Source organism: Streptomyces sp. NPDC034043 (genome assembly GCF_055575675.1).
In genome coordinates, this window is the sequence record NZ_JBVISF010000020.1 from 1 (window position 1) to 56154 (window position 56154).

Here is a 56154-nt window from a genome sequence, read left to right on the forward strand (position 1 = left end):
CCCGCGGAGCGGGTCCCTGAGCGCTGCGCGCTCAGGACTGAACGGCCTCGCTGCGCTCGGCCGGCCCTTCGGGCCCGGCTCTCCGCTTCGCTCCGAGCCATGGCCGGCCCTTCGGGCCGGGGTCCTGCGCTTCGCTCCGGACTGGCTCTGGTTCCGCTGCGCTCCACCAGAGCGGGCCTGCTGCGCAAGTCCCAGGGCTCCCGCGCTCCGGTGACCCCGTTTCACGGGGTTTGGGCCTTCGGCCCGTTGGGCGGGTCCGCTTCGCTCCCCCACCTGGGTCTTCCGGCTCCGCCTCCAGACCACGGCCCGCTCCGCGGGCCAAGCTGGCAGCAGTAGGGGGCCCAGTCGTCGGGCCCCTGTGCTCCTCTAACCCAGGCGGGCCAGCAAATGGGCGTCAAGGAAGCCCCGTTCGGAGGCCGGATCGTGAAGCAGCCGGGCAAAGGGCACGAGCCCGGCTTCGACCAGCAAGTCGGCGAAGCCGTCCACCGGCCAACTGTAGGCCGGGGCCACCTTGTGGTCGAAGCGGATCGGCTCCAGCTCTTCGGTCGCGAAGAAGGAGACCAGGAGCAGGCCCCCGGGCGCCAGGACGCGTACCTGCTCAGCGAGGAGCGCAGGCAGTTCACCAGGCGGGGTGTGGATCATCGAATAGTGGGCCAGCACGCCACCGAGCGCGCCGTCCTCGACCGGCAGGGCCTCCATCCGCGCCTCGTCGAACCGCAACGCCGGATGAGCCCGCCGGGCATAGGCGACCATGCCCGGGGAAAAATCGAGCCCGAAGACGTCCAGCCCCAGATCATGCAGCATGCCCGTCAGATGTCCAGGCCCACACCCGACATCAGCCACCCGCAGATTCCCCGCCCCGCGCACCAGCTCCGCAAAAATGCCGATCATCGCCCGCGCGAACGGCTGCGTCTCCAACCGATCAGCGAACATCGACGCATACAACTCGACGACCCCGTCATAGGCCGCCCTCGTCTGCTCCTGGTGGACCGTCACATGGAGGAAGCTAACACCGTCCACGGTCAGAGCCATTCTCCGGCCCCATGCCGCTACACCGGTCAGGCGCACAGCCCACCTGACTCAACCTGAATCAGAGCTAGACACTGGAAAGACCATCCCATACCAGAACCACCGGTTGCCGACAGGTGAAGCTGCGAAGTACTGGTGAACCCCCAGTGGGACCGCAGGGTTCGGCTTCTCCTGCTCTTGTCCCGGGCTACAGGGATGGCTCCAACTGCCAGTGTGGGGACTGAAGTTCGCGCAGACCGTAGTCAGGGGGCGGCCATCCCTTCTTCCTCCTGTCGATGGTCCTTTGAGTATGAGGAGGCGGGTACGGGCAGCCGTACATCCGCTCAGGTTCAGGCGCGGCCCAGGGCCGCCGGTAGTGGACGGTGCACACAGGCCAGACCGTCTCCTGGTGCGGTTTCGGTGCCGGCGTCGTGCCTTTGCGACGGCGGCGTTGGGGGCGTGGTGGCTGGGGCGGGCGCAGCTTGCAGCTCTCGGCGAAGGCGGTCAGCGGCGGTAGGCCGGTGCTTGCCAGCGGATCGGTGAAGAGCGGACCGTTGGTGCCCGCCTTGAGCCTCCAGATAAGGGCTGCGGCTCGCAGTAGGGGGCGGGCCCACGTGGGGACGGGGTGGGTCATGCAGCCCCGGCGGAGGCCATGGTCGTGAAGCGTGACGGTCGAGCCGTCCAGGGCCACATCGTGGACGTGAACCGTATCGAGCTGGGTAGTGCAGGCCGCGGTGAACACCGCCGTGGCGAGCTGGGCAGCCAGGTACGGATGCGCGGTAGCCCGGCGAAGCCGCCAGGCAACCTCCGCCTCGGTGAGGGCAGGCATCACCGGCGGAAAGAAGTCTTGCTCGACCGCCATGGGCGCGGCGCACTGGCAGGAGCTGGCCGGCTCATCGTCAGCGATGAGAGTGGTCAGGGCCGGCAGTCCGATCCAGTGGTTCGCCAGCGGGCGCAGCGGCCCAGGCACCTGCCGGCCCGGGGTGGCTGGCTCGGGCGCGGGAAGCAACGCGGATGCCTCGGTGATGGTGTGCTCCACCTGCTGCAGTTCGCGCTCCAGGAAGGCGCGCATGGCGCGGTGGTGGCAGACAAGGACCAGCCGTACCCCCGTGCGTCGGCGCAGGGCAAGGAGGTCTTTGAACCGGTGCGGGGTCAGGAGATGTGCGCGCAGGAGGGTGAGGTGGGTGATGGGGGTGGCCAGGATCCAGGCGGCGGCGATCGACCAGGCCGGGGCGGTATCGAGCTGGCGGTAGCCGTCCAGAGGGACGGGCTTGCCCAGGGCGGCGAGGATGTCGTAGGCAAGCGTGATGGAGGAGTCGGTGCCCGGGGTGGGGTGCACGGTGATCCGTCCGTCGTCGGGGGCGTGGGACGCCAGGGCGGCGCGGGTATGGATCACGTCGTCGTAGGGGTCCAGGACCACGGTGACCGGTGGCGGGTTCGGACAGTGGAGCATCAGGCCGCCAGGCGGTGGCTCAGCTTGCTGTAGGCCCAGCGCAGCAATTCCTCGTCCACGGTTCGGCGTCCGGACTCCTTCATTCCGACAGTGAGATGGTGCGTGATCTTCGCCCAGGCCCGGAAGTTCCCGTGGGCAGCTTCCTGGTCGCACAAGGCGATCAGATCCGGGTCGGAGTCGGCCCAGATCGGGTGGAAGGCCGGGACGACGGCCAGGACCTCGTCCAGCGGCATCCGGTCGATCTCCTGCCATGCGTACACCCTGGACTCCAACATGGGCTCGCTCTGCAGCATCTCGAAGCAGCCGTTGCCGCCGGTGAAAACGATGGTGAGGTCGGAGTCGGCGTCATCCCAGAGGTAGCGCAGGTACTCGAAGCACATCTTGGACAGCCACTGGGCCTCATCGCAGACCAGGACGTGCGGTTCCTCCAGAGCGCCGCGCAGCATGCGGTCGAACTCAATCGCATGAGAGGGCGGACGGCCCTGCAGGCCCAGGGCGTGGAACAGCTCGTGGCGCAGGTCCCGTGTCGAGGGCCTGGCACGGAACTGGATCCGGCGGGTGAGCTTCGGCGCGAGCTCACGAAGCGAGGCGTTGACCGCGAAGGACTTGCCATTGCCGGCCTGCCCGTAGATGCAGATCATCGCCTTCGCCTCGATCGCGGCCCGGATGTTCTCCCTGGCTGTGAGCAGCGCACGGGTGGAGACCACCTGGGCGCCCGGCAGGCGCATGAAGTGGTCCTCCCGCTCCCGGGGCAGGCGTCCCCTGCGTTCAGCGGTAGCCATCTGTTGTCACTCCCTGCTGCCCGAACCGGGCTCGGTATCCGTCGTGTCGGCCGGCACCACGGTGCCGGGGCCGCGCTTCGGGGCGGAGGAGGTACCAGGACGCGGACGGGGCCGTGCCCAGCCCGCTGGTGGCTCCCGAGGCGGGATCAGGTCCGGCAGCGCGCGGGCCGCCAGATCCACAGCCTGAGCCCGGACGATCTCGGCCCGCGCCTCGCTCGCGGTCTCCGTGCGCCGCCGGCCCGGCACAGCTGCAGTTGTGATGGCGGTGTAGCGGGTGCGGCGCAGCTTCTCGGCCGCTTTCAGGTCCGCTTTCAGCGCTCTGGCCCTGCTCTCACGGACCCGGGACAGGGCTCGGCGTTGGTCCGGCGTCGCGGCCTCGGCGAGATAGGCGCTGCCCAGATGCCGGCCCCAGCCGTCGGTAGAGAACACCTCGATCCGCCCGTCAAAGTGCGGCAGGTACCGCAGCCTCACCCGCGTACCGACATGGCCGGCCATCCAGTCCGCGATGTAGGCGCGGCGCCGCCAGGAGACCCCGTTCGTAGTGATCTTCCGGATCCGGCCGTCGTCCTCCAGCGCAAAGAACGCCAACCGCTCCTCCGGAACGTCCTCAACGGGTGCCGGGTCCGCCTCCCAGGCCTGCGCGGGCGTACGGCCGCTGGTAAGGCCGGCCGGGCGGTGCTCGGTGTTCCACCAGGCCACCCAGTCCAGCAGGACCTTCACGAAGTCGGGGTAGGGCAGCAGGCCCTCCACCAGGTCGGGCCGGTACGCCTGTGCGGGCCGGGCGCGGCGGGTGTACCCGGGCAAGGAGACCAGCAGCATCTCCTCCACCGCGCCGTTGAGCGCCTCGATGGTGCCCTTCCGGTAGGGCTTGTAGGCCGGCAGATCATCCACCGGGACGGCGAAACCGCCCAGAGCCCGCGACACCGCCTTCGACAGGAAGTCCTTGCCCCGATCCACCCGCACCCGGCCCGGCAGGCCCCCGAACGGCCCGTACGGATCCACGCGGCTGATCCCCGCCCGCAAGGCGGCCAGGACCGCATCCCGGGCCGGCTGATGCGGAGTGACAGCCACACCCACAATCACCTTCGACGCCACATCGATGAACCACGTCACCCACGGACACACCGCCACCCCATCCAGGGCGACCCGGACCGGGATCCGCTTGTGATCCCCCTCCCAACACGCGTTGCGATGCGTCGGCGGGCGCTTGCCGTATACGTCATACCGACGCCGGGCAGCCTCACCACCCTTCAAACCCGCCCGCTCCCCCACCGACAAATCCCGCACCACAGCTCGGTGGAACACCGACAGCGACGGCACCGGACCCAACAACGGATCCCGCGCGGCACGGGCCACGAGCTCACGACGCACCGCGGAGACATTCCCGCCCCACAACGCCAGCGAACGGCGCATCTCGTCGGTCACCGTGAAGCGCGAACGCGCCTTCCGGCCGGTCCGCCCCTCGGAACGAGCAGCCGCCAGCCAGCTCCACACCGTCCGCTCCGACACCTGTAGAGCTCTCGCCACCAAGCGAACGTGCGCACTCGTCAACTCTTCGCGCGCGTCCAGAGCCAGCAGGCGTGACACCGCTCCCTCACGCCCCCACCCAGCCGACACATCCGATCCCGCTGAACCGGATCCAAGGCCTTCCTCCACCGACCTCACCCCCGAACCGCACGCTCATTACCAGGGGGACGCTGTCCAGGAACGCGAAGACCACACGGACACACCACACGAAACACCCAAACGGGGTATTGGGTCTCACGACAACGTAAAGACCGCGTTCCTAGGACCGCCCAGCTCAAGCAAGGTGTCTACCTACACAACTGACATGAGTTACCCGCCACTGGGAAGCGGGTGAGGAGAGCGATCTACGAGTAAGCGCCCCCTGGGCTCAACCGGGCGCTTGTCAGTGCCAGGAGGGAGGATAAGGGTGTGAAAGGAGGTCTCGTGTCCCAGTCGGATCCTGCTCAAAGCGACGTTTCTCCTGCGCCCAGCGGATGCAGGTGGTGCGGCATAGAAACCTCTGTGCATGCCCGGCAATGGCAGGAAGGAGTGGGGTGGCATGCCTGGGCAGCACCCACCCTCGCTCAACGCAAGGAACGCATGATCAAACGACGGCAGAGTCGCCGACCGGCGAGCCAGTAGCCATTGCTTGAACCTCAGCGAAGAACTGTCGCAGCTGTTCGGGTACCTCATGGGCAGCCCGCAGGTTCGTCACCAGCCCGAAGACCATATCCGGCTTACCGTTAGGGCTCGTCTCCCCAGCCTGTTCCTTGATCATCCTAAGAATGCCTGAGCTGAACTTCCCTCCTCGGTGCGCAGCGAAATCTGACGCCTTCCAGTCCAGAGGAGCAGCACGGGGCCAGCGTGCATTCGCAGCGGCAGCCCACTGCTCGTCGCTGAACAGCTCCTCCAACTCGTTGTAACCAGCCGCCTCGCCCACGTAGGAGACCTGAGTGTGCAGATCGAGGCCGGCTCGGCGGATTCGGTCGGGCTTGAAAAGCTTGTTGTCCCGGCTGTCAGCATCGACCATCAGCATCACGGTTCGCTGGTGTTTGACCAGGTAACTGGCCAGGTGCAGAGCGCCCTCGTTGTTCTCGCATCCCCAGAGAGCGACACCGGCTGCTTGGAGAGACAGACCCTGCGACAAGCGGAAGAGTAGGGGGATGCTCTGGCGCTCGGTGTCCCCCTCCACTGCCAGGAAGCAGCGTTCGTGGAGCAGCACTGAGTTTCGCAGACCGAGGGCGGAGGCGATCTGGCCGAGGTGGAAGTCGATGCCGTCGTGTGAGTCGGCGACGAGACGTTCGACGACTGTGCGGCCATCATTGCCGAGCCTGAGATGGACGACATCGGCGATGTCGACGCCGTCGATGAGGTTCATGGAGTGTGTCGCGACGAGCACGCTGACATGCGGCTGCGCGCACTGCTTGCGAATGATGTCCATCACGGTGCGCTGATGGCGGTAGTCGAGGTGCGTGTCAGGCTCGTCATAGACGACGATCGTCTGGGTGGGTTCTTCGACGTCTTGTTCCGAGGCTGCAGCCAGTTCGTTCTTCTCCAGCAGGTTGCTCGTCCACTCCCACACTGCGAGGGCGATACGGCGTGTGCTGCCCTGTCCGGAGCGCGCCAGGTCCACTAGCTCCCCGTCGGCCCGCGAGACGTGCAAGGGGGCTCCCCTGAATCCACCCCTGAAGGAGACCTCCGGCTTGACCTCAACGCCGACGAACTCGGCGCAGTGTTCGCGGATGTGCCGGCACAGGGAGTCAGCCTCCTTCTCCAACCGCTGAGTGATCTCTGCTTCGATCTCCTTCACCCGGCCCTGCACGGTCTCATCCTGCAAGTGCAGCTCGTAGCAGCTACTCAGCGCCGTTCGGACGGCGTCGTCGGGACTCTCATCCTTACCTCCGAATGCAAGCAGCCTAGGCAACCGCTCTACCAGCTTCTTGGGGAGCGGCTGCCACATCTCAGACTGCGGCAATGTCGCCGCATGCCCTGCCAAAGCAGCAAGGAGGTCATCCTTCAGGTTGCCCCTGGCTACAAGGCCGAACTCCTCGACCAGAGCTGCGAGTGCCGGTCGGAGCAACCTGCTGAGATCACGCAGACGCGGGTCCTCGGGCTGCGTTCCCAGGTACTCCATGGACACGGCTTCGCCCGCTCGGGCTCGACGCCGGATACGGATCACTGCCGGCAGGTCGCCGTCACTGCGCTCGGCCAGGTTCAGAGCGAAGGTTCCCTCCACCCGGGTTTCCGCACACCGGCCCGACTCCGAACCACTCCCGACCTGGTACGTACGGTCTTCATCAACCAAGCGGTAAGTGCCCAGGAGGAAACCGAGCGCTGCCAGCACACCGCTCTTACCACCGTCGTTGTGACCCGCAAGGATCGTCGGCGAACTGACAGGGATGTCCTCAACACGGGACAGTGAACGAAATCCGTAGACGGAGAAGCTGTTGAGGTGCACGAAGAGCTGCTCCGTATCCCCGCCCGGACCCCACCAGACGGTTGTGCCTTATGAGTTCGTGCAAGCTGCGCCACTGGGCAGTCCTGCAGACAGCTAATACTAGAGTGCTCCAGCGCGGCACCTGAGGTGCTTTCAGTCAGTTCCCATGCCTCTGGGCTCCGTCTCGTCGGGGCAGTCTGAGGACCGGTCCGACTCACCTGATTGCCGGATCGGCGAGCAGGGCAGCTCTTCCAGCATCACGAGGGGGGCTGATGGCACCGAAAAAGTCGTTGGCGGCGCAGCTGATGCAGGCGTACCGCGATGCGCAGAAGGCCAGGGCTGCAGCTGCCAGGCAAGCAGAAGCTGAACGGGTCCGGCAGGCTCGCGCCGCTGAACGGGAAGCGGCTCAGCGTGCCAAGGAGGAGGCGCGGCGGGAGCGGGAGCAGACGCAGGCCTGGATGCGGGCCCAGAAGCAGAACGAGCGGGCTCGTGCCGAGGAGGCGCGCAAGGCCGATCAAATCGTCCGGGATCTGGAGAAGCGTGAGGCGGCCCGAGTGAGGGCTGCCGAGCAGAAGAAGAAGGCCGCGGCCCGTGAGAAGTCCGAGGCGGATCGGCGCGCCAGGCAGCAGGTGAGCGAGGATCTACGCCGCGAGGCTGCGGCAAGGACAGCCGAGGTCGAAGAGCAGGTCCAGCGCGTTGAATCCGTGCTCACCACCAGGACTACGGGACTGCATGCTCACCGCCTGCCAGTGGAGGAAGCCCTGCTCAGCGGCGGCCCGGACGCTATGACCGACCATGTCGAAGCGGCGCTCGTCCGGATCGTCTACCCGCCAGGGCTTCGCGGCGTGTGGCGCATCGCCTTCGCGCCGGAATCACGAGAGCTGGTGCTGGAGGTCGAACTTCCCGGTCAGGCGGTAGTACCAGCGGTCACGCAGTACCGCTACAAGGCATCGACCCCGCCGGCGGTTGTGCCACAGCCGCGGAAGGAAGCCGATACCAAGGCCATGTACAGGGACCTCGTAGCCAGACTCGCTCTGCGCGCCATTGACGAGACCCTCGCCGTGACGCCACCCGCGCTGGTCGATGTCGTGGCATTCAACGGACACGTCAACGCAAAGGACCGCGCCACCGGAAAAGCCGTCCGCCCTTGCCTGATCAGCCTGCGTGCCAGCAGGGAGACCTTCGAAGAACTCGTCCTCGACGAACCAGAACTCGATCCCGTCCAGAGCTTGCGCTACCTCAACGCCATCGTCTCCCAGCACCCCTACGACCTCGAGCCCGTCCGCCCAGTGGTCACCTTCGACCTCACCAAATACAAGCTGGCGCCCGAGCAGGACGTGATCGCCGGCCTCGACAGCCGCCCCGACCTCGTAGCACTCGACCCGATCGAGTTCGAACACCTCATCCGCCGACTGTTCGAGGCGATTGGGCTCAAGTCCTGGGTTACCCAGGCCTCACGTGACGACGGAATCGACGCCGTTGCCTTCAACGAAGAACCCCTCGTCGGCGGACTCTGCATCATCCAGGCCAAACGCACTAAAAACGCCGTTCCCGCCGAAGCTGTCCGCGCCCTCGCCGGCGTCATGCACGACAAAGCAGCAGCCAAAGGCATCGTCGTCACCACCGCCTGGTTCGGCAAAGCCAGCCACGACTTCGCTCACCGCACCGGCCGCATGGAACTCATCGACGGCCGACACCTCAAAGCACTCCTCCTCGAACACCTCGACATCGACGCCCTCATCGGTCTCCCCAAACTCCCGCCCGGCTGGGAAACACGAGACCTCACCTAACCCCGCACCAACACGACAACAGCCCCCAACACCAGCCACTGGTGCGCCACCCGAGGCCCCACAACCACCGCCCACCAGGCAGCAACACTCACATCGGCTGCCTACAGGATCGGCGCCGAGCTCACTCTCACTTCGGCGTCACTCTTCAGCAGCAAATCGGCATCACGCCTTCAGTAGGGCCACACCCCCGCAGCAAACCCGCAGGTCAGACGGCGCAGCATCCACTGAAAACGAAACACCGAAGCACTGAACAACCACCGCCGAATAGCAGCAGTACCCAACCAACCTGCGCAGCCGGACCTGAAGCTAAAGAACTCCGCAGGCCAGACGACCTGCAGGGCCACTACCTGCGCCAATTCAGTGAGCCAGTCAGTCGGCAACCCGCTCAACCAACCTGCACAGCCCCAGGTCACTGCTCAGTTTCACTGACCGGCGACAAGTGAAGCTGCGCAGTGCCTGGCTGCATCGTCTGGCTCCCGCCCACAACGGGGTCTCCGCCACCTGCCCGAGACCAGCCCCCTGCACCACGCCACATACCGAGGATCAGTGAAACTGCGTACCACTCAACCAACCTGCGCATCACACCCGGGCCAACAAACCCCGCAGGCCAGACAGCTGACGAGCCGAAACCCCGCCCAGATTCAATGAGCCGCCGACGCCACCAAGCAGCTCAACCAACCTGCACAACCCCAGGTCAGAAGCATGACGCCTTCGCAGACCCACTGATCAGCGACAACAAGCGGGGCGCGTTCGTCGGGCACCGGGAACGGGGGGCGCTGCGTGGTCATCTGCGGAGTCTCCCAGCGACGTGCTGGGTCCGGCAGCGGCTTTTCCCCGGCCGTCGCTCAGGGTGCCAGGACGGAGTTTTCTCCCCTCTCAGGATGAACGGTTTGTCGCACCTGGCGGACCAGGTCAAGGAGAAGCGCGCTACCGTCCGAACCAGGATGTGATGACGCAGCTTTGTGGGCGAAGAGTGGTGCCTGTGGTCGCTGGTCCCAGTGCTGTGTCGCTGCGTAGTCGGCAAGGAAGCCGCAGGCTAGTTGGCAAGGTGCCGTCACGTTGTGCGACCAAGTTGCGCGAGGACCTTTCGCGCGCCCGCCAAAACAGCCTGTGGCACGGGCAAAGGGAGGAGTCTGACCGGTCGACGAATGCTGCACCACAACCACGTTTCTGGGGTCTCCAACTCCCCCGAATGACATGCTGGTTGTTGCAGGGCGAGCGGGGACAGGGGAACACGATGCAGATACATGCGGCGGTACGGCAAGGGGACTGGACCGTCACCCGCCACTGTTCGTTCGGGTCCGGGTACCTGGACGAGGTCGAGGCTCTGCTCCGGGTCGCCGGCCCCGCGCGAGCGCCGGACGACGACAACGCGGACTGGCGCAAGCTGGACGCTCTGCTGCTCAAGCGCACGGTGACCGTGGACACGGACGGCTGCGCCACGGTCGGCGATCTGAAGACGCGCTGTCTGGAGGCGGCGCTTCATGCCGGTCTGGCCAGACCAGCGAAGGGTGCGCGACCCCCGATAGTCTGGATCACGGATTCCGCCTCCGACCGGAAACTGCCGGACGTCCTCCCGCTGGACGAGGCGGACCTCGACGACGGTGCCCTTCTGTTGCTGAATATTGAGGAAAGCCCCACAGAGTCCTACAGGATGGGCCCGGCCCCGAACGCCGCCGCCCTCTTCCAGCGCCTCCAGCTCACCGCCAACACCCCGGACGCCGATGCCGCCCCCCGCCTCTTCGGCGTCCTGCTGTACACCGACGCCGACGTGGAACTGGCCACCTACGTCCGAACTCACCTGGACGATCTCAACGCTCTGTCCGGCCCGGCCACATGCGTCTTCGTCATCGAGGAGCAGCGCGGTCCGGACGCGGTCAAGCGGTACTGGCGTCGGCATCTGGAACCCGAGGTGTACCGAGTCCTGGCGCCGCTGCGCTGGCTGGACTGGCAGCCGTACGACGCCCAGGGGGCTTATGAGGTCGCCGCCGCCCTCGGTGTCGACCCCGCCCTGCTGCCCTGCTTGGTCCTGCTGGCCCCGACGCACACCGCGGCCGGCGCACCGGGTCCGGCAGACCGGATCGTCTTCCCCGTCCACGAAGCCACCCCGGCTTGGTTCCGCACGCTCTTCGGCCACCTCGCCCGGCTGATCGGGCCCACGGCCAGGCCACCGGAGGTCTCCAGCGGCAAACGCTACCTCCGACGCATCCGATACTTCTTCGACACGCCCGTCTCCGTACAGACCGCCGTACGGCGCCTAAGCGCGGCGCCGACCGCCGACGGCGTCGCCGACAGCGAGGCGTTCGCCCGGGTCCGCGCCGCCGAGCAGGCCGTCCGGGACGCCCTTGTCCCCGCTTCCGTCGCGGCCGAGCGCCCAGAGCACCACTTCACCGACTGCCGTGTCGTCATCCACTCGGGAACATCAGGAGCCACCGTGACGGAGAACTTCTACTTTCAGGGCACCCACACCACCTTCATCAACAAGCCGGTCGACACCGTCGTACGCGACTTTCAGCACACCTACGCACAAGCCCCCGCGCAGGACGACCTGACCCGCCTTCTCACCCTGGTCTTGACCAGCCGGGACCTGCCCGACGCGGACCGTGAGGAGGCGGCCGGCGCGGTCCACGACCTGGCCCGCATCACCACCGAGCCGGAGCCGGATACCGCCACCGCCCGCACTCGCCTTCAGCGGCTCCGCGAAATCCTCGCCACCGGCACCGATATTGCCCAGCCTGCGCTGGCCATCGTAGCGTCGGTGGCAGGGATGCTAGCGGGGTGATCACGAGTTCGCCGGGGCTCGCTTTTGCCCCTTCCACCGACGCAGAGCCCCGCCACCAGCGTCCTCGACGACTGCACCCGGGAGCCGCCCCGGGAATGGAACTGAATCAGCGCCGCGGACGGTGTCCATCTGGAGGCCTCGGTCTACCTACCGGAGCGGACGGGCCCGGCGCCGTGCCGCTGAAAGGCTCGGACCGAGCGGAGGATGAGGGCGCCGGCACGGTGCCGGTGGTGGCGCCTTCCTGGACGAGGTGTTCGTCCGCGATCAGAGCGCGCAGCTCGTCGGCTTTCTGGCTGAACTCCTCCAGCTCGTCGGCGTCGGCCTGGGCCGGTCGCTCGCCGTCCTTCTGCATGCGCTCCTTGAGGTCGGCGACCTTCTCGTTGGCGATGACGAGCTGGCCGAGGAGCTTCTCCTCCCGCTCCTTGGAGCGGGCCGCGACCCGGTAGGGGTTGTCCTCGTACGAGCGGAGGTTGCTGGTGGCGTCCGCCCGGTTGGTCCGCTGTACCTCGATCTCCCGGTCCAGCCGTCGGCGTCCTTGTCCAGGCGGTTGAGGAGGTTCTCCAGGCTGGTGACAGCTCCGCGGCCGTTGGATTCGGTGACGCTGGAAGCCGGCCACTGAGCCCGGTCGTCTCGGTGGCCGAGAGGGACGGTGCTGCCCCACTCGAAGCGGAGCTGGCGCTGGCCGCTGGCGTTGTAGGTGGTCTCGCCTTGGAAGTCGTAGCCGCCCAGCGTGCCGACGGGCGTGCGCACCCCCCGGGGCGAGGGAGAGGTCGCGGGCCAGGGTGACCATGCAGGTGCCCAGGGCTGCCGCGGCGGCATCGCGGCTGGTCTTGGTCCGGCCGTCGATGGTGATGGAGAATGCGTCGCCGTTGGTGGGCCAGGCCGCCTTGAGGCGCTTGCGCTGCTTGTCCAGCTCCTCCTTCTTCGCCTTCATGGACTTCGGCTTCCGGGGCCGCTTCCATATCGGCTGCCAGTCCGTCGGCGGCACGTACGCCTCGGCGCGCTTCTGCGCGGCCTCCTTCAGCCGGGCGGCGACGGCTTCGATCCTCGGGTCCGCGGGCGGCGTGGTGGTCATGCGACTCCTCCGGTGGGCGGGGTCCGGCCCGGCGCGGGCTGGACAGACTGATGGGCGCTCGGCGGCGGGGCCGCCGCGGACTTGGGAGAGGGGCGGCGGCTCGTTCCCGGATGCCGGCCTGGATGCGGGCGGCCATCTCGGCGGCTGCGATCTCCAGCGTCCGGCCGGTCTGCTCCACCGCGGCGACGTCCGTCGACGGCCCCAGGTCCCGGCCGGTCCTCCGCCCGGGACGGGGGCTCAGGGCGGTCGGCACGGTGACGGTGTGCGGCCGGGGCCGGGAGTTCAGGCGGACCGCGCGGCGTAGTGCGTGGACGCGGACGGTCAGCGCCCCGGCGGCGAGACGGGCCCGCTCGTACGGGGCGGCGGACCGCTTCCGGGTCAGCGCGGGCAGCACGCCCTGGTCCCCGGTGTCGTGCGCGTACAGGGCGCGCAGGTCGGCGGTCATCATCCGCTGGCTGGCTGGCCGGGCGGGTGTAGCTGTCGATGGCCGCCTGGACTATCTCCTCGCTACGCGCTTCGGGTCCTTGCTCAGTCATACGCGGAGCACCCCGCCTACCATCAGAAATGGCGCCCGTAGCCGTTCAAGAGACAGGTGCTAGGCCTGGCCGTCGAGGCAGCGTGTGAGCGCGGTTGCCGTTAGGGGGTCGGGGGCGGGGGTGGTGGCCGAGCCGCCGCCGGGCCGCGGTGGGCGCGGTGCAGGCGGCGCCGAGGACGGCGACCGCCGCGATGACCGGCCAGGTGCCGAACCGGCCTCACCGCCGCGCTGGACATCACTAGTGACGCCCTCTGCACCGGGCTGGCGGGCCCGGACCTCTAGAGCCAGCCGCGCTTCGTGGCGTTCACGCCGGCCTGGAATCTGCTGGCGGCGTCCAGTCTCTCCATCAGGCTCGACATCATGCGGCTGACGGTGCGGGCCGAGATGCCGAGGTTGCGGGCCGCGGCCTCGTCGGTGTCGCCCGCGGCGACCATGTCCAGCAGGGCGCGTTCGATCGGGGTGCAGCCGTTGTCGTTGGCGGAGGGCTGTTCGCCGAAGGAGGTGCCCGCCGACCAGCACAGCTCGAACAGGGCGCACAGGGCGGTGATGACACCGGCGCTGCGTACCTCGATGGCGCCCTTGCGGGGGTCCTGCGGGTCCAGGGGCAGGATCGCGGCCCGCCGGTCGACGATGATCATCTGGATGGGCACGGTGGGTACGGTGCGCATCTGGCCGCCGTGCTCGATGAGCCAGCGGGCGTAGGCGAGGGTGTTGGGGTCGTTGCGGAAGCTGTCGCGGCAGACGGCTCGGATGCTCACGCCGCGTTGCAGGGCTGCCTCGTTGAGGGGGGTGGCGGCGTTGCGGGCGTCGGGGCGGTGGGCTCCGCCGGGGTTGAGGGAGAGGCATTCGGTCTCGGTGGTCCGCTGGAGTTCCTCCAGCCGGCTGCGGACGGCGTCGAGGCCTTCGAGTCGTGTGGCGCTGTCGGACGTGCGCGTGTCGAGGTGTTCGGCGGTGATCGCCGCGATCTCGGCGCGGGTGGTCTTCACTTGGGCCAGGCGGGTGGCGATGTCGGCTTCGGCGGAGGCCAGCAGGGTGGCGAGGCCGACCTCCGGGCTGACGGGGCGCAGTCTTCCTCCGCGCTGGTCGGAGGGCTTGAGGAGGGCGAGGGCGGCCAGTTCGTCGAAGGCGGCGCGGATCACCTTCTCCTGGAGTCCGGTGTCCGCCATCAGGTCGGTGATGCCGTGGTCGGGGTGGAGCAGGGTGGCCCTGTAGACGGTCTCGGCGTGGGGTGAGAGTCCGAGTAACTGCAGCATGCGGTCTGCCTTCGGTCAGGTCCTGGTCTGGGTGGGGGCGGGATCGGTCATGGGTGCAACCTCCCTCATGACCGGGCGGGGTTCAAGGCCGCGGGGGGTGGAGGTGGCGTCTCCCCGCCTGGCGTGTTGGCGCCCGTCTGCGGCTAGTGACACCGCTGCGGTTGTGGGACAGGCTTGTGCCATCGAACGCAACACCCCACAGAACGGGGTGAACGCGACAAGCAAGGCAGAGAAACTGATTCTGAAGGGTGGAGCCTCCATGTCCCGGGTCGCCGCAGTCCTGCTCGCATCCGCCGCTCTCGTCGTGGCCGTCGGAACCTCCGCAGCCGTCTCCCAGGAGGCCCCGGCCGCCGGGCGGACCTCCGCCGGTGACGGGTTCGGCTGGGGCAAGGGGCGGCAGGTCGTGGCCGACGACGGGTTCGGCTGGGGCGGTCCGCGCAGCGGCGCCGGCCTGCCGGTCGTCTGACGCGGGTTCCTTCCGGAGGCCGACGGTGCCGGTTCACACGAGGGCTCCATGTACATGATCACCATGCGGCTGGTCGGTTCCCCCGGGACGTGTGCGGCGCCCGACGACCTCAGGGAACTCCTCACCGCCCACTTCGATCCGGCGGACCGGATCGAGCACCTGTGGACACGTGCGGACGGGGACCGGATCGACCTGGTCCTGTTCGTCCTGGCCGCGTGCGAGGCCGAGGCCCTGCTCACCGCCCGCGCCGCGTGCCTGCGGGCCGTCGCCCACACGCCGCGGCTGGTGGCCTGGCGGCTGTCGGACACCGCGGACGCCCGTGACGCCGGTGGCGGCCGCGAGTACCGCTGACGGCACCGGACACCCGCCCGTCCGACGACCCGTCAGTGCGAGGGCCCATCCGTGAGCGGTTCGCCCGCCGCTCTCCTCACACCCCCGGCCCGCGCGTCGGCCACCACCACGAAGGCAAGAGAGAGGAATCCACCATGCTCGAAACCGCTGGCGCAGGGCCGCGTACCGCGCTCGACCGCACCACCGAACGTCGCCACATCGGTACCTTCCAGGTGCCCGACGACGTCACCTCGATGGAGTTCTGCCTGCCGGGAGCGCGGCTGGAGACCACGAACGTGACCGAGAGCGACGGCACGAACGGTGTCGTGCGGGTGACCCGCATCTCCAACGGGCCGGGCATCACCGACTACGTCACCCACGAGAAGGACTTCGCCTACTCCGCCTACGGCATCCACGTCGGCCAGGACGACCGGCTCACCTTCTTCGGCGAGGGCCAGCGCATCACCGTGCACCTGATCGACTGCCGTGAGGACTCGCCCCAGCTCGGCGACGAGATCACCATCGAGATGGCCGTCTCGCCCTACCGGGTCCTGATCATCCCCAAGGGCGTCGCCCACACCCTCGACGGCCTGGGCGGAGTGGTGACCCGCGACGAGCCGGTCTGGTACGCGGACCAGAACCCCGACTGGGAACCGGACAACGACCTGGTCTCCTTCCTGCGCTCCTCGCAGCAGGCCCCCGTGGTGCGCACCAACCGCCACGAACTGCCAGTCGCCGCGCACCTGTTGCTCTCCCGGATGTCGCAGCAGACCAACGCCCAGGACCAGGGCGCCTACGCCGCCCGGTACCGCGTCTCCATCGGCGGCAGCACCACCTACGCGACGCTCAGGCCGGCGTGGCGGGCCGCGGAGACCGGCGCGGACGCCCACCCGTGGTCCTCCCGCAACAACTTCGTGCTGACGGGCCCGGAGTCCTTCACCGTCGTGCCCTCCACCGACAGCTGCACCTCCGACGTCCTCGAAGTGGACCTCGACGGCAGCCGCGCGGAGGAACCCGACGGGGCCGGCAGCGGCACCGGCCGGTTCGTCCGCCACGCATACTCCCGCCGCCGCCTGACATGGCTGGCGGGCAGCACGGACGCGCAGATCGAGGTGGTGACCGCGGACGGCGAGCACTGCGTGATCCGCCTCGGGGACCCCACGATCGGGGTCCGCGTCCCCCCTGGTACCTGGTACCGGTTCACCGGAAGCGGCCGTGTCTGGCTCCGCTCCGAGATGGAACTCCTGGACCTCGAACCCTGGGCCCTGGACCACCCCCTCGGCCGCGACGTCACCACCTCCGCCCTCTCCGGGGCCGTCACCAGCAGGCCCGAGCAGGACGGCGACCGCTACCTGCCCGGACCGGCTCTCCACGCGCTGGCGCGCATGGAGGCCAAGGCAATATCGCTCACCCGCTGAAATCCGACCGCAGAACCCACCGAAGGGAACTCATCATGTCGATCACCAGTGCCGAGACCGCCGCCTGGAAGACCGAGCTCGCCGCCATGTCCGGTGACGTCACCGACCCCGCCGCCCGCGCCGCGCTGGAGAGCCTGAGCTCCGCGCTGGAGCCGTACTTCGAGACCCCGGAGTACTTCCGCAGCATCCTCGGCAAGATCGCCTCGCGGATGATCGACGCCGACACCGAGGAGCAGATCACCTCGCGTTCCTTCGGTGACCTGGCGGAGTTCAAGGCGGCCCTGCCCGAGGGCGTCGTGGTCACCACCGTCTGATCGGCCGGCAGTCGTTGGGGGCGGGTGCACCGGTCCGGTGCACCCGCCCCAGGCACTTGCGACTGCTTCCCCACCCCGCTCCGCAGAGAGGAACGCCGTCCATGTCCGCCCTCCCCAAGCCGCACCTGATCATGACCAAGACCCGTACGACGGGTGAGGAATCCGGTCTCCCGGGAGCGCGGCACATCCGGTCCTCCCGCAACGACCGGCCGTACCACTACATGGTGCACAGCCCGCACTTCGCGTACGAGGAGTACGCGGTGCACCTCGGGCAGTACGACCGGCTGTCCTTCTACGGGCCGGCGGGCACCGGGCCCGTCACCGTCCACATGTACGACTGCCGGGAGGACTCGCCGGAGTACGACCGCAAACTGGTGATCGACGTCCCGGCGGACGGGTCGTGCGTGCTGGCGGTCCCGCCCGGCTACGCGCACTGGTTCGAACGGCTGGAGAACGTGACCACCCGCAACGACTACTCCCTGCACGCCCCGCAGGACCCCGCCTCGCAGGATCCCGCCTCGCGGTGGTCCCCGTTCGACGACAACGCCACGTACTCCGTCGCCGACATGGACCGTGCGCGGCCGCGGGCCGTCGCCAACACCGTCGAGCTGCCGACGGCCGCCCAGTTCCTGATCTCCAAGGTGGTCTCGCGCAGCTGGCTCGGCGGCGCGACCGAGCAGGGCGTCGTGGCCTCCGCGGAGATCGGCGGCGAGCTGCACCGCTACTTCATCGACCGGGACCTCGCCGGGCAGCAGCCCGCCCTGCCCGTGTCCGAACTCGCCACCGTCACCGCCGGGGTCGGCTCCTACCAGTCCATCCGCGACGACTCGTACGGCATCGGCTCCAACGTCGAGAACGGGCTCGCCGACACGATGGTCCACGACCTTCCGGACTCCTGGCCGGGGTATTTCAGCGCCCATCCGCACCTGACGCTGAAGCTGTCCCCGCTGCTGTACGACAATCCCGAGATGGAACTGCAACTCATTGACCGCCGCACGGACTCGCCCACCTTCGGGGCCTGCCAGGTCCTCCCCTTCCCGCGGGACCCGCGGGTCGTCCTGACGATCGAGCCGGGTGTGCTCATGCGGGCGCGGGGCAGCGGGACGCTCCACTACCGGGTGGAGTACGAGGTCCACGACTCGCGCGGCGCGGACCTGCCCGAGCTGTTCGTGCCCGTGCCCGCCGACGGGTTACCGCCCGCTTTCGACGCGCCCGGTTCCGCTCTCGCGGGCGATGTCGTGCGAGAGCTGGCGTACCGGTGAGCGCGACCGAGGAGAAGCCGAGGACGGGCCGCGCCGTGCTGAACTCCGCGCCGCGGTGGCTGACGCTGCTCCTGGTGGTCTTCGCGGTGCTGGTGCTGTCGCGTTCCCTGAGCGAGGGCATCTACGACATCGCGTTCGCCAACCTGGCCCTGGACCTCTCCGGGCTGGTCAGCACGGTCGGCCTGGTGTACTGCGTGGGATACGGGGTGGAGGTCGTCGCCTCGGTCGCGGCCGGACCGCTGCTGGACCGGGGCAACCCGAGGGCCGTCCTGGTCGCGGCGTACCTCGTCAAGATCGGTGTGTTCGTCCTCATCGGCATCGGCTCCTCGTTCCTGTCGTCGCACCTGTGGGCGATCGTCGTCGCGGCGGCCACGGTGGACCTCGTCCACCACATCGGGGAGATGGCGCTGTTCGTGCTCCTGCCGCGGATCCTCGACGCCAAGACCCTCGTACGGGTCCAAAGCATCGGCGGGACCATCCGCTCGGCGTGCGAGCTGCTCTCCCCCGTCGTCGCGGGCCTGGTCATCACGCTGATGCCCGGGTCCCGGGCCCTTCTGGTCGCCGCGGGGCTGCAGGTGATCGCCCTCGCCGTGTTCGCCGCGTTCGTCGCCGTCGTGGCCCGCCGGCCGCGGTCCGCGGACCCGGCGTCCGTCCCGGACCAGGGCCCGGGCGAGGAGGCTTCCGGGGGCGCGGCACCGGAGGGGCCGGAGGAGCCGGAGGAGCCGGCCGTCCTGCCGTCGCGTCGCGTGGTGGCCAGGACGCTGGCCACCAGCCCGGCCTGGCGCCGCTTCCTGACCTTCCACGCCCTGACCGTGCTCGCCCTCTCCACCGTCATCCTCTCCCTGCTGTCCCTGATGAGGGAGACCTTCGAGATGTCGCCGGCCCGCGCCGGCTCCTTCCTGGCGTTCTCCACCATCGGGGCCGTCATCGGCGGCCTGGTCGTCGCCAAGGCCGGCCCGGAGGGCATCTACTCCAGCCTGCGCTGGGCCACCGCCCTCGCGGGCGCCGGCACGCTGGTGGCGGCGCTGCTCGGCGGAACGCAGTGGATCCTCGCGGCCGCGCTGATCCTCTTCGGCCTGGGCTTCACCGTGTACCTCAGGTCCGCGGGCCTCCTGGTCCAGCTCCGGGCGCCCGCCGCGCTGCTGGGCACCTGGCACGGGCTCCTCGACGCCGTCATCCGCATCGTCAGCGCCGGGGCGATCCTCGCAACCGGCTTCCTCTTCGACCGCTTCGGGGGCAAGCCGGTCTACCTCTTCTTCGGTGTGCTCCTGCTGGTGACGGCGGCCCTGTGGTCCACCTTCGGCGCCCGGGACCGCCAGGACCTCGGCAACACCGCCCTGCACCCCGCACCGGCCGACGCGGCCTCCTGAGAACCAGCCGCCGGACGGCCGGCCGACCCCCGTCCGGGGGCCGGACGGCCGTGCCGTGGGCGGACCGCCGGGCGCGGGCCCGGGACAGGGCGCGGACCCGGCGGTCCTCACGCGTCCGGTGGCGGGCCTGCTTCCGCGCGCCGCGGCCAGGGCGGCCCGGGTGACCCCCAGCGCGGGGTGGGACGGCCCCAGGAACTTCGGTCGAACTCGCTGGGATGGCGGGGTGGCTCCCGGGAAGGCGGAGCGTCTCGAACAGCTCCTGGCGGACCACGCGGGCGGTCGGACGGGCCCGGAAACTAACCCGGCAGGCCTCTTCGCCGCGGGTGTCCTCCGGCTCGTGCAGGCAGGTGTTCGCCGGCGGGGCGGCGCCTGGAGGCCGGTGAGCACGGGTCCAGGGTCAGTCAAGGATCGTGGCGGCACCACGGCGCCGAAGGTCGGCCAGCGCATCCTGCATGGCCTTGATCTGTTCGGCGGAATGACCGACCCAGCCCTTGAGTTCCGACACGACGCGGACGGGATCGCCCGTGCGATAGGAGCGGGTCGGATTGCCGGGGAACTTCTTGTCGGTGACGTTGGGATCGTCTTCCACAGCGCCGGTCGGCTCCACTACGTAGATCCGCCCCGGTCCGTCACCGGCTGCGAGCTCGGCGCCCCAGACGGCGGCATCCAGAGTCTCGGAGAAGTAGACGTTGCGGGACACCCGTCCGTCCTCGAAGTTGGACGCGTAGCCGGGGACGAGCAGATCTCCTGGAGCGAGGTCCGCCTTCGTGCCGTGCAGGTACGTTCCTGCCTCGTACACCTGGAAGGGAACAGGGGCGCTGCTGGTCATCAACTGCTCCTTGGCTTGGGCGTTGGGCTACAGACTACGTACCACCGCCAGAGTGGGCCGGGCCGTGGAGCGCGCGCTCGCCTCGCTGCACCAGTTCAAGCGCCTGTGCAGCCTCTACGAGCACCGGGCGGGCTTCATCAGGGCTCCTCGAACCCGCCTGCTCGATCATCTGCCTGCGGCGGCTCCCGCGATCATTCTGAGACGGCCAGTAAAGCGTGTTGCGGAAGGTCGTGTGTGGGCAGGTCAGGACCGATTGCCGGGCGGCTTCGAGGAGCAGTTCATGCGCCGCTACGCCCAGCGGATTCCTCCGGTCGCCTTCCACTCCGACGTGAAGGCACTGGTCGGGATCGGGCTGCACGCCGACCGGCAGTGGGTGACCGGCCCGCGCGGCCGGACTGAAGGTGTTCCTGGTCGACCCGCAGGGATTCCCCCGCTCGGACGGCACGTGGTTCGACTACCGCTGGAGGCCCCGCAGACCGCCTTCTTCGTCGTCTGGAGTTCGGGTGGCCGCCTTCATCTTCGCGGAGGCTGTCTACGCCGCTCTCCTGGGGCCGCCCGGGATCGGAAAGAGACCCGGTCTTCCCGGTCATCTCGTGGAACCTACCGGGGCGGCGCCTCTTAGGATGCAGGAAAGTCTGCTGATCAGCCCGGACACCGAGGCCACCGTCAACGCCCCGCTCCCCTATACCGACCCCGTCACCGCCCGCACCGCGAGCGCGGCCATGAACGGGCTCAGCCCGCAAGGCCTGGCCGCCTCCCCCGAGCAGGTGCGCGGGCTTCCGGCGACCGCCGCGTCCGACCTGTGGTCGCTGGGCGCGACGTTGTTCACCGCGGTGGAGGGACACCCGCCGTTCCCGCGTCGTCACGAGCGGGAAGCGCAGGCTGCACGTCCGGCGCGATGAGCACGGGGCGGATCGTCGGGGTCGGCGGCGGGGGTGACGGCGAGGACCAGGAGGACGACGCCGACGCGGCGGCCGAGTCGGCGCCGCCGTATTTCTCCAGTCGGCGGGACGCCGCCACGATCGCCGTGTTCCTTCGCACCGGGTCTGTCGGCTGGAGTCCCTGGTGTGGCTGGAGGGCAGTCAGGCCCTTTTGCGGTGGGGCCGGGAACGGCATCACCGGTCCGCACGCCGTTCCGTACGGCACCGAAACGACCGGCGCCGTGCTGGTCCGGTTCGACGAGCGGGCGCACGGCTGAGCCCCGACGCCTCACATAGGAGCCCGGGCCCGCTGCTGGACGCGTCAGGCGATGGTGACGGCCCCGGTCGTCCCTGGTGACCTCGTCACGACGTGGACATCGTTCAGCCGACTTCGGTGTTTTCCGGCGCCGGAGGAACGCGGCTCGGGATGTCGAACTCCGGATACAACTGGAACGTGCCCTGACATGCGGTCAGCAGCCACTTTCCGTCTTCTTTGGACATCACATAGAGCGGCGAGTTGGGGTTTCCGTCGGGCTTTCCATCCAGCGTGTAATGCTGCCCCTTAACCTTCACCGCCGCCACATCCGGGCGGATGAAGAGCACGTCGATCAGCTCATAAGTGACCGTAACGTTCTCCATGGCCCCGGGCAGAACCCGACGGGTGAACTCATCAATCTCTGCTATACCCGTAAGAATCCTGCCATGCGGCGCGGTGTAAATCGCATCCTCACGGAACAGGCTCACGAATTCATCGCAGAGCTCATGCTGCTGAGAATGCTGCACCTTGGCGACCACTTCCCTAATCGCCTCGATATCCCGCTTCTTCTGCTCGTCAATGAGCATCGCCTTGTCCATACGGACAAGTATGGAAGGCGATCCCGTTACGCAGTCAAGCAGTCTCCAATAGAACACGAGCGTCCATGGATGCCACGGCGAGTCCGCAGTCCACAGACCGCGTACGCGGGTGCGGTTCGTCCTATGGGCCGGCCCGCCGTCAGAGCGTGTTGGCAAGATCATCTCCATGAATGGCACACGTACCACCCCGCCGCGGCCCGTCGACGTCGCCGCGGTCTTCCCCGCGCTGGCCCCGCTGGGCCGCCCGGCGGTCCGGTTGCACCCGCGTCCCGGCTCTCCCACGGTGTACGACAGTTCGATCGGCGGGCCGCTGCTGTGGCCCGCACGGCAACCCTGGCCGTACTGCCGCATCGAGCATGACGGCCTCCACCCGCTGGTGCCCGTGGCCCAGTTGTACGCGCGGGACGTACCCCTGCTGCGACCCCCCGGGCGGGCCGACCTGCTGCAGGTCCTGTGGTGCCCTTCGGAGCACGCGCCGGACTCAAGCATTCCGATCGAATTGTCCTGGCGGACCGCTGCGGACGTCACCGAGGTGCTGGCCGCACCGCCCGAGCCGTTCGACGCGGACGAGGACCTCTACGTGCCCAAGCCATGCGTGCTCGCGCCGGAGCAGGTCACCGAGTACCCCGATTACCTGGAACTCCCCGCGGAGCTGAAGCAGCGGATCACGGACCCCGCGCCCTGGCGGACGGCGGGCATCGCGGTCGACGGCGTCGGCCCGCAGGAGCTCTATGACAGTGCGCTGTCCCACGCCCCCGGCTGGAAGGTCGGCGGCTGGGCCCCTTGGGGACTGACCGACCCCGTGCCGCGGTTCTGTGTGGCCTGCGGTACCGCGATGACGCCGCTGCTGACCATCGCCTCGCGCGAATGGCACCGCAACAGCACGAGTTGGATCCCGTACGAGGACCGGGTGCCCGGAGCATCCGGCGACAGTTGGTCCAATCCGCCTGAGATCACGGTGCTGGACGCCAATCACCTCCAGCTGTACGCCTGCCCGGCGAGTGGAGGCCACCCGCACACCGAGCTGGTTCAGTGAGGGGCTGCCGGTTCTTCCCTTCCATCCCCGCGTGCGGCCGGGCCGGTCGGCGCTGTGCTACGGCGCGTTCACCTCACCGGGTTCCTCCCGTGGGGCCTGGACGTACGAGTTCCGCCGCGAGCAGTGCGGCCGTCTCGGCCACCAGCGGATGGTCGGCGGGTGCGTCCTGTCGCTGCTTGGTCGTCAGGACGGCCATCAGGATCGGTGTGCCGTCCGGCGGCCAGGCGATGCCCACGTCGTTGTTACCCCCGTGACTCCCTCCCCCGGTCTTGTCCGCGAGGATTTAGTCGGCGGGCAGGCCGGCGCGGATGGCCGCGCACAGCTCTGCGACCGTCATGCCGTTCTCGATGTTCTCGGCCGTCCCCGTGCGCGGCGAGTAGCCGAACCTCTCGACGTACTCCGCGGTGTACCGAATGCGCCGGGCCAGGAATTCGCCGTCGCGGTCGAGGTCGCGCAGGACCGCTGCCGCGGCGACCGGCCGACTCAGGCGGCTTTCGGCGGCGAGCGCGGCGCGTCTGCGCCGAGTGCCCGGCCGCCCGGCTCGCTGCCACCTTCACCCACCTTGTACCCGCGGCATGAGTACCCGTACTCAGAAACGGTCAGGCGAGCCATCGGCCCTCCCGCATCAGGTCGCGGCCGGCCAGCTCGTTCTCCTCCCGCCACGCCTGGATGCGGTGCGGGGTGATGTGGAACCAGCGGTAGGCGCGGATGAGTGCGCGCGGGTCGAAGCCGGTGCGTTCGGCGAAGCGGTCACCCTCTTCTTTCGGGAGGGCATCGATGGCGTGGACCTCGACGGTGCCGTCGATCATCGTGACGTCGCGGGTGGGGCCGAGCGCGAGGCGGACGGTCCTGGCGGCGGCCAGGTTCCTGCCGGTCGGGCTGTCCGCCGGGGTGGCCACCCGCAGCGCCCGGCCGTCCCAGTCGAAGGAGAGCGGCACCAGGTACGGCGCCCCGTCGGCGGAGGCGGTGGCCACCCAGACGTCGACGTCGTGGGCGAGCCGGTGTTCGGTGTCGAGACGGCGCTGGGCGCGGGAGCGAGCGGTGGTGGCCGGCTGGTCGTGCCGGTCCTGGAGGAGGCCGAGGACGTTGCCGTCGGGGTCGGCGATCGTGGCCACCAGGCGGCCGCCGCCGACATCGTGCGCGGGCTCGGTCACGGTCGCGCCCGCCGCGACCGCCGCGGCCAGCGTCGCCTCGATGTCCGGGACGTGCCAGTACGCCACCGGCGAGGTCATCGCCTGCGGTCCGCCGCCCGGCACCAGCCCGATGTGCTGTCCCGCGGCCTCGAAGCCGACGTAGTACGGGGCGTCGTGGCGCGGGGGCACGCCGAGCAGGGCCGCGTACACCGCCTTGGCCCGGTCCAGATCGGACACCGGGTGGAGCACGGTCTTGATCCCCGGGGTGGACGAGCCGGACATGGGCGCTCCTGAAGTCATGTCGAAGTCGTGTCGAAGCCGTGTGCCGTCACAGCGTCCCGTCCGGCACGGCCGGGCCGCATCCGTGGTGACCACGGAGACGATCACGGAGATGGCTGGAGACTGCCGGGGGGGCCGGGGGCGCTCATGGAACAGGAGCGCGAACGAGCGTGCGACAGAATGGCGCCCATGGCACAGGCAGTGGATGTCTCGCCCCGCGAGAGGGAGGTGCTGGAGCTGGTCGGAGACCATCTCAGCAACGCCGAGATCGGAGCACGGCTGTACATCTCGGTACGTACGGTGGAAACCCATGTCTCCTCCCTGCTCCGTAAGTTGGAGGTGCCGGACCGGCGGGCGCTGGCCCGCCGCGCGTCCGAACGGTCGCGCGCCGAGGGCTCGCGTTCCGGCCGTTCGCGGCCTGCACCCGCGCTGCCGACGCGGCTGACCCCGTTCATCGGCCGGGCGACCGAGCGGGCGGCCCTGACCGCGATGCTGGGGGAGCACCGGCAGGTGACCGCCGTCGGCCCCGGCGGGGTCGGCAAGACCCGGCTCGCGCTGGCGGTGGCCTCGGACGCGGCCGACGCGTTCGCCGACGGGGTGTGGTTCGTCGACCTGGTCCCCGTCACCGACCCCGCCATGATCGCAACCGCGGTCGCCGAAGCCCTCGGTCTCGGCGAGCAACCGGACCAGGACATGGCCGGGTCCGTGACCGCCGCGCTCGCCGGCCGTCACGCCCTGCTGGTGCTGGACAACTGCGAGCAGGTCGTCGACGGGGCCGCACTGTTCCTCGAACGCCTGCTGGCCGCCTGTCCACGGGTGCGGGTACTGGTGACCAGCCGGTCCCGGCTGATGGTGCCGTTCGAGCGGGTGTACCCCGTCCCGCCGCTGTCGCTGTCCCCGTCGGCCCGGCCCCCGTCGGCCCCGTCGCCCCCGTCCTCGTCGTCCCCGTCCCTGGCCGCGGCCGGCGACGGCAGGTCGGACGCGGTCGCGCTGTTCACGGACAGGGCGACCGCGATGGGCCGGCCGCTGGACCCCTCCCTGCACGATCAGATCGCCGAAATCTGCACACGGCTGGACGGCATGGCGCTGGCGATCGAGCTGGCCGCCGCCCGTTACCCCACGCTCGGTCTGGACGGCATCACCGCCGCCCTGGCCCACCCGCTGCGCATGCTCACCGGAGGCTCCCGGGCGGAGGACCGGCACCGCTCCGTACGGGCCGCGCTGGACTGGAGCCACAACCTGCTGGACCCGGCCGACCGGGCACTGCTGCGCCGGGTGTCGGTGTTCGTGACACCGTTCACCGCCCGGGCGGCGGCACCGGTCGCCGCACTCGACGGGGCGACCGCCGCCGACGGGCTGGCCCGTCTCGCCGAGCAGAGTCTGCTCGCCGTCACACTCTCCCCGGACGGCACCCGCTACCGCGCGCTGGAAACGCTGCGCCAGTACGGCGCCGACCGCCTCACCGAGGCCGGTGAACTCGACGACACCCGGGTCCGGCACCTGCACTGGTGCCTCGACCGGAGCGCCGACCTCCAGGTGCCGGGAGCTGACTGGCGGGCCCGGTTCGACCGGGTGGCCGACGAGCTGCGCGCCGCCCTCGCGTGGGCGGAGAGCCGGCCGGAGCAGCGTGCCGACGCCCACCGCCTCGCCCGCGGCACGGCCGAGCTGGCCTTCACCCGCCATCTGATCGGGGAATCCCAGCAGCGCTACGAGCAGGCCGCCGCCCTCGCCGTCACCCCGGCCGACACGGCGTCGATGCTCCGGCACGCCGCGGCCGTCGCCGCATGCCGCCTGCACGGTGACGACATGTACCGCCTCCACCGCGCGGCCGCGGACGTCGCACGCCGAGAGGGCGACACCGCCGCGGCCGCCCGCGACCTGGCGGCCGCCGTCAGCAACGCGTACCGGTTCTCCAGCAAGTTCGTACGCACCCTCCCGCCGCAGGAAGCCGACGCGCTGATCACCGAGGCGCGGGAACTGGCCGGCGCCGACCCCTCGGCCCGTGCCGCGGTCGCACTGGCCGAGGCCGGACGCGCCCTCACCCACGCGATCGGCGGCGCGGAGAGCACGGACGGCACGGGTGACGCTCGCCCCGAAGCGGCGCGCTCAGCCGGCGGCTCCGGCGGTACGACCGCCCAGGAGGCGATCGCCTCCGCCGAACGAGCGGTCGGACTCGCCCGCCTCGCGGGGGATCCGCTCGCGGAGCCCGCCGCCCTCGACACCCTAACCGGCGCGTTGAGCTGGGCCGGGGACGCCTTCGCCGCGGCGGCGACGGCACGGCGCCGGGTCGAGCTGGTCTCGTCCGCGCCCGACGGCCCGGCCGGCACCCACGAGCTGATCGAGGCGCTCGGCGAGGCCGCCGAAGCCGCCCTCGGCGTGGGGGACCTGCCGGGCGCCCGCCAGTGGGCGCGGCGACTGGCGGAACACCCGCAGCTCGCCGAGGTCGGCCACCGCGCCACGGGCCGGCTCCTCGTCGCCGCCGCACTGGCGGGCGATGCCGAGGAGGCACTCACCGTGGGCCTCCGCTTCCGCGACGCCTGGCAGCGGGCGGGCAGCCCCGTGCGGGCGGTACTCGGTCCGCCCGCGGCAGCGATGGCGACGGTCCACGGGCTGCGCGACGACAAGGAAGCCCACCGCGACTGGCGTGCGCTGCTCGCACAGGTCGACCCCTCGCCGTGGAACACCTGCGGGTACGGGGCGGTCTTCGACGCGGTCCTGATGCTCCACCAGGGGCGGCCCCGGGCAGCGCTGGAACGCACGGCCCCCGAACCCGCGCAGGTACGGCGGTGGACCACCTGGATCTGGCTCCACTGGTACGTGGCGCTGCGCGCCGAGGCCTCCGTGCTCGCGGCCGCTCCCGACGCCGCCGCCCGCGTGGTGGAAGCCCGGACCGCGGTGGCCGGCAACCCCGTCGCCACGGCCCTCGTGGAGCGCGCGGCGGCCCTGCTCGACGGCGACGGGGAGCGGCTGATCGCCGCTGCGGGCGCGTTCGACGCCGCCGGCTGCCGCTACCAGTCGGCGCGCACCCTGATCCTCGCGGGCGGTGAGCACGGCGCCCGCGGCGCGCGTGCACTCGCCGGCCTCGGCCTCGCCCCGATGACCCTCCGGTAGCCGTGCCGCGACGCGACGGCCGTGCCGCGCCGCGGTCCTCGGCGGGGACCTCGGCGCGGCCTCAGACCGCCCGCCGCACGAGCTCGGCGATCCGCGCCTCCACCTCGGGCGTCACCTCGGTCAACGCGAAACCGGCCGCCCACATGGGGCCCTCGTCCAGCTTCGCCAGGTCGCTGAAACCGAGCGTCGCGTAGCGCGCCTTGAACTTCTCCGCGCTCTGGAAGAAGCAGATGACCTTGCCGTCCAGCGCGTAGGCGGGCATCCCGTACCAGAGCTTCGGGGCGAGGGCCGGGGCGTTGGCGGTGACGACGGCGTGGACGCGTTCGGCCATGACGCGGTCCGCGTCCTGCATCTCGGCGATCTTCGCCAGCACGTCCCGCTCGGCCTCCGCCGCCTTCTCCGCAGCGGAAGCACGGCGTGCCGCCTTCTTCTGCTCCAGGGCGTGCGCCTTCATCGCGGCCCGCTCATCCGCGGTGAAACCCTCGTACGTGCTGCCGGCGGTGCCCGCCATGGTCGCTCCTTCAATCGCTGGTCGTGATCCGCCCGGCCTTCCGGCTCGATCACCGTGCTCACAGACTGCCGTCTCCGGGGTGCGTACCACCTCCGTGCCGACCACGGAGAGCACCACGGATACGGGCTCGGTACCGGGAGGGCCTGGACCGTGGGTGAGCAGGGCGGCCTCGAGCCCGGGACCGTCGGCGCCGCCCGTCTGGGACCCTGGTAGCCCTGTTGGACCCGGCGGCCACGTCCCCGCAGGCGAGCTGGCGCACACCGGGAGCAACGCGGCCGCGGCCTGAACCCTCGGGCTCACCGGCACCGTCCTCTCGCTCGGAGCAGCCCTGAGAGCCGGAACCGGGCGTCACCGACGGCGAAGCAACACCTGACGACCACCGAGTGCGTCGGCTCCGGCTGCGCCGGCGTGTCACCGCTCCGCCTCGGCACGTCGGATCAGGCCCAGTCGGTCAGGTCGTAGACGGCGTCGCACAGTGGGTCCTGGGCGTCGTGGACGCGGTGCGCTGCCAGGGTGGTGGGCTCCTCCGGCCGGAGGAGGGGATCAGTTTGGTGGCGGCCACCGGCCGACGGTGCGGGGGGGGGTGCCGGTGTCGTCGCGTACGGCCAGGCCGATGCCGATGGTGTGGTTGTCGTGGGCGAGGTAGACGCGGACGGTGTCGGGCCGGTGGTGGCGCAGGGCGCCGGTGTACCACCAGGTGCCGTGCTCGCGGCCGTGCCGGGTCGGGAGGTCCACGGTTACGGCCGGTCCGGCGGAGTCGACGAGGCGGACCCGGATGGTGTCCGGGTCCGGGTCCGGGCGGAGCATCGCGCGGATGCGCCAGTCGGTGCCGGGCAGGGGTACGCCGATGAACCTGCGCAGGGTCAGCAGGGCGGCTCACAGTAGATGCCGGGTCACGGGCGGTGGAGAGTTGTTGATCAACGTGGCCGGTTGTCGTCCGGGCATGCCCGGAACCCGAGCGGCCACGGCTGGTCGGGGCACCGGCGCGTCCGCCGCGGATGTCAGCGGTTGCGCGGGGTTACCAGGCCGGATTCGTAGGCGAGGACCACGAGCTGGGCGCGGTCGCGGGCGTGGAGCTTGCTCATGGCCCGGTTGATGTGGGTCTTCGCGGTCAGGGGGCTGATCGTCATGCCGTCCGCGATCTCGTCGTTGGACAGGCCCTGTGCGGCCAGTGCGACGGCTTCACGTTCGCGGCCGGTCAGTTCTTCCAGCGCCGGCCCCGTGGTGGTGGGGAGCCGCCGGCTGACGTACTGGTCGATGAGCCTGCGGGTGATCGAGGGCGCGAGCAGGGCGTCGCCGCGCGCGGCGACGCGTACGGCGTGCAGGAAGTCCTCCGGCTCGATGTCCTTGACGAGGAATCCGGCGGCGCCGGCGCGCAGGGCGTCGTAGACGTATTCGTCGAGTCCGTAGTTGCTGAGGATGACGACGTGTACGCCGGCCAGGGCCGGGTCGGCCGCGATGCGCCGGGTCGTCTCGATGCCGTCCATGACCGGCATCTGGATGTCGATGAGCGCGATGTCGGGCATGTGCTCCTTGATGAGCTCCAGCCCTTCGTCGCCGTTGGCGGCCTCGGCCACGACGTCGATGTCGTGCTCCAGGTCGAGGAGGGCGCGGAATCCGCTGCGGATGAGCGGTTGGTCGTCGACCAGCAGGACCCGGATCACGAGGTGCGCTCCACGGGGAGTTCGGCCTGCACAGTGAAGCCGCCCTCGCCTCGCGGTGCGGCCCGCAGGCGGCCTCCGAGGGCGGTGACGCGTTCGCGCATCCCGAGCAGTCCGATGCCGGGTACCGGGGCGGCGGCCGGTGTGGCCCTGCCGTTGTCGTCGACCTGGAGGACGACGGTGTCCGGGCGGTAGTCGATGCGGACCGATGCCGTGGTGGCGTCGGCGTGGCGGGCGATGTTGGTGAGGGACTCCTGGACGATCCGGTAGACGGTCCGGCCCACCGCGGCCGGTACGTCGTGCCGTTGTCCCTCGATCGTCAGCGTGGTCCGCAGACCCGTCCCGCCGGCCCGTTCCACCAGGCTGGGGATGTGGTCGAGGCCGGGCGGCGGGGTGGTGTCGTCGTCGCGGAGGGCCTCCAGGGTGGCGCGGAGCTCGCGGGACGCCTCACGGCCGGCCTCCCGGATGGCGAGGAGGGCCTCGGGGACCTCTTCGCCGCGCTTGCGGGCGACGTGGACGGCGGCTTCGGACTGCACCTTGATGACCGAGATCTGGTGGGTGAGGGAATCGTGCAGCTCGCGCGCGATGTGCAGCCGCTCCTCGTCGGCCCGGCGGCGCGCGGTCTCCTCGCGGGTGCGTTCGGCTTCGTCGGCTCGCTGCTCGGCCTGCCGAAGCGCCTCGCCGGCCGCGCCGGCCGCGACCAGCCAGGCGATTTCGAGGGCGCCCCGGGCCTGCGCGAACGCCTCGCCCGTGTCGTGCAGGCCGGAGGCCAGGGCCGCGAGGGGGAGCGCGGCCAGCACGGCGACGCTCGCCGCCACCGTGACGGTGCGGTGTCCCGCGCGCATGGCCGCGTACACGGCGAAGAGGAAGGCGACGGCGGCCACGTCGAACCCTGCCGCCTGGTAGCCCACGGCGCAGGTTCCGGTGACGGCGAGGACGGCAACCGGGGCCCGCCGTCCGGCGGCGAGGGCCAGGCCGCCCACCGCCAGCAGCACGTATCCGAGGAGGTCGAGGCCCGTGGCGGAATGCGGCCCGGACACCCCGGTGACCAGCAGTGCCGCCGCAACGCCGACGGCGATCAGCCAGTCCCTGACACCGGCACGCACACAGAACCCCGACCATCCTTTGCTCATGCGCGCAATCTAGCCGGACGCTCCGGCGGGCGGATCCCGCTCGCGAACGAGCGGCCGGCTACCGCGCACGCAGTACTTTCGCGGCGCCTGCCGCATCTGCGGCAGTGCGAAGTGCCTGCGTCCGCGGGACGACCGGGGGTGGGTCCGGGCGACATGCTCGGACGACGTCCAGCCGGAGGAAGACCCGTTGGAACCCGCAGGAAAGCAAGGAGCACCCTCATGTCCGCTATTTCCGTTCGTCGCCTGCCGGCCGCTGCCGCCGCCCTGCTCGCAGTCCTCGTACTCGCCGCACCGGCGGCGGCGCACGACCTGGCCCGGTCCGCCGGCGTCGAGGCGTTCGCCCTGACCAGCGCACGGTTCTGGGCCAGCGCGGCCGCGCTGCTGGGGCTGACCGCCACGGTATTCGGCGGGCTCGCGCGGGCCCGCTCCGTTCGTCCTGCCGGCAGCTGCGGGAGAGGGAAGGCCGTCGTGGCGGTGGTGGCGGGGCCGGTCGCGTTGGCCGGCGGCGCGCTGAACCTGGCCGTCGCCGACGGTGGTCCGGGCACCGGCAACGGGGTGGTGGCCGGCGCCCTGGCCCTGCTGCTGGGGCTGACGGCCACGGTCCTCGGCGCACTGGCCCTGTCCCGCTCCCGCCGCGCCTGCTGACCGTCGCCTGGTGACCGGGTGGCGGACACCTCGTACGCGCGGACGCGGTCGCCCGCAGCCGGGGCGTGTCGAGGGTGAAGTGACGTGGCGGGCCGATCACCTCGGGGTCGGTCCGGAAGGCCAGGGCTTCCAGGATCATCAGGGCGCCGGGCGCGGCGTGGCGGGTGATCGAGGCGAGGGCCGCGGCGATGTCGGGGTCGGTGTGGAGGTTGGAGGGGGCGAGCCGAAGCTGATGACCGCCTCAAGTCCGGTGCGTCGACCGCGTGGTGAGGGTGTGACGGGCCTTCGGGCGGTCCGCCGTTAGCGGGGCCGGGTGCGTTGGGTTAGGTTCCGGGCGTGACTCACGATCGCGGAGGGCTGCTGGGCGGCCGGTACCGGCTGGCCGAACCGCTCGGCCAGGGCGGCATGGGGACCGTCTGGCGGGCCCATGACGAGCAACTCGACCGCGAGGTCGCCCTCAAGGAGCTGCGGCTGCCCGACGACCTCGACGCCTCCGGGCGCAAGGCCTGGATCGACCGCCTCGACCGCGAGGCGCGGGCGGCCGCCAAGCTGAAACACCCGGGGGTCATCACCGTCCACGACCGGATAGCCGGCGATGACGGCCGCCCGTGGATCGTGATGGAACTCGTCCACGGCCGGTCCCTGGACGATCTGGTCAAGGAGGACGGCCCGCTTCCGCCGGCCCGGGTGGCGGAGATCGGTCTGCAGGTCCTGGACGCGCTGCGCGCCGTGCACGCCACGGGTGTCACGCACCGGGACATCAAACCCGCCAACGTGCTGCTCGAAGGCGACCGGGTGGTGCTGACCGACTTCGGGATCGCCGCCGTGGAAGGCGAGGCCGGCCTGACCCGGTCGGGGGCCCTCATGGGGACCCCCGTCTACATGTCCCCCGAGCAGGTGCGCGGGCTTCCGGCGACCGCCGCGTCCGACCTGTGGTCACTGGGCGCGACGTTGTTCACCGCGGTGGAGGGACACCCGCCGTTCAGCGGCTCCGGTTCCTGGGCCGTCTTCGTCGCCATCGCCACCGAGGAGCCGGCCACCGCCGTGCGTGCCGAGGAGCTCGGGCCCGTGCTGGCGGGCCTGCTCCGCAAGGACCCGGCGCGGCGCCTCACCGTCGACGAGGCGTACGACCTGCTCGCCGGGCCGGCGGGCGGAGCCGGGCCGTCCGGGCCGGAACCCGTGCCGGCATCCGCGCACACGCTGCGGCTGGGTGCGTCACCGGACGCCGGTCCCGGGGCGGAGCCGCTGGTCCCGCCGGCGTCCGGCCCCGCCCGCCGCGTCCGGTGGAGGTACGTGCCGGGGCTGACGGTGGTGTTCGTGGCGGCCGTGCTGGCGATGCCCTGGTGGCTACCGGCGTCCGGGTCCGGTGACGACGGTCGCGGCCGCGCGGCCGGTTCCACGACGCCCGCCCCGCAGTCCGCGTCCCCGTCCACGTCCTCCTCCCCGTCCTCGTATCCTCCTCCCGTCTCGCCCACGCCCGCCGCCTCGCCCAGTCCGAGCCCCACTCCCACGCCCGAGCCGACGCCCGAGCCCGCGCACACCCCCCTCGACCGGCAGGCCGTCGAGCGCGTCTTCGCGGTCTACATGAACGGCCTGGCCGACCAGGACATGACCTCGCTGCGCCGGGGCACCTGCCCGCGGCTGCGCTCGACGCTGCTCGGATTCGCCCTCAACGGCTATTACGTGGACCGCTGGGAACTCCAGCCGTACGAGATCCCGCCGGGCCGGGACGAGCTCAGCGTGGAAGCGAGGATCACCCGGCGGGACCCCGTGACCGGGAAGCTCGCGGGCGACGTCCTCAATCAGTGGATCATCGAGCGGGACGTGGACCAGCAGTACTACGTGTGCGGCTGGCTCAACGAGGAGTGAACGGCCACCTCTGGCGGCCGGCGTGCTTCCTGCCCGGAGTCGGGTCGAGACCAGGGCCTCGCACGCGGCGGCCGGCTCCCTCCCCTCGGGCCCGCCTCAGGCTTGCCAAAATAGGCAATGAAGCTTGCCGTTATTGACAAGCTGCTTTCCGGGCTGGGTTAATGAGGCGCCATACCGTTGCCCGAATTGGCAACTTCGGGCGTGGCTCAGAGCACGAGGAAGGCAGCGCATGGAGAACGCAAGCCCCCACCGGATCCTGATCGTGGGCCTCGACCGCTACGGCATGCGGGCATGCGTCCGCCTCGGCCTGGAGGTCACCGTCGTCTGTGGCGCGGCCGCCTGGGACCAGGGGCACATCGCGATACCGGACGAGGTCACGGTCATCCGCGTCGACGACCACACCAGCGCCGAGGCCGTGCTCATGGCGCTCGCCCGCGCCGGGCTGACCTCCGGGTCCTTCGACGCCGTGTACACCACCACCGAGGACTCCCTGGTGATGGTCGGTCTGCTGGCCGCCCACCTCGGTCTGCCGGCCGTGCCGCCCGATGTCGCCGTGCGCTTCCGGGACAAGGCGGTGCAGAAGCGGGAGATCAGGGCGGCGGGCCTGGCCACGGCGGAGACCGTGGTCGTCGACGATGTCCACGACGTCGCCGGGATCAGCCGGCTCCCCTCGGACCGGGCCGTACTGAAGCCGGTCGCGGGAGCGGCCACCGAGCGGACGACCGTCGTGTCCTCGGTGGCGGAACTGCGCGGCCGCAGCGAGGAGTACCGGCGGCAGGGCACCGCGCAGCGCACCTTCGTCCTGGAGGAGTTCGTCCGGGGTGAGGAATGGATAGCCGACGGCGTGGTGTTCGAGGGCGAGCTGCTGTTCTGCGCCCTCGGCCGGTACGGCGACCCCTGCCTGACCGCCGTCGACAGCGGACGCCCGCTCAACTTCCGCCACTTCGACCCCGCCGAGGAGGCCTGGGCCTACGACCGGGCCCTTCCCGTGGTGTCGGCCTCGCTCGCGGCGCTGGGCCTGCGGGACGGGATGTTCCACATGGAGCTCTTCCACGACCCCGAAACCGGTGCCCTCACCTTCGGCGAGTGCGCCGCGCGCCGGGGCGGCGCACTGGTTCAGGAGGTCGTGCACGCGAAGTTCAACGTCGACCTGGCCGCGTGCGCCATCCAGGTCGCGCTCGGACGGCGTCCCGAGATCGACGTCAAGATCCGCCCGGGAGCCATCGGCGGCGCCTACCTGACTGCCGGTGCGGGGCTGCTGCTCGACTGTCCCTCGGCGGACCAGGTCATGGCGCGGCCCGGGGTGGAGTTCGTCCGGATCGAGCGGCCCGTCGGCGCGCACACCCCGGCCGTCTCCGGGACGAACCACCGGATCGGCCAGTTCATGGTGGCGGCGGACACCCCCGAGGAGCTGCAGCGGCGGTTCGCCAAGGTGTGGGACTGGTTCGGGCCGCAGGTGAGGATCGTCCCGGACGGGCTCACACCGCGCGAACTGCGCGCGCTGCAGCCCGCGCTGCGCCCCGGCGTCCGCTTCGGGGACGCGCTGTGGCGGTGACGGCTACCGTGCCCGGCAGCGGCCTGCGCAGGCTGCTCCCCGCGTCGCCGGCGCAGCGCGTCCTGACCTTCGCCACCTTCGCCAACAGCTTCGGCGGCGGGATGTTCACCACGGCGAGCGCGCTGTACTTCACGCGCGTCGTGGGGCTGCCGGCCGGGCAGGTCGCCATCGGCCTGTTCGGCGGGGCGATGGCGGGCCTGATCGCCGGGGTCCTGGTCGGACGGCTGGCGGACCAGTGGGGACCCAAACGGGTCCACGTCACGGTCATGCTCTGCGGCGGGGCGGTGATCTCCTGCTTCACCCTGATCGGTTCCTTCTGGTCCTTCCTGGCGGTCTCCCTGGTCGCGGGGATGATCATTCCCGCGGACGTGGCCAGTAAGGCGCCGCTCATCCGCGGGGTGGCCGACGGGAACCCCACCGTGATCATCGGGTACCTGCGGTCGGTGACGAACCTGGCCCTCGCGCTCGGCTCGGTCGCCGCCGGCTTCGCGATCCAGATCGACAGCCGGCCCGCGTACCTGGCCCTGGTGGTCTGCCGGGCCGTGGCGTACGTGAGCTGCGGCCTCATCCTGTTGCGGCTGCCGAGGATCGCGGCCGGCGCCGGGAAGCGGGAACGGGGCTGGGCCGCGCTGCGCGACCGCACCTACCTCAGCGCCACGCTCGCCAACGCGGTGCTGTCGCTGAACTACGCCGTGTCCGGGTTCCTGCTGCCGCTGTGGATCGTCGCGCACACGAGCGCGCCCCGGTGGGTGGTCTCGGCGGTCCTGGTGCTCAACATGGCCTTCGTGGTGCTGCTCCAGGTCAAGGTCAGCCGCGGGGTGCACGACGTGCGCGCGGCCGGTCAGCGCATGGCGTGGGCCGGCGTGGCCTTCGCCGCCGGGCTCACGCTCATGGCTCTGGCCGACGGGCCCTCCCGCTGGACGGCGACGGGGCTGCTCATGGGCGGCATGGCCGTCTTCGCCCTCGGCGAGCTCTGGTACGCGGCCGCCTCGACCCAGTACTGCTTCGGGCTCGCGCCCGCCCACCTGCAGGGGCAGTACGCCGGGGTGTTCGGGCTGGGCAGCGGGGCCGTGCAGGCGGTCGCCCCGGCGGTGATGAGCCTGTTGCCGCTCGGAATGGGGCTGCCGGGCTGGCTGGTGCTCGGCGGGCTCCTGCTGTGCGTCGGCCTGGGCAGCGGGCCGCTGGTGGCCCGGGCGGGCAGGAGCGGGCCGGCGGCATCGGCCTGAACGGCCGCCCGCGGGGCGGGGTGGACGAACGACGCGACGGGCGCGACGGGAGCAGCGCGACGGGAGCAGCGCGACGGGAGCAGCGCGACGGGAGCAGCGCGACGGGAGCAGCGCGACGGGAGCAGCGCGACGGGAGCCGGGCCGGAGGAAGGACCTCCGGCCCGGCTTCCGCGTGGGACGCCGCCTGCCGCGGGCCGCCCCTCGCGGGCCGGGCAACGGCCCGCGCCCGCACGCCGGATCCCCGCCGCCGGACCGCCCGGAGGGCCGGCCGGCGGCGGGGACCGCGGGCGGAGGGGGACGTCAGGAGCGGTGGTGGTCGGCGATGGCCTCGGCCGCCGCGCGGTGGCCGGTGCGTGCCAGGACGGGGTTGAGGCCGCCGCGGTAGTAGTGCTCCGCGGTGAGCCCGAAGCGCAGGGCCCAGCCCCGCCCCCGGGCCCACGTGGCGTCGTCCACGCCGGCCGCCTCGCGGAAGGCGTCCCGGGTCTCGGCGGTCAGCAGGGTCCAGGCCGCCATCAGATCGCACGCGGGGTCACCGACGCCCACGAGCCCGAAGTCGATGACGGCCGCGAGCCGGCCCCGGCGGCCCAGCAGGTTTCCCGGCAGCAGGTCGCCGTGCAGCCATACGGGGGCGCCCCGCCACCCCGGTGCCCGTACGGCCGCCTCCCAGGCGGCGGTCGCCGCCCCGGCGTCGTGCGTGCCGTCGGCGCCGAGGTCCCGGATCGCCGCCCGGACCTCGTCGTCGGCGGTGTCCACCGGACCGCCGCGGAACGAGCGCGGTGCCCCGGCGGTGCCGACGCGGTGGAGCGCCGCGAGGAAGCGGCCCAGCGCGGCGGCCGCGTCCTGGAGTCCGCTTCCGGTGAGGGGCCGGTCGTAGAGGTTCTCGCCGTCGAGCCAGCGGTACACCGACCAGGCGAACCCGTACCCCTCCCCCGGTGCCCCGTGCCCCAGCGGCTCGGGCACCTCCAGGGGCAGGTGCGGGGCGAGGTGCGGCAGCCACCGCTGCTCGGCGGCGACCTGCCCCGCGGCATCGGGCATGCGGGGGAGCCGTACGGTCATGTCCTCGCCCAGCCGGTACATGGCGTGGTCGGTACCGGCCGAGGTCACCTTCCGTACGGGCAGTCCCGCCCACTGCGGGAACTGCGCCGCGATGAGCCGCTCGACGAGCGACTCGTCGATCCCGGCCCCGTCGGCACGCTTCGTCACACCGTCACCTCGACTTCCCTCAGGCCGACGCCGGTTCCGGCGCCGTCTCCGGCATCCTCGTACAGGCCACGACGAACAGCACCCACCCGGCGAGTGAGGCCACCGCGAAGACCAGCAGCGAGTTCCACAGGCCCAGCCGCTCGCCCATGACGCCCCCGAGGAACGCGCCGAGGGGGAACGGCCCGTACGTGAGCATCCGGTACGCGGCGGTCGCCCGGCCCAGGACGTCCGAGGGGATCACCGTCTGGCGGAACGCCACGACGTGGACGTTGTAGATGGTCAGGCCGAATCCGTAGACGGCGAACGTCAGCGTCGCCAGCGCGAAGTTCCAGCCGGCGCCGGCCCCGGTCGGCAGCAGCAGCACCGGCGCGACGGACGAGGCGCTGCTGGCCAGGATCAGGACCCTGGGGAAGCCGAACCGGTTGCCGGCCCGCTTGGCCACCGCCGCGCCGGCGAGGGAGGCGACGCTGCCGAAGGCGAGGACGAAGCCGACCCCGCCGGCGTCCATGTGGAGTTCCCTGACCGCGTAGACCAGGAAGAGGGTGAGGATCGCCTGTTCGCACATGTTGAACCAGCCGGCCCGCAGGCTCAGCGTGCGCAGGATCCGGTTGCGCCACAGCAGACCGAAGCTGGTGACGATGTCGGCCAGGCGCGGCCGGTCGGCCGCCTCCGGGTCGCGTGCCGGTTCCCGGTGCCGGATCAGGAGCATCGCCACGAACGCCGCCAGGTAGGCGACGACGTTGGCCAGGATCGCGAACCACGCGCCCAGCACCTTGATCAGCAGGCCGCCGAAGCCGGAACCGCCGATCTGGGCGACGGCGTACGAGCCCTGGAGCTTGCTGTTGGCGTCCACGAGGTGCTGCTGCGGCACGAGCGCCGGAAGGTACGCGAGGTAGCCGACGTCGAACACGGCGGTTCCGGAGCCCACCACGAACGCGACGGCGCACAGCGCCGGGACGCTCAGGCCGTCGGTGAGGTAGAGCACCGGCACCACGGCCAGGGCCAGGGCCCGCACCGCGTTGGCCACCAGGATGATCAGCCGCCGGTCGAACATGTCGATCACGAGGCCGGCGAACGGGGTCACGCACAGCGCGGGCAGGAACTGCATCGCCGTCACGAGGCCGACCTCCGCCGCGCTGCCTCCCAGGGCGCCCAGCACCAGCAGCGGGAGCGCCAGCTGGGTCACCTGGGAGCCGAGCGCGGCGACGGTCTCCCCCGACCAGAGCTTGAGGAAGTCGTGGTTGTGCCACAGGCCCCGGCCGGGCCGGCCGGGGCCGGCCGGGGCGCTCGCCGTCCGGCCCCGGGGGCTATTCACCGCGGTACTCCTCGGCTCCGTCGCCGAGGGCGGCCAGCGCCGCCGCGGTCTCCTCGCGGGTGCCGGCGAGGATCGCGTATCCCAGCCGGTCCTCGGGGCCGCGCGGTACCCGGGCCACCGTCCCCTCGCCCGCGAAGTAGCGCAGTTCCCGCAGGGTGTCCACGAGCGGCGGCAGGGCGGCGGTCTCCCAGGTCACGGGGTGGCGGAAGGGCGTCCTGCCGTCGCCGACGAAGAACCGGATGGCGGAGCGTTCGGCGGCCGGTGTCCCTTGGGTCGTGCGCTCGCCCACCACCGCCGCGAGTTCGGCGGTGTTCAGGTTCCAGCCGGTGGCCAGCTCGACGAGCCGCGGGATCTGGCCGCCGGCCGGGCGCCCGGCGATCTCCATCAGGACGGGGCCCTCGTCGGTCATGCGGAACTCCGCGTGGGAGACGCCCGCCTCCATGCCGAGGGCGTCGAGCGCGCGGACCGTCGCCTGGGACAGCAGCTCGCGCTCCGTGTCCGAGACCGCCGCCGGGGAGACGTGGGCGACCTCGACGCAGTACGGCGGCCGGGTCAGGTACTTGTCGGTGATCGCGAGGACCTGGGTGTCACCGGGTGCCCAGGTCACCGCCTCGACGCTGTACTCCTTGCCGGTGACGTAGCGGTCCACGGCGACCCGCCCGCTCGCGGCCAGCTCGGCGGCGGCGTGGAAGGCCTCGGCGAGTCCGTCCGGACCGTCGACGACCTGGACGCCGCCGCTGCCGCCGTAGTCCGTCGGCTTGACCACGACCGGGAAGCGGTCGCCGGCGAGGGACACGCACTCCTCCACGGTGCGGGCCACGCCGAGCTGCGGCGAGGGGAGGCCCCGCTCCCGCAGCCGTCCGTGCATGACGCCCTTGTCGCGGAAGTGGCCCGCGGGCATCCGCGGCGCCGGTACGCCGAGCTTGCGGGCGACCTCCCGGGCGATGTCGGTGGACAGCTCCTCCCAGCAGAGGATCGCGTCCCACGCGAACCCGGCCGAGCTCGCCGCTTCGAGCATGGAGTCGACGGAGAAGCGGTCGCCCGCGCGCCACCAGTCGCACTGGTTGACGGGGACCCGGTGCGGCAGGTCGATGATCCCGACGAAGTGGCCCGCGTCGCGCAGCGACTTGAGGCCGAACTCCTTGTTGTCGCCGAGTCCGGCGATCAGCACCCTCATCGTGCTTCCGCCTTCCCGCCGAACACGGCGAAGCCCTGCTCCAGCTGCCGGAAGGCGGACTCGACCGAGCAGCGCAGCAGGCCCGCGGCGTCGAGCTCCTTCACCCAGCGCTTGCCCGCCTCCACGTCGCCGACGGTGGTGACCAGCTGCATGCGGTCGGTGTTGACGAAGCAGCGGTTGGTGGGCTTGCGCGCGGTCACCCGCATGACGTCGGCGCCCTCGGGGTGCTCGGGCACCTCGACGCCGGGAATCTCGGCCGACGGCAGCTCGATCGCCACCGCGCGGGTGCGCGCCCCGGGCAGCGGCTCGCCGAGCGCGGCCGCGGTGAACACCGCGTGCGGGTCGGTGCCGCTGCCGGTGGCGCCCAGGTCGGAGAGGCCGCCGAGGCGCGGGTTGATCTCGAGCACGACGATGTCGTCCTCGACGACCGCGAAGTCGATCTGCCACGGGCCGTACGGGGCGAAGTTGTCCTGGATGTCGGTGAGGAATGCCTCCAGACGCGCCGCGGCGCGCTCGGGGAGGGCGTACGGGGTGACCCGTGCCCGCTTCGAGGGGTCGAGCCCCGCGTCCAGCGGGCCCATGGAGACGACCGGCCAGCGCATCAGTTCGCCGTCCGCGCTGATCAGCTCGATGCCGGTCTCCTCACCGACCTTGAACGCCTGCACGATCGCGGGGAACGCCAGGCCGCCTTCGAGTACCGCGTCGAGTTCCTCGGCGGAGGCCGCGAAGAAGCGGCCGTCGCCCGCCTGGGCCTGGGCTTCCTTGATCACCAGCGGGAAGCCCAGCTTCCGGGCGGCGCCGGCGACCTCGGAGGCGTCCGCGCAGACCGCTCCCGCCGGGACCGGCCAGCCGCGCTCCACACCGGTCTCGTGCAGCTTGACCTTGTCGCAGGCCACCTCCGCGAACTCGGCGGAGTGGGCGACGAACCGGCCGTCCCAGCGCGCGGCGGCCCGGCCGTAGACGATGGGCAGCTGCTCCTGGCCGTGGGCGTACGGGTTGGCGATGGCCACGTCGGGGCGCTCGGCGTCCAGTACGCGGACCACGTCGTCCGCGTCCCAGTCCAGGTTCAGCGGCTTGACCTCGACGCCGGTGGCGTCGAACTCGAGGGCCGGGTCGAACTCGACGGCCGAGTACACGACGAAGTCGGTGTAGCCGCGGTCGCGCAGGACCGGCAGGAACCTGGCGATCTTGTACTCGCCGAAGATCAGGGCCTTCTTCATGGGTGTGTCTCCATCTGTGCGGAAGGGGGGAGCGGTTGGGGGAGGGGAGCGGGAAGGGGCTGCGGGCTGCTCAGACGGGCAGGGGCGTGCCGAGCACGGCCGTGGCGTCGGCGAGCTTCAGCAGGCGCGCGTCGATCTCGTCGATGCCGGAGCCGGTGGCGATGACGTATCCGGCGCGGCCCAGGAACTGCCGCGGCGGCAGCCGCAGCTCGGTGCCCGGGTCGCTGACCCGCCGCACCTCGCGCACCCAGGGCTCGCCGGCGAGCGCGGCCGGGACCTCGATGTCCTCGAACGTCAGGTCCTCGGCGGGGTACAGGAAGCGGATGCCGACCAGCTGTTCCGGTGCCGGGATCGGGTCGGGTTCGCGGCCGGTGGCGACCGCGCCGAGGAGCGCCCCGACGGACAGGCCCGGGATCGCGATCTCGGCCAGGCGCGGGATGAGTTCCCCGCCGAGGCGGCCGTTGACCTCGACCACCTTGGGTCCGTCGGCGGTGAGCATCAGCTCGGTGTGGGTGACCGTACGGTCGATGCCCAGCGCCTGGTTGGAGCGGATCACCACCTCGCGGACCGCGGCCTCGGTCTCGCTGTCGAGGACGGTGCCGACGACGTGCGCCACCTCCTCGAAGAACGGCGCGTAGCCGGTGCGCTTCAGCGCGATCGCGTACGGTTCGACCCTGCCGTCGAGCACCCAGCAGTCCACGCTGATCTCCGGGCCGACGAGGAACTCCTCGATGAGGACGAGCCCGTCCTCGATGGCCGCGTTCTCCGAGCTGCGGGCGAAGTCGAACGCCGCGCGCAGTTCGGCCTCGGAGCGGACGATCTGGACCGCGACGCTCGCGGCCCGGCCGCGGGGCTTGACCACCACGGGGTAGCCGATGGCGCCGGCGGCGTCGACCGCCTCGGCGACGGAGCCCGCGAGGTGGAACCGCGCCGACGGTACGCCCGCCTCCTGGAAGCGCTTGCGCTGCTCCGCCTTGTCGCGGCACGCCCGCGCCGCGTCGACCGGCATGGTGGGCACGCCCAGCCGGGCGCCGACGGCGGCGGCCCGCGCGATCAGCATCTCCTCCCAGGTGATGACACCGATGATGCGGTTGTCCGCGGCGAGTTCCTCGGCGGCCGCGAGGACCGCCGCCTCGTCCTGGAGGTCGGCCTCCCGGTAATCGGCCGCGTACGGCAGCTGCCAGTCCAGCGGGCGCTGTCCGATGAGGACGACCCGGTAGTGCTCCGCCAGTCCGCGCAGCGCGTACTCCCGGAAGTGCAGGTAGCCCGAGCCGATGACGAGAACGCTGTCCAGCATGTGCTCACTCCTCATGAGGTCGTGGGGGGCGCGTGCGTTCGCCCGGCGCGTCACCGGGAGGCCCGTTGCGCGTCGACGATGCGCCGGCCGCTGTCGTCCGGGGCGCCCCGCCCCTGGAGCCGGGCGGCGGCGGCCGGGAACTGCACCGACAGGGCGCAGCGCAGCCGCAGCTTGAGCGGCGCGATGTTGATCTCGCCGCGGTCGTGCGTGATGGCCCGGAGCACCGCCGACGCCACCTGGTCCGGTGTGACCGCCCGGGCGCCGCGGGGCAGTGGCGCCCCGGTGCGGGCGAACATGCCCGCCTCCGCGACGAAGCCGGGCTGGACGAGCGACACCCCGACTCCCGAGGGGCGCAGGTCGAGCCGCAGGGCGTGGGCGAAGCCGCGGAGTGCGAACTTCGACGCCGTGTACAGCGACGAGTCCGGGGTGGCGGCCTTCCCCGACATCGACCCCACGAACGCGAGGTGGCCTCGGCCCGCGCCGGTCATCGCCGGTGCGAGGAGCCGGGCCAGGACGACCGCCGAGCGCAGGTTCACGGCCAGGGCGCGGTCGATCTGCTCGGGCGTGTACTCGAGCAGGTCGCCGCTGGCCGGCAGGGCGGCGTTGGCCACGAGGATGCCGGTGCCCTCGCTGGACTTCGCGAGGTGTTCCACGTCGTACGGGTCGGCGAGGTCGGCGGCCACCCACCGGGCGCCGAGCGGGTCGGCGAGGGCGCGCAGCGCGTCCGGGTCGCGGCCGGTCAGGATCAGGTCGGCGCCCGCCCCGGCGAGCCGGGCGGCGAGCGCCCGGCCTATGCCTCCGGTCGCACCGGTGAGGAGGACGGTCTCTCCGGCGATCTTCATCCTGTGGCTCCTGGGAAGGGGTGGGCGGGGGCGGGCGGGGCGGGCGGGTGGTCCGCGGTCACCAGAGGTGGTGCACCTGGGCGCGGATCCGGCGGTCGTACAGCTCGCGCAGCCGCTCGAGGGTCTCCCCGGTCAGCGGTTCCATGGAGCCGACCGCGGCGTTGGACCGGGCCTGGGCGACGGAGGTGGCGCCCGGGATGACGGTGGTGACGCCGTCCTGCTGGGTGACCCAGCGCAGGGCGAGCTGTGCGGGGGTGGCGCCCGCGGGCACTATGCCGGTGAATTCGCCCGCGGCCGCGAGGCCGGTCTCGTAGTCGACGCCGGAGAAGGTCTCGCCGACGTCGAACTGCTCGCCGTGCCGGTTGTAGTTGCGGTGGTCGTCCTCGGCGAAGACGGTGTCGCGCCGGAACTTGCCGGAGAGCAGGCCGGAGGCCAGCGGCACGCGGGCGATGACGCCGACGCCCGCGGCCCGGGCGGCCGGCAGGACCTGTTCCAGCGGCTTGCGCCGGAACACGTTGAGGATGATCTGCACGGAGGCGACGTTCGGCCGGGCGAGGGCGGTCATGGCCTGGGCGCAGGTCTCCACGCTGACGCCGTACGCCGTGATCCGGCCCTCGTCGACCAGTGTGTCCAGGGCGTCGAAGACCGCGTCGGACTCGAACACGGCGTCCGGCGGGGTGTGGAGCTGTACGAGGTCGAGCGTGTCCACCCCGAGGTTCTGCCGGGAGCGGTCGGTCCAGGCGCGGAAGTTGTCGAGGGTGAACGCGCCGAGTTCCTGTGCGCCGCGGCGTCCCAGTTTGGTCGCCACGGTGGGCCGTTCGCCCCGCGAGGTGCGGAACTCCCGCAGGAACCGTCCGATCAGCCGCTCGCTGCGGCCGTCGCCGTAGACGTCGGCGGTGTCGATGAAGTCGACGCCGGCCTCGACGGCCGCGTCGAGGATGGCCCGGACGTCGTGCTCGCCCACATGGGCCCATCCGTCGCCGAACTGCCAGGTGCCGAGCCCGACGACGGAGACCTTCCGCCCGGTCTTGGTCAGTAGTCGCTTTTCCACGCGCGTGCCTTCCGCGATCGCTGGGACAAGGGGGTCACCGGGACCCGGGGGAGAACAGTCCGTCGACGAACGCGTTGGCGAACTTGCCGTCGGGGTCGGACTTCGCCAGCAGGTCCGCGAAATCGCGGGCGCGGCGGTAGCAGGAGCGGATGTCGGCCCCGGTCATGGCCGTGAGCTTCGCCCAGTGGGGCCGTGCTCCCAGCGGGGCCAGGAGCTCTTCCACGGCGTCGATCACCGGCCGTACGCGGGCGGCGTCCTTGATCCAGGTGAAGTGGAAGGCCACCGAGTCCCGTTCGTACGCCGGGCTCAGCCACAGGTCGTCGCCGCGCACGGTCCGGACCTCGGCCACGTGCAGGGCGGGTCCCAGGAGGGCGCCGATCCCGCGCAGCGCGTCGAACGCGGCCGGGGCGGCGGCGCGCGGCAGGAAGTACTCCGACTGCAGTTCGTCGCCGGTGTCCGGGGTGGCGCCGGGGCGGAAGTGCGGCAGCCGCAGGTGCCAGGGGCCCGGGACGCCCAGCTGGGCCGTGCAGGGGGCCGGGTCGGCCCCGGGGACCGGGTGCAGCGGTCCGGGCGCGGGGGTCCCGAGGTCCAGTTCGGTGACGGGGTGGTCGGTGCGGCGCTTGAGCCACACGGACGCGTCGTCCCCCCACGTGGTGAACACGCTGACGCTGTACGCGGCGCCGGCGACTTCGTCGAAGCGGTCCCGGATGTCGTCGAGCGGCACCGCCGCCCGCACCGACTGGGCCACGTCGAACGCCGGCTCGATCTCCAGGGTGATCCGGGTGGCGACGCCCAGCGCCCCGAGGGAGACCACCGATCCGGCGAAGGTGTCGTGGTCCACGTCGCGGCGCAGCTCGACCAGGTCGCCTTCGGGGCCGACCAGTTCCAGGCCGGTGACGGCCGCCGACAGGCTGCGCCGGCCGTCGCCGGAGCCGTGGGTGCCGGTGGCGGTCGCCCCCGCGACGGAGAGGTCCGGCAGGGAGGCGAGGTTCGCCAGTGCGTGGCCTGCCCGGTGCAGTGCGGTGGCCACGTCGGCGTACCGCATTCCGGCGGTCACCGTGGCGGTGCCGGCCGCGGTGTCGATGTCCACGGCCGGGGGCAGCCCGTCGAGCCGGACGAGGCCGCCCGCGGTCGCCAGGACGCCGCTGAAGGAGTGGCCGGCGCCGAGTGCGCGGACCCGTTCGCTGCCGGCGACGATACGGCGCAGTTCGTCGACGGAGCGGGGCCGCGCGATCGGGGCCGTACCGAGGTCGATGGTGTTCGCCCAGTTCCTCATGGGGCCGCCACCAGCCCGGGCCGGGTCCGCGCGATCATGTCGTCGGCCCGTACGAACGTGTAGCCGCGCTCCAGGAGTCCTTCGATGATCGGCGGGAGCGAGGCCACGGTGGGCGAGCGGTCGCCGCCGCCGTCGTGGAGGAGGATCACGGAGCCCGGCCGGACCTCGGCCAGTACGTCGCGCGCGATGGCGTCGGCCTGCCGCAGGGCCCAGTCGTCGGGCGCGACGTCCCACAGAACGGTGGTGGCGTCGATGTCCGTGAGCCAGTCCAGCACCTGCGGCGTCCGCGCTCCGTACGGGGGCCGGAACAGGCGGGGTGCCTCGCCGCCGCTCGCGTCGGCGATCGCCTCCGCGGTGCGGTTGATCTGTTCGGCCAGCTGGGGCCGGGTCAGCTCGGGCAGGAAGGGGTGTGACCAGGTGTGGTTGCCGATGGCGTGGCCCTGTTCGCGCATCCGGGCCAGGTCCTCGGAGAACCCGCCCGCGTTGATCCCGACGCAGAAGAAGGTCGCCGGGACGCCGTAGCGCTCCAGGACGTCGAGGATCTGTCCGGTCCAGGGCGGCAGCGGTCCGTCGTCGAAGGTGAGCGCGACCTCGCGGTGTTCGCGGCTGCCGTGGCTGAAGAGGCGGCCCGCCAGGTGCTGCTCGCGGTCCGCGCCGGCCGAGGAGGCGATCTGTGCGGCCAGTTCCTCCTCGCGGCCGGTCTGGGTGCCGCGGTGGGCCTCCAGCCGTACCAGGCCCCGTCCGCCGCGCAGGCTCGCGAGGGCCAGTTCCTCCGCCGGGACGGAGCCCAGCAGCGGCCGGTCCGGCAGCAGCCAGGGATCGGCCCGGTGCACGCGCAGTCCGGCCGCCATCATGCGGCCGTCCAGGGTGCCGTTGGTGCTCTCCACGACGATCCCGAGCCGGTCGCCGAGCTCGCGCAGCCGCGCGATCAGCTCGTCCGCCCGGTGCGGGGGGTAGTCGCCGGGCACGGGGACGCGGTGGCCGTCGGGGCCGACCACGGCGAGGCGGTATCCGCCCGCGTGCCATGAGATTCCCGCGTGCAGCATGTGGTCCTCCCTCACTCGGGCCGGGAGTACTCGCCGAAGTGGTGCTCGGCGAAGAGGTCGGGCCAGTCCGCGCCGGCGAGCCCGAGCCGGCGAGCCCGCCGCAGCATCTCCCGCCAGTACGGCTTGACCGGCGGCCACAGCGCGCCCGCCTCGCAGTAGGAGGCGTCGACGAAGTAGCGCGGGCGGCCCGGGAACTGGGGCTTCGCCCGGCGGGCGTGGAAGAGGGCGGAGTGCAGCAGCACGGTCGAGCCGGCCGGCAGCTCCTCGAGGTACACCTCGCCGGGCAGCACGTCGGTGCCCAGGTGGGCGCGCGCCGTCTTGTGCGCCACCTCGAGGTGCGATCCGGGCAGGACGGCCAGTCCGGCCATGTCCGGGTCGATGCCGTCGAGGTAGTGCAGCGCGTGGACCATCGTGTCGGTCCGGCGCGTGGCGGAGCGCTGCTCGTAGTCGTGGTGCCACGCCTTGCCGGGGAGGTCGGGGGCGTGCCGGTCGCTGTGCATGTGGTGGAAGCCGAACCCCGGGCCGAGCAGCTGTCCGACCACCTCCAGCAGCGGTGCGTGGGCGAGGAGTTCGCCGTGTCCGGGGAGGTCGAGCTCCAGGACGTCCGGCACCCCGTGGGTGGCGTAGTCGAGTACGGACGCGATGGACCGGGCCCGCAGTCCGGTGTCGACCCAGGTGTCGACCTCCTGTTTGACCCGGGTCACCAGATCGTCCGGGAGGAAGCCTGGCAGGACGAGGAAACCGGACCGTTCGAACTGGGCCCTCTGCGTGTCGTCGAGTTCGGGCAGCCGGGTGGGGGTGTGCAACGTCTGCACGGACATGGGTGAGAGCTCCGTTCTTCATTGATGAACTGGCCGGTCGCGCGCCCGGGGACACGACGGGGTGTCAGGCGATCTGGGGCGACCGGATGCTTCGGCTCAATCGAGCGGCTCTATCCGAAAAGAGTGACAGACGTTGCCTAGTCGGTCAATAATCTTGGCAACTAACATTGCCGCATCTGGCAACTGAATGCTCCGACGGAGGCAGCATGCGAGCTGATCACCCCCTGGTCGTCCTGGTCGACGCGTACGGCACGGGCAGGCACCTACGGGCGGCCTTCGCCGGACTCGGCGCCGAGGTCGTGCACCTTTTCAGCACCCCCGAACCCCTGGAGTACCTGAAGGCGCCGGACCTGGGCGGCTACGCGGCGGCCCTGGTCGCCGCCGGCCCCGCCGAGACCGCCCGGCAGCTCGCCGCACTGCGCCCGGCGGCCGTGGTGGCCGGGCAGGAGCCCGGCGTACCGCTCGCCGACCTGCTGTCCGAGATGCTCGGGCTGCCGACCAACGGATCCGCCCTGTCGGCGGCGCGCCGCGACAAGTACGAGATGATCGAAGCCGTCCGCAAGGCCGGCGTGCGCTGCGCCCGCCAGTTCCGGTCCGACGACGTCGACGCCCTCGTCGCCTGGGCGCGCGAGCAGGGCGGCCGGCCGGTCGTGGTCAAGCCGCTGGCCGCCTCCGGCTCCCAGGGCGTGTCCATCTGCGCCGACCCGTCCCAGGTGCGCGACGCCGCCGAGGCGATTCTCGGCACCGTCACCATGTACGGCGAGACCAACGCCGAGGTCCTTGCGCAGTCCTACCTGGAGGGCACCGAGTACATCGTGGACACCGTCTCCTGCCGCCGGGCGCGCTACGACGCCGGTGTGTGGCGCTGCGACAAGCGGCGCCGCGGTGCCCGCAACATCCCCCACCGGGCCCTGCTCGTCGCGCCGGACGACCCGGTGGTCGCCGAGCTGACCGCCTACACCCACGACGTGCTGGACGCCCTCGGCATCGAGTTCGGCGCCGCGCACGCCGAGGTGATGATGACGGCCGAGGGGCCCGCGCTCGTCGAGATCGGCGCCCGCATGAACGGGACGATGAACCCGGACTTCGACGCCCGGAACTTCGGCGCCGACCAGGCCCGGGCGAGCGCGCTCGCCTGGCTGCGGCCGGACGCGTTCGCCGAGGAGTTCGCCGGCCGTACCTACCGCAAGCTCCGGGAGGGGTTCGTGTACCACGTGGCCACCGGCCTCGCCGGGGTCGTGGAGTCCGTGGACGCGTCGGTCCTGGCGGAGATCGAGGGGGTGGAGTCCGTCCGGGCGGTCACGGTGAAGCCGGGCCCGGGCGACCGGCTCCGGCCCACCGTCGACCTGCCGTCCAGCCCGCTCACCGTGCACATGGCCCATGCCGACGCGGCCGCCCTGGCCCGCGACCAGGCCCGGGTCCTGGCGCTGTCCGAGGAGGTGTTCCGGCTCGCGTAGCCGCCGCGGGAACACAGCGGGAGGGGGCGGGCGCGACCGTGTCGCGCCCGCCCCCTCCGGTACAGCGGCCTCAGCCCGCGAGCACCTGCCGGATCACATGGCGGGCGTTCGCGGAGATGACCGGGTTCGTCCCGCGGTAGTAGGGCAACTGGACGAGGGCCATGGACAGCGCCCAGCCCCGGCCGCGGGCCCAGGAGGCGTCGTCGGTGTCCACGGCCTCGCGGAAGACCCGCCGCGCGGGGGACGGCAGCAGGTTCCACGCCGGGATCAGGTCCACGGCGGGGTCGCCGAGGCCCGCGGTGCCGAAGTCGATCACCGCGGCCAGCCGTCCGCCGGAGCCGAGCAGGTTGCTCGGCATGAGGTCGGAGTGGATCCACCGCGGCTCCCCGGACCACGCGGGGGCGGCGAGCGCCTCCTCCCACGCGGCGAGGGCCGCACCGGCGTCGAACGGCTCGTCCGTGCGCCGCAGTTCCTCGATCGCGGCACGGGTCTCCGCGTCGGCGGCGGCCAGCGGCCGGCCCCGGTGGGCCCGGGGTCCCTCGCCGGGATCCACCCCGCGCAGCGCGGTGACGAACGCCGCGAGATCCCGGGCGAGCCGGCCGGGATCCTCCACCCGGCCCTCGAGCAGCACCTCGCCCTCGATCCACCGGTGGACGGCCCACCCCCACGGGTAACCCTCGGCGGCCCGGCCCAGCCCGACGACCTCCGGGACGGGCACGGGCACCAGGGGCGCGAGCCGCGGCAGCCAGTGGGCCTCCCGCTCCAGCGTTCCGGCGCCGCCCTCGGTGAGCGGCAGCCGGACGGTCAGCCCGGTGCCGACCCGGTAGATCGCGTTGACGGTGCCGCCGGACTCCAGGCGCCGTACCGGCAGGCCGGCCCACTGGGGGAACTGCCCGCGGAGCAGCCGCCGGACGAGGTCCTCGTCGGTCCGCGCTTCGTCTGCGTGCATCGTGGCCATGGGTCGTCAGGGCCAGTCGATGACGCCGGTGCCGCCGTCCCGGGTGCCGGTGGGGGCGGTGGGTCCCGCGGGCCAGTCGATGCCGTCGCCCTGCCCGGCGCCGACGACCCGGACGGAGGGTTCGGCGGGCCAGTCGATGCCGGGGTCGGCGGTAGTGGCGACGGTGGCCGCAGCGACGGAGAGCAGGGCTGCGGCGGAGGTGACGAGGATGCTTTTACGCATGAACGGCTCCGAACGAGGATCCCGTGATCGCGGGATCGGGGATGTGGGAGGTACTCGAGGTCCGCTTGAAGCGGCTCGGCCTCGATCAACCTAAAACGGCCGACTCTCGATGGCAAGTCGATTTGCCAAAGGTTGCCAAAGGTTCTTGCGGGCTTCACAGGGGGTGCACAGCGGTCTGCGGGGCCGCAAGGCACGCGTTCGGCAAATAATTTGCCTGCGCGTGCGGGGAGCGCTACGATGCCCTCCAAAGCGTTGGCGGGCGCGATCAGGGTTGTATTCCGAGAATTGATTGCAGGACTCACATGACAGACGAGTCGTCTTTCGGCGCGCGCCTCAAGGCTTTGAGGCTCCAACGGGGTCTCTCCCAGGCCTCGCTGGCCGGCGAGGAGATCTCCACCGGCTATTTGTCCCGCCTCGAGTCGGGCGCGCGGCAACCCACCGAGCGGGTGATCACCTACCTCGCCAAACAGCTGGGCGTGGACCGTCTCGCCTTCGACGCCCTGCCCGCCGCCGGCACCACCCCCGGCGGCAGCTCGCTGACGCAGGCGCTGAGCATCGCCGCCTCCTCCGACACTGACGAGTCCGTCGAGCAGCTCATCGACGTGCTCGCGGCCTCCGGGGCGGAGGATCCGCTCCTGCGCTGGCAGGCCCTGTGGGTGATCGCGGGGTACCGGTCCCGTCACGGCGAGCGCGCCGAGGAACAGGCCTGCCTGGAGGAGCTGGCCGCAGTGGCCGAGGAGCTCTCGCTGCCGGCGCTGCAGTGCCGGTCCGGCACCCAGCTGGCGCGGTGTCTGCGCTCGGTCGGCCAGATCGCCCGGGCACTCGAACTCGCCGAGAACGCCTACCGCGTCGCCAAGGACGCCGGCCTCTCCGTCGCCGACACCGGCACCGCCCTGCTGGCGCTGGTATCGGCCGAGGCGGAGTCCGGCCGTCTGACCGAAGCCCGGGCGCACGCCCGGGAACTGGTCGAACTGGTGGCGGGCAGGTCGGACGCGCTGCGCGCCGAGGCCCTGTGGTCGGCGGCCACCGTCTGCTCCCGTCAGGGGGACGACGAGGCGGTCCACGCATACCTGGAACAGGCCATGCAGGCGCTCGACAGCCGTGTCGACCCGATTCTGTGGGCGCGGCTCAGACTCGCCGCGGCCTCGCTGTACCTCCAGTCCAGACCCGCGCTCACCGAGCAGGCCCGCACCTGCCTGACGCAGGCCGAGGCGGCGCTCGCGCTCATCGGCACCCCCGTCCAGCAGCAGGAACTGCTGGTGCTCCAGGCGCACCTCGCGTTCGAGGAGGGCCGTTACGCGGACGCCCGCGCCGCCCACGGCCGGCTGGACTTCGACAACCTGCGCCTGACCTACCGCGACCGGATCCGGCTCCAGACGCTCGACAGCCTGCTGCTGATCGTCGAGGGCCACCAGCAGGAGGGCCGCGCCCGGCTGAAGCAGCTGGGCGAGGAGGCCCGCCGCGCCTCGAACATGGACCTCGCCGCCGAGATCTGGCGGGTCCTGGCCGAAACGCTGGAGAACGCCGAACGGGCGGGCGCCGCCGGCCGCTGACCGGCCGCACCGCCGCCCACCGGCGGACGCACCGCCCGTCCGCCCGTACACGCCGCATGCCCCGGGGGCCTGGCCCGAGCCAGGCCCCCGGGGCATGCCGGTCACCGTCTGTTCGGCGAGCCGACCGAGGACGTCCCGCCGCGCCTGGACCCGGCCGCCGACGTGGGCGGCTTCCCGTAGCCGCGCCGCACCGTGGTGAAGGAGCGGCGCTGATCTCAGCCCGCCAGTACGCGGCGCATCCACGCCACCCGCGCCCGGTGCGCGGCCTTCGAGACGGCCGCGTCCGGGACCCACTCGTCGAAGCTGTGGAACGCCCCCGACCACACGTGGAGTTCGGCCGAGCCGCCGGTCTGCCAGATGCGGGACGCGTAGGTGATGCCCTCGTCGCGCAGCGCCTCCACGGAACCGACCTCGATGAAGGCGGGGGGAAGTCCGGACAGGTCCTCGGCCCGGCCCGGAGCCGCGTAGCAGGAGACGCCCGGCGTGCCGCGCCGCTCGCCCAGCAGGGCCGTCCACCCCGCCCGGTTGGACTCGCCGTCCCACAGCCCCACGCGCGCCATCTGCCCGGCGGAGAACGTGCCGCACCGGTCGTCGAGCATCGGGAACTGCAGTACCTGGCCGACCGGGCGCGGGCCGGAGCGGTCCCGCGCCAGCAGCGCGAGGCCCGCGGCGAGGGCCCCGCCGGCGCTGTTGCCGCTGAGGAAGACGCGGTCCGCATCGAGGCCGAGGCCTTCGGCGTGCTCCGCCAGCCAGCACAGCCCGGCGTAGCAGTCCTCCACCGGCGCCGGGTCCGGGTGCTCCGGGGCCAGCCGGTACTCGACGGAGACCACCGCCGCCCCCAGGTCCTGGGCGCGGTCCAGTTCGCCGAGCAGTTCGGTGCTGCGGTGGCTGCCGGCCACCATGCCGCCGCCGTGGGTGTGGTAGATGACCGGTACGGGCCCCGGGGCCGACGCCGGGCGGCAGATCAGCAGGGTGATCGCGGGGGCGCCGGCCGGGCCGGGCACCGTACGCTCCTCGGTCTCGAACGCCCCGCCGCGGCGTATGCGTTCGTCGCTCAGCCGCCCCTCGGCGGAACGGCGGCGCCGGTCCGGGATCAGCTCGGGGGTCAGGGGCATGGGGAGCTCGCCGAGGATCCGGCCGATCGGCCCGGCCAGCTCGGCGTCGAAGGGCGGCGGCGGGGCCTGCAGCCCGGCGTCCCGGAGGGACGCGGAGACGGAGGCGGCGGAGGGGGAGGTGGTGGGAGTCATGGTGTCTCTTCCGGTCTACTCGACGGGCAGCAGGGCGAGGGCGTCCACCTCGAGCAGCAGATCGGGGCGGTAGAGCGCCACGATCTGGACCACCGTGCTCGCCGGCGGGCGCTCGGTGTCGATGAACTCGTCGCGCGCGGCCAGGATCTGGGGGACGGAGGCGATGTCGGTGACGAAGTAGGTCAGCTTGATGACGTCGTCGAACGTGGCTCCGGCGGCGGCGAGGCAGCGCTCCATGTTGGTGAAGACCTGCCGGGCCTGGGCCGCGGGGTCCCCGGGGCCGACGAGTTCGCCGTCGGCGTCGAACGGCATCTGGCCGGCGATCGCGGCGACCCGCCCCGGCCCGGTGACCACATGGGTGTACCCGGAGCTGGGGGCGACCCCGGCGGGGTGCGACAGGTGTACGAGGCCGGGCCGTTCCTTCTTGTCCGTCATGTCTTCACTCCTGGACGGGTCGTGGGTGTGCGTGGTCGGTCGGGACGGGGGCGGGGGCGTCGCGGCCGCGGTGGCCGTCACTTGGCGGTGAGGCGCACCGGCAGCGTCTCGGGGCCGCCCACCTCGATGGACCGCAGCCGCCGTACGGGGCCGTTCTGCTCGATCCGGCCCACGGTGTCGAGCAGCTCGGTGAACAGGACGCGCATCTCGGCCCTGGCCAGCGTGCTGCCGATGCAGAAGTGCTCCCCGGCGGCCAGGGCGATGTGCCGGTTCGGGCCGCGGGTGATGTCGAAGAGGTACGGATCGGTGAACACGTCCTCGTCGCGGTTGGCCGAGGGCAGCCACAGGGCGACGCGGTCGCCGGCCTCGATGCGCGTGCCCCGGACCTCCACGGTGCGGGTGGCGACCCGCATGCTGTGCGTCGCGCTGGAGGTCCAGCGCAGGACCTCCTCGATGGCGCCGGGCATCAGGGCGCGGTCGACGGCCAGCCGCCGCCACTGGTCCGGGTGCTCCAGGAAGGCCTGCATCCCCCCGATCAGGGCCAGCCGGCCGTTCTCGGTGGCCCCGATGAGGTTCTCGCAGTTGAAGACCGCCTCCTCCTCGGTCAGCAGCTCCCCGTCCACGGTGCCGTTGACGAGGGCGCTCACCAGGTCGTCGGCGGGCTCCTCCATCCGCTGGTAGAGCAGTTCCATGAAGTACTCGACGAGCCGGGGGTGCGAGACCAGGGACGCGTGGGCCGCGAACGCCTCGTTCGTCCACCGGTACAGGTCCTCGTGGTCCCGCTCGGGGATGCCCAGGACGTGGCAGATCACCGACAGGGACAGCCGTCCCGCCACGTCGTCCGCGAAATCGCAGCTGCCCAGTTCCAGGGCCCGGCCGAGGACGCTGCGCGTCGCCGCCCGGATCCAGCCCTCCAGGCCCCGTACGGCACGGGTGTTGAACCAGTCCGCCATCAGCCCGCGCAGCTGCTTGTGCCGCGGGGCGTCGGTCAGGGCGAGCGTCATGCCGCCGCCCGGGTCGTCGCCGGGGCGCAGCAGTACACCGCGCGCCGAGCTGAAGGCCGCGGCGTCCCGGTACACCGACCGGATGTCCTCGTGCCGGGTCAGCGACCAGAACGCGGGGAGCTCCGCCGCCTCGTGGCGGTACACCGGGGCGTGCGCGCGCATCCACCGCCACACGGCGTGCGGATCACCGCTCGCGTGGAGTCCGGGATCGGTCAGCAGGGCGGGCGATACGGCGGTGGTCGTCATGGGGTGACTCCTGGGACGAGGGCTTCCGGGGCGAGGGCTTGCCGGGCGAGGGCTTCGGGGGTGAGGGCGCGCACCCGCTCCGCGAAGCGCTTGGCGACCTCCCGCGCGGTGCTCTCCGCGACGGCGTCGGGCCTGAAGGCGGTGTGGACGAGCAGCCCGCCGTCGTCCGCGGGCCACAGCTCGGTGTGCAGTTCGAGGGGCAGGTCCAGATAGGGCTGGCGCAGCAAGGTGGTCCTCGCGCCGACGAGTTCCAGCCTCGGCGGGACGTTGTCCTGGCAGGCGAAGAGGGTCTGGTACAGCGGGGGCCGGCCGTCGCGCGGCGGATCCACCAGCGCCAGGACGTCCGGGAACGGCACGTCCTGCGCGGCGAAGGCGCGGGCGGTGGTCCCGGCGACCCGCGCGACCGCGGGGCCGTCGCCGTCCAGGGCGTCCCCGCGCAGCCGCAGGGCCAGCATGTTGATGTGGCATCCGACGGCGCGTTCCAGCTCCGCGCCGTCGCGCTGGGCCACAGGGACGCCGACGGCGAAGTCCCGCTGCCCGGTCGCCTCGGACAGGCCGGCCGCCCACAGGGAGAGCAGGACCACGAAACGGGTGACCCCCGCCGCGGCGGCCGCGGCGTCGGCCCCGGCCACCGCCTGCGCGTCCAGTACGGTCTCGACGAGCCCCGGTGCCCCCGCCTGCCGCGGCTCGGGCCCGGTCGGCCACCTCATCGCCGGTACGTCCGCCAGCTCGGCCCGCAGCCGGGCGTGGTGGGTCTCCACCGCGGCCTCCCGCAGGTGTGCCCGGCGCTGCCGGTGCACCGCGGCCAGGGTCGGGCGGGGGCCCAGTACGGGGGTGCCGGTGGCCACCGCCGTGCGGTAGGCGGCGCTCAGGTCCTCGGCGAGGACGGCCTCGGACCAGCCGTCGAAGGCGACGTGGTGCACCACGCAGCCGAAGACGGCGGTGGCGGCGTCCGGCTCCGGGCCGGTGACGGGGATCAGGACGGTGCGCCACACCTCGCCGGCGTCGGGGGCCAGTTCCCCGGCGAGCTCGGCGCGGGCGGCGCGGGCCGCCGCGGCGACGGACTCGCGGGCGGGCAGGACCTCCAGGGGCGGCGGGGGGACGTCCACGAGTTCCGCGGCGGGCCGCGGGTCGAGGACGTACGCGGCGCGCAGGGCCTCGTGGCTCCGGTGCACCTCGGCGACGGCCGCCTCCAGGGCGGCGCGGTCCAGCCGGCCCTCGACCGCCCAGGTCATCAGGC

The 56154-nt window shown here is 71.8% G+C and carries 50 protein-coding genes and 1 pseudogene (1 of these 51 only partly in view); 19 read left to right on the plus strand and 32 right to left on the minus strand.

The window, feature by feature from the left end:
- Positions 1-366 precede the first annotated feature (366 nt).
- The 5 genes from ACZ51S_RS31330 to ACZ51S_RS31350 form a co-directional block, all read right to left on the minus strand.
- On the minus strand, positions 367-1032 hold the full coding sequence (locus tag ACZ51S_RS31330; protein ID WP_468962693.1) for a class I SAM-dependent methyltransferase: 666 nt from the start codon (positions 1030-1032) through the stop codon (positions 367-369).
- A 184-nt stretch (positions 1033-1216) separates the two neighbouring features.
- Complete coding sequence (locus ACZ51S_RS31335) at positions 1217-2428, minus strand: hypothetical protein (protein ID WP_468962695.1); 1212 nt, start codon at positions 2426-2428, stop codon at positions 1217-1219.
- Between the two features lie 32 nt (positions 2429-2460).
- Entirely contained in the window at positions 2461-3243 is a 783-nt protein-coding gene (locus ACZ51S_RS31340; protein ID WP_468702181.1) for an AAA family ATPase, read from the minus strand.
- 6 nt (positions 3244-3249) lie between these two features.
- Positions 3250-4830, minus strand: a complete 1581-nt coding sequence (locus tag ACZ51S_RS31345; protein ID WP_468962697.1) for a Mu transposase C-terminal domain-containing protein — start codon at positions 4828-4830, stop codon at positions 3250-3252.
- Positions 4831-5353: 523 nt separating this feature from the next.
- Positions 5354-7207 (minus strand): ATP-dependent nuclease, encoded by a 1854-nt coding sequence (locus tag ACZ51S_RS31350; RefSeq protein ID WP_468962699.1) that lies wholly within the window; start codon positions 7205-7207, stop codon positions 5354-5356.
- Between the two features lie 251 nt (positions 7208-7458).
- On the opposite strand from ACZ51S_RS31350, the gene ACZ51S_RS31355 reads away from it, so the two are divergent.
- Together ACZ51S_RS31355 and ACZ51S_RS31360 are read left to right on the plus strand one after the other, a co-directional pair.
- Positions 7459-8976, plus strand: a complete 1518-nt coding sequence (locus ACZ51S_RS31355) for a restriction endonuclease (RefSeq protein WP_468962701.1) — start codon at positions 7459-7461, stop codon at positions 8974-8976.
- Between the two features lie 1237 nt (positions 8977-10213).
- Positions 10214-11758 (plus strand): hypothetical protein, encoded by a 1545-nt coding sequence (locus tag ACZ51S_RS31360; RefSeq protein ID WP_468962703.1) that lies wholly within the window; start codon positions 10214-10216, stop codon positions 11756-11758.
- Between the two features lie 106 nt (positions 11759-11864).
- Here ACZ51S_RS31360 and ACZ51S_RS31365 read toward each other — a convergent pair whose 3' ends face one another.
- Positions 11865-12833, minus strand: a complete 969-nt coding sequence (locus ACZ51S_RS31365; protein WP_468962705.1) for a hypothetical protein — start codon at positions 12831-12833, stop codon at positions 11865-11867.
- Between the two features lie 412 nt (positions 12834-13245).
- Between ACZ51S_RS31365 and ACZ51S_RS31370 the strand changes: the two genes are divergently transcribed.
- Positions 13246-13410, plus strand: a complete 165-nt coding sequence (locus ACZ51S_RS31370; protein ID WP_468962707.1) for a DUF6221 family protein — start codon at positions 13246-13248, stop codon at positions 13408-13410.
- 236 nt (positions 13411-13646) lie between these two features.
- On the opposite strand, the gene ACZ51S_RS31375 is transcribed toward ACZ51S_RS31370, so the two are convergent.
- Entirely contained in the window at positions 13647-14621 is a 975-nt protein-coding gene (locus ACZ51S_RS31375; RefSeq protein ID WP_468962709.1) for a LuxR C-terminal-related transcriptional regulator, read from the minus strand.
- Positions 14622-14880: 259 nt separating this feature from the next.
- On the opposite strand from ACZ51S_RS31375, the gene ACZ51S_RS31380 reads away from it, so the two are divergent.
- The 6 genes from ACZ51S_RS31380 (at position 14881) to ACZ51S_RS31405 (ending at position 19781) form a co-directional block, all read left to right on the plus strand.
- Positions 14881-15087, plus strand: a complete 207-nt coding sequence (locus ACZ51S_RS31380) for a hypothetical protein (protein ID WP_468479572.1) — start codon at positions 14881-14883, stop codon at positions 15085-15087.
- Between the two features lie 48 nt (positions 15088-15135).
- Entirely contained in the window at positions 15136-15438 is a 303-nt protein-coding gene (locus tag ACZ51S_RS31385; protein WP_468479571.1) for a hypothetical protein, read from the plus strand.
- A 134-nt stretch (positions 15439-15572) separates the two neighbouring features.
- Complete coding sequence (locus ACZ51S_RS31390; protein WP_468803869.1) at positions 15573-16835, plus strand: hypothetical protein; 1263 nt, start codon at positions 15573-15575, stop codon at positions 16833-16835.
- A 35-nt stretch (positions 16836-16870) separates the two neighbouring features.
- Positions 16871-17149 (plus strand): hypothetical protein, encoded by a 279-nt coding sequence (locus ACZ51S_RS31395; protein WP_361600420.1) that lies wholly within the window; start codon positions 16871-16873, stop codon positions 17147-17149.
- 101 nt (positions 17150-17250) lie between these two features.
- Entirely contained in the window at positions 17251-18411 is a 1161-nt protein-coding gene (locus ACZ51S_RS31400; protein ID WP_468803870.1) for a hypothetical protein, read from the plus strand.
- Positions 18408-19781: an MFS transporter gene (locus ACZ51S_RS31405; RefSeq protein WP_468962711.1), complete on the plus strand. Its 1374-nt coding sequence runs from the start codon at positions 18408-18410 to the stop codon at positions 19779-19781. Before ACZ51S_RS31400 ends, ACZ51S_RS31405 begins: the two co-directional genes overlap by 4 nt.
- 397 nt (positions 19782-20178) lie before the next feature.
- Here ACZ51S_RS31405 and arr read toward each other — a convergent pair whose 3' ends face one another.
- Entirely contained in the window at positions 20179-20610 is a 432-nt protein-coding gene (arr, locus tag ACZ51S_RS31410) for an NAD(+)--rifampin ADP-ribosyltransferase (RefSeq protein WP_388946038.1), read from the minus strand.
- Between the two features lie 623 nt (positions 20611-21233).
- Between arr and ACZ51S_RS31415 the strand changes: the two genes are divergently transcribed.
- Together ACZ51S_RS31415 and ACZ51S_RS31420 are read left to right on the plus strand one after the other, a co-directional pair.
- Complete coding sequence (locus ACZ51S_RS31415; protein WP_468478383.1) at positions 21234-21512, plus strand: hypothetical protein; 279 nt, start codon at positions 21234-21236, stop codon at positions 21510-21512.
- The gene (locus ACZ51S_RS31420) at positions 21509-21808 is read left to right on the plus strand and encodes a hypothetical protein (protein WP_468888776.1); all 300 of its coding nucleotides are present in this window, start codon (positions 21509-21511) and stop codon (positions 21806-21808) included. The genes ACZ51S_RS31415 and ACZ51S_RS31420 overlap by 4 nt, the downstream gene beginning before the upstream one ends.
- 103 nt (positions 21809-21911) lie before the next feature.
- Here the strand turns inward: ACZ51S_RS31420 and ACZ51S_RS31425 are convergent, their stop codons facing one another.
- Positions 21912-22385, minus strand: a complete 474-nt coding sequence (locus tag ACZ51S_RS31425; RefSeq protein WP_468478384.1) for an SgcJ/EcaC family oxidoreductase — start codon at positions 22383-22385, stop codon at positions 21912-21914.
- 166 nt (positions 22386-22551) lie between these two features.
- Here ACZ51S_RS31425 and ACZ51S_RS31430 point away from each other — a divergent pair, with 166 nt between their 5' ends.
- On the plus strand, positions 22552-23421 hold the full coding sequence (locus ACZ51S_RS31430) for a YwqG family protein (RefSeq protein ID WP_468478385.1): 870 nt from the start codon (positions 22552-22554) through the stop codon (positions 23419-23421).
- A 73-nt stretch (positions 23422-23494) separates the two neighbouring features.
- Here ACZ51S_RS31430 and ACZ51S_RS31435 read toward each other — a convergent pair whose 3' ends face one another.
- From ACZ51S_RS31435 to ACZ51S_RS31445, 3 genes and pseudogenes are all read right to left on the minus strand, one after another.
- Positions 23495-23656 carry a hypothetical protein gene (locus ACZ51S_RS31435; protein WP_468478386.1) on the minus strand — a complete coding sequence of 54 codons (162 nt, stop codon included), beginning with the start codon at positions 23654-23656 and terminating at the stop codon, positions 23495-23497.
- A gap of 364 nt (positions 23657-24020) precedes the next feature.
- Positions 24021-24527 carry a pyridoxamine 5'-phosphate oxidase family protein gene (locus ACZ51S_RS31440; RefSeq protein ID WP_468888804.1) on the minus strand — a complete coding sequence of 169 codons (507 nt, stop codon included), beginning with the start codon at positions 24525-24527 and terminating at the stop codon, positions 24021-24023.
- A pseudogene (locus ACZ51S_RS31445) lies at positions 24513-25085 on the minus strand (VOC family protein); the annotation flags it as partial. The pseudogene ACZ51S_RS31445 and the gene ACZ51S_RS31440, both read right to left, overlap by 15 nt.
- Between ACZ51S_RS31445 and ACZ51S_RS31450 the strand changes: the two are divergent.
- Positions 25023-27944, plus strand: a complete 2922-nt coding sequence (locus tag ACZ51S_RS31450; RefSeq protein WP_468478387.1) for an ATP-binding protein — start codon at positions 25023-25025, stop codon at positions 27942-27944. The pseudogene ACZ51S_RS31445 and the gene ACZ51S_RS31450 sit on opposite strands and share 63 nt — an antisense overlap.
- A gap of 61 nt (positions 27945-28005) precedes the next feature.
- Here ACZ51S_RS31450 and ACZ51S_RS31455 read toward each other — a convergent pair whose 3' ends face one another.
- The 4 genes from ACZ51S_RS31455 to ACZ51S_RS31470 form a co-directional block, all read right to left on the minus strand.
- Positions 28006-28455 carry an iron chaperone gene (locus tag ACZ51S_RS31455; protein WP_468803874.1) on the minus strand — a complete coding sequence of 150 codons (450 nt, stop codon included), beginning with the start codon at positions 28453-28455 and terminating at the stop codon, positions 28006-28008.
- A 543-nt stretch (positions 28456-28998) separates the two neighbouring features.
- Complete coding sequence (locus ACZ51S_RS31460; protein ID WP_468962714.1) at positions 28999-29262, minus strand: hypothetical protein; 264 nt, start codon at positions 29260-29262, stop codon at positions 28999-29001.
- A 194-nt stretch (positions 29263-29456) separates the two neighbouring features.
- On the minus strand, positions 29457-30119 hold the full coding sequence (locus tag ACZ51S_RS31465; RefSeq protein ID WP_468478390.1) for a response regulator: 663 nt from the start codon (positions 30117-30119) through the stop codon (positions 29457-29459).
- The gene (locus tag ACZ51S_RS31470; RefSeq protein WP_468478391.1) at positions 30116-31249 is read right to left on the minus strand and encodes a sensor histidine kinase; all 1134 of its coding nucleotides are present in this window, start codon (positions 31247-31249) and stop codon (positions 30116-30118) included. The genes ACZ51S_RS31465 and ACZ51S_RS31470 overlap by 4 nt, the downstream gene beginning before the upstream one ends.
- Before the next feature lie 219 nt (positions 31250-31468).
- Here ACZ51S_RS31470 and ACZ51S_RS31475 point away from each other — a divergent pair, with 219 nt between their 5' ends.
- The 4 genes from ACZ51S_RS31475 (at position 31469) to ACZ51S_RS31490 (ending at position 36544) form a co-directional block, all read left to right on the plus strand.
- On the plus strand, positions 31469-31894 hold the full coding sequence (locus ACZ51S_RS31475) for a DUF6223 family protein (protein WP_468962716.1): 426 nt from the start codon (positions 31469-31471) through the stop codon (positions 31892-31894).
- 336 nt (positions 31895-32230) lie between these two features.
- Positions 32231-33763 carry a serine/threonine-protein kinase gene (locus ACZ51S_RS31480; RefSeq protein ID WP_468962718.1) on the plus strand — a complete coding sequence of 511 codons (1533 nt, stop codon included), beginning with the start codon at positions 32231-32233 and terminating at the stop codon, positions 33761-33763.
- Between the two features lie 229 nt (positions 33764-33992).
- Entirely contained in the window at positions 33993-35318 is a 1326-nt protein-coding gene (locus ACZ51S_RS31485; RefSeq protein ID WP_468478394.1) for a hypothetical protein, read from the plus strand.
- Entirely contained in the window at positions 35315-36544 is a 1230-nt protein-coding gene (locus ACZ51S_RS31490) for an MFS transporter (RefSeq protein WP_468962720.1), read from the plus strand. Before ACZ51S_RS31485 ends, ACZ51S_RS31490 begins: the two co-directional genes overlap by 4 nt.
- 300 nt (positions 36545-36844) lie before the next feature.
- On the opposite strand, the gene ACZ51S_RS31495 is transcribed toward ACZ51S_RS31490, so the two are convergent.
- The 10 genes from ACZ51S_RS31495 to ACZ51S_RS31540 all read right to left on the minus strand — a co-directional run bounded on the left by ACZ51S_RS31495 (position 36845) and on the right by ACZ51S_RS31540 (position 47792).
- The gene (locus ACZ51S_RS31495) at positions 36845-37747 is read right to left on the minus strand and encodes an aminoglycoside phosphotransferase family protein (protein WP_468478396.1); all 903 of its coding nucleotides are present in this window, start codon (positions 37745-37747) and stop codon (positions 36845-36847) included.
- Positions 37748-37766: 19 nt separating this feature from the next.
- Positions 37767-39062, minus strand: coding sequence for an MFS transporter (locus tag ACZ51S_RS31500; protein ID WP_468478397.1), 1296 nt, complete (start codon positions 39060-39062; stop codon positions 37767-37769).
- On the minus strand, positions 39055-40239 hold the full coding sequence (locus tag ACZ51S_RS31505) for an ATP-grasp domain-containing protein (RefSeq protein ID WP_468478398.1): 1185 nt from the start codon (positions 40237-40239) through the stop codon (positions 39055-39057). The genes ACZ51S_RS31500 and ACZ51S_RS31505 overlap by 8 nt, the downstream gene beginning before the upstream one ends.
- Complete coding sequence (locus ACZ51S_RS31510) at positions 40236-41459, minus strand: ATP-grasp domain-containing protein (protein WP_468478399.1); 1224 nt, start codon at positions 41457-41459, stop codon at positions 40236-40238. The genes ACZ51S_RS31505 and ACZ51S_RS31510 overlap by 4 nt, the downstream gene beginning before the upstream one ends.
- A 70-nt stretch (positions 41460-41529) precedes the next feature.
- On the minus strand, positions 41530-42756 hold the full coding sequence (locus tag ACZ51S_RS31515; RefSeq protein WP_468962722.1) for an ATP-grasp domain-containing protein: 1227 nt from the start codon (positions 42754-42756) through the stop codon (positions 41530-41532).
- A gap of 50 nt (positions 42757-42806) precedes the next feature.
- Positions 42807-43598 carry an SDR family NAD(P)-dependent oxidoreductase gene (locus ACZ51S_RS31520; protein WP_468478401.1) on the minus strand — a complete coding sequence of 264 codons (792 nt, stop codon included), beginning with the start codon at positions 43596-43598 and terminating at the stop codon, positions 42807-42809.
- A gap of 58 nt (positions 43599-43656) precedes the next feature.
- On the minus strand, positions 43657-44649 hold the full coding sequence (locus tag ACZ51S_RS31525) for an aldo/keto reductase (protein ID WP_468962724.1): 993 nt from the start codon (positions 44647-44649) through the stop codon (positions 43657-43659).
- A 34-nt stretch (positions 44650-44683) separates the two neighbouring features.
- A complete protein-coding gene (locus ACZ51S_RS31530; protein ID WP_468478403.1) occupies positions 44684-45925 on the minus strand; it encodes an FAD-binding protein in 1242 nt (413 codons plus the stop codon).
- Complete coding sequence (locus tag ACZ51S_RS31535; RefSeq protein ID WP_468962726.1) at positions 45922-46971, minus strand: polysaccharide deacetylase family protein; 1050 nt, start codon at positions 46969-46971, stop codon at positions 45922-45924. Before ACZ51S_RS31535 ends, ACZ51S_RS31530 begins: the two co-directional genes overlap by 4 nt.
- Before the next feature lie 11 nt (positions 46972-46982).
- On the minus strand, positions 46983-47792 hold the full coding sequence (locus ACZ51S_RS31540; RefSeq protein ID WP_468962728.1) for a phytanoyl-CoA dioxygenase family protein: 810 nt from the start codon (positions 47790-47792) through the stop codon (positions 46983-46985).
- Between the two features lie 206 nt (positions 47793-47998).
- On the opposite strand from ACZ51S_RS31540, the gene ACZ51S_RS31545 reads away from it, so the two are divergent.
- Positions 47999-49249 carry an ATP-binding protein gene (locus ACZ51S_RS31545; protein ID WP_468803878.1) on the plus strand — a complete coding sequence of 417 codons (1251 nt, stop codon included), beginning with the start codon at positions 47999-48001 and terminating at the stop codon, positions 49247-49249.
- A gap of 70 nt (positions 49250-49319) precedes the next feature.
- Here ACZ51S_RS31545 and ACZ51S_RS31550 read toward each other — a convergent pair whose 3' ends face one another.
- Both ACZ51S_RS31550 and ACZ51S_RS31555 read right to left on the minus strand, forming a co-directional pair.
- Complete coding sequence (locus ACZ51S_RS31550; RefSeq protein ID WP_468478407.1) at positions 49320-50198, minus strand: aminoglycoside phosphotransferase family protein; 879 nt, start codon at positions 50196-50198, stop codon at positions 49320-49322.
- A 15-nt stretch (positions 50199-50213) separates the two neighbouring features.
- Positions 50214-50429, minus strand: a complete 216-nt coding sequence (locus ACZ51S_RS31555) for a hypothetical protein (RefSeq protein ID WP_468478408.1) — start codon at positions 50427-50429, stop codon at positions 50214-50216.
- Positions 50430-50731: 302 nt separating this feature from the next.
- Between ACZ51S_RS31555 and ACZ51S_RS31560 the strand changes: the two genes are divergently transcribed.
- A complete protein-coding gene (locus ACZ51S_RS31560) occupies positions 50732-51982 on the plus strand; it encodes a helix-turn-helix domain-containing protein (RefSeq protein ID WP_468478409.1) in 1251 nt (416 codons plus the stop codon).
- Positions 51983-52197: 215 nt separating this feature from the next.
- Here ACZ51S_RS31560 and ACZ51S_RS31565 read toward each other — a convergent pair whose 3' ends face one another.
- The 4 genes from ACZ51S_RS31565 to ACZ51S_RS31580 all read right to left on the minus strand — a co-directional run.
- A complete protein-coding gene (locus ACZ51S_RS31565) occupies positions 52198-53229 on the minus strand; it encodes an alpha/beta hydrolase (protein WP_468478410.1) in 1032 nt (343 codons plus the stop codon).
- A 15-nt stretch (positions 53230-53244) separates the two neighbouring features.
- The gene (locus tag ACZ51S_RS31570) at positions 53245-53664 is read right to left on the minus strand and encodes a RidA family protein (protein WP_468478411.1); all 420 of its coding nucleotides are present in this window, start codon (positions 53662-53664) and stop codon (positions 53245-53247) included.
- A 77-nt stretch (positions 53665-53741) separates the two neighbouring features.
- The gene (locus ACZ51S_RS31575; RefSeq protein WP_468478412.1) at positions 53742-54914 is read right to left on the minus strand and encodes a cytochrome P450; all 1173 of its coding nucleotides are present in this window, start codon (positions 54912-54914) and stop codon (positions 53742-53744) included.
- Positions 54911-56154 carry the final stretch of an amino acid adenylation domain-containing protein gene (locus ACZ51S_RS31580; protein ID WP_468962730.1) on the minus strand. The gene runs 2008 nt beyond the window's last position, so 1244 of the gene's 3252 nt are visible here — the last part of the coding sequence; its start codon lies beyond the right edge, outside the window — the gene reads right to left on this strand; it ends in the stop codon at positions 54911-54913. The genes ACZ51S_RS31575 and ACZ51S_RS31580 overlap by 4 nt, the downstream gene beginning before the upstream one ends.

Bases quoted from the DNA above. Each gene is read 5' to 3' on its own strand.
- ACZ51S_RS31330 (WP_468962693.1), bottom strand. From the start codon at position 1,032: ATGGCTCTGACCGTGGACGGTGTTAGCTTCCTCCATGTGACGGTCCAC.
- ACZ51S_RS31340 (WP_468702181.1), bottom strand. From the start codon at position 3,243: ATGGCTACCGCTGAACGCAGGGGACGCCTGCCCCGGGAGCGGGAGGAC.
- ACZ51S_RS31355 (WP_468962701.1), top strand. From the start codon at position 7,459: ATGGCACCGAAAAAGTCGTTGGCGGCGCAGCTGATGCAGGCGTACCGC.
- ACZ51S_RS31360 (WP_468962703.1), top strand. From the start codon at position 10,214: ATGCAGATACATGCGGCGGTACGGCAAGGGGACTGGACCGTCACCCGC.
- ACZ51S_RS31365 (WP_468962705.1), bottom strand. From the start codon at position 12,833: ATGACCACCACGCCGCCCGCGGACCCGAGGATCGAAGCCGTCGCCGCC.
- ACZ51S_RS31375 (WP_468962709.1), bottom strand. From the start codon at position 14,621: ATGCTGCAGTTACTCGGACTCTCACCCCACGCCGAGACCGTCTACAGG.
- ACZ51S_RS31380 (WP_468479572.1), top strand. From the start codon at position 14,881: ATGTCCCGGGTCGCCGCAGTCCTGCTCGCATCCGCCGCTCTCGTCGTG.
- ACZ51S_RS31385 (WP_468479571.1), top strand. From the start codon at position 15,136: ATGTACATGATCACCATGCGGCTGGTCGGTTCCCCCGGGACGTGTGCG.
- ACZ51S_RS31390 (WP_468803869.1), top strand. From the start codon at position 15,573: ATGCTCGAAACCGCTGGCGCAGGGCCGCGTACCGCGCTCGACCGCACC.
- ACZ51S_RS31395 (WP_361600420.1), top strand. From the start codon at position 16,871: ATGTCGATCACCAGTGCCGAGACCGCCGCCTGGAAGACCGAGCTCGCC.
- ACZ51S_RS31400 (WP_468803870.1), top strand. From the start codon at position 17,251: ATGTCCGCCCTCCCCAAGCCGCACCTGATCATGACCAAGACCCGTACG.
- arr (WP_388946038.1), bottom strand. From the start codon at position 20,610: ATGACCAGCAGCGCCCCTGTTCCCTTCCAGGTGTACGAGGCAGGAACG.
- ACZ51S_RS31415 (WP_468478383.1), top strand. From the start codon at position 21,234: ATGCAGGAAAGTCTGCTGATCAGCCCGGACACCGAGGCCACCGTCAAC.
- ACZ51S_RS31420 (WP_468888776.1), top strand. From the start codon at position 21,509: ATGAGCACGGGGCGGATCGTCGGGGTCGGCGGCGGGGGTGACGGCGAG.
- ACZ51S_RS31425 (WP_468478384.1), bottom strand. From the start codon at position 22,385: ATGGACAAGGCGATGCTCATTGACGAGCAGAAGAAGCGGGATATCGAG.
- ACZ51S_RS31430 (WP_468478385.1), top strand. From the start codon at position 22,552: ATGAATGGCACACGTACCACCCCGCCGCGGCCCGTCGACGTCGCCGCG.
- ACZ51S_RS31450 (WP_468478387.1), top strand. From the start codon at position 25,023: ATGGCACAGGCAGTGGATGTCTCGCCCCGCGAGAGGGAGGTGCTGGAG.
- ACZ51S_RS31455 (WP_468803874.1), bottom strand. From the start codon at position 28,455: ATGGCGGGCACCGCCGGCAGCACGTACGAGGGTTTCACCGCGGATGAG.
- ACZ51S_RS31460 (WP_468962714.1), bottom strand. From the start codon at position 29,262: ATGCTCCGCCCGGACCCGGACCCGGACACCATCCGGGTCCGCCTCGTC.
- ACZ51S_RS31470 (WP_468478391.1), bottom strand. From the start codon at position 31,249: ATGAGCAAAGGATGGTCGGGGTTCTGTGTGCGTGCCGGTGTCAGGGAC.
- ACZ51S_RS31475 (WP_468962716.1), top strand. From the start codon at position 31,469: ATGTCCGCTATTTCCGTTCGTCGCCTGCCGGCCGCTGCCGCCGCCCTG.
- ACZ51S_RS31485 (WP_468478394.1), top strand. From the start codon at position 33,993: ATGGAGAACGCAAGCCCCCACCGGATCCTGATCGTGGGCCTCGACCGC.
- ACZ51S_RS31505 (WP_468478398.1), bottom strand. From the start codon at position 40,239: ATGAGGGTGCTGATCGCCGGACTCGGCGACAACAAGGAGTTCGGCCTC.
- ACZ51S_RS31510 (WP_468478399.1), bottom strand. From the start codon at position 41,459: ATGAAGAAGGCCCTGATCTTCGGCGAGTACAAGATCGCCAGGTTCCTG.
- ACZ51S_RS31515 (WP_468962722.1), bottom strand. From the start codon at position 42,756: ATGCTGGACAGCGTTCTCGTCATCGGCTCGGGCTACCTGCACTTCCGG.
- ACZ51S_RS31520 (WP_468478401.1), bottom strand. From the start codon at position 43,598: ATGAAGATCGCCGGAGAGACCGTCCTCCTCACCGGTGCGACCGGAGGC.
- ACZ51S_RS31530 (WP_468478403.1), bottom strand. From the start codon at position 45,925: ATGAGGAACTGGGCGAACACCATCGACCTCGGTACGGCCCCGATCGCG.
- ACZ51S_RS31535 (WP_468962726.1), bottom strand. From the start codon at position 46,971: ATGCTGCACGCGGGAATCTCATGGCACGCGGGCGGATACCGCCTCGCC.
- ACZ51S_RS31540 (WP_468962728.1), bottom strand. From the start codon at position 47,792: ATGTCCGTGCAGACGTTGCACACCCCCACCCGGCTGCCCGAACTCGAC.
- ACZ51S_RS31545 (WP_468803878.1), top strand. From the start codon at position 47,999: ATGCGAGCTGATCACCCCCTGGTCGTCCTGGTCGACGCGTACGGCACG.
- ACZ51S_RS31550 (WP_468478407.1), bottom strand. From the start codon at position 50,198: ATGCACGCAGACGAAGCGCGGACCGACGAGGACCTCGTCCGGCGGCTG.
- ACZ51S_RS31555 (WP_468478408.1), bottom strand. From the start codon at position 50,429: ATGCGTAAAAGCATCCTCGTCACCTCCGCCGCAGCCCTGCTCTCCGTC.
- ACZ51S_RS31560 (WP_468478409.1), top strand. From the start codon at position 50,732: ATGACAGACGAGTCGTCTTTCGGCGCGCGCCTCAAGGCTTTGAGGCTC.
- ACZ51S_RS31565 (WP_468478410.1), bottom strand. From the start codon at position 53,229: ATGACTCCCACCACCTCCCCCTCCGCCGCCTCCGTCTCCGCGTCCCTC.
- ACZ51S_RS31570 (WP_468478411.1), bottom strand. From the start codon at position 53,664: ATGACGGACAAGAAGGAACGGCCCGGCCTCGTACACCTGTCGCACCCC.
- ACZ51S_RS31575 (WP_468478412.1), bottom strand. From the start codon at position 54,914: ATGACGACCACCGCCGTATCGCCCGCCCTGCTGACCGATCCCGGACTC.